The following is a 57051-nucleotide window of genomic DNA, read 5'->3' as shown; positions in this document are numbered from 1 at the left end:
TGGACAGCAGCTCGTCCTGGACGACATCAGCATCGATGTCGCGCCGGGCGAGTTCGTCACCCTCCTGGGGGCCTCGGGCTGCGGTAAGTCCACGCTGCTGAACCTGGTGGCGGGGCTGGACCAGCCCAGCACGGGCGCCATCACGACCGACGGCCGCCCGGCCCTGATGTTCCAGGAGCACGCCCTCTTCCCGTGGCTGACCGCGGGCAAGAACATCGAACTCGCCCTGAAGCTCAGGGGAGTTCCCAAGCCCGAGCGGCGCGGCAAGGCCGAGGAGCTGCTCGAACTGGTCCGGTTGAAGGGCGCGTACGGCAAGCGCGTCCACGAGCTGTCGGGCGGTATGCGCCAGCGTGTGGCACTGGCCCGCGCGCTGGGGCAGGAGAGCAACCTACTGCTGATGGACGAGCCGTTCGCGGCCCTCGACGCCATCACGCGGGATGTGCTGCACGACGAGATCACCCGGATCTGGACGGAGACCGGGATCTCCGTCCTGTTCGTCACGCACAACGTGCGCGAGGCGGTACGGCTCGCGCAGCGCGTGATCCTGCTGTCCTCCCGTCCCGGCCGGATCGCGCGCGAGTGGACGGTCGACATCCCGCAGCCGCGTCGCATCGAGGACGCGCCCGTGGCCGAACTGGCCCGTGAGATCACCGAAGAACTGCGTGGGGAGATCCGCCGTCATGGCCAGCACTGACACGACACCGGCCCAGGACGCCGGGAGCGTAGAGGCGGGCCTCGACGCGCTGGAGACCCAGGCCACCGGCCGCCCGACCCTCCGGCAGACCCTCGTCAACAAGATCCTTCCGCCGGTCATCGCGCTCGCGGTGGTCCTCGCGGTCTGGGCGCTCCTCTACCCGATCGTCGACAACCCGTCCAAGCTGCCGTCGCCGGCGGCTGTGGGATCCACGTTCAAGGAGGCCTGGCTCCAGGGCGATCTGCTCGGCTACATCTGGACCAGTGTCTCGCGCGGTCTGCTGGGCTTCTTCTTCGCGCTGCTCATCGGCACCCCGCTGGGCCTGATCGTGGCCCGGGTGAGGTTCATCCGCGCGGCCATCGGCCCGATCCTGTCCGGCCTCCAGTCGCTGCCGTCGGTGGCATGGGTGCCGCCGGCCGTGATCTGGCTGGGCCTGAACAACTCCATGATGTACGCCGTGATCCTGCTCGGCGCGGTCCCCTCCATCGCCAACGGCCTGGTGTCCGGCGTCGATCAGGTGCCGCCGCTGTTCCTGCGGGCCGGCCGCACGATGGGTGCGACGGGCATCAAGGGCATCTGGCACATCACGCTGCCTGCCGCGCTGCCCGGCTATGTGGCGGGCCTCAAGCAGGGCTGGGCGTTCTCCTGGCGCTCGCTGATGGCCGCGGAGATCATCGCCCAGTTCCCCGACCTGGGCGTGGGCCTGGGCCAGCTGCTGGAGAACGGCCGCACCAACAGCGACATGGCCATGGTGTTCGAGGCGATCCTGCTCATCCTGTTCGTCGGCATCGCGATCGACCTGCTGATCTTCAGCCCGCTGGAGCGGTGGGTGCTGCGCAGCCGCGGTCTGCTGGTGAAGAGCTGAGTCCCATGAAGCCCGTACTCCTGGTCATCGCCCACGGCAGCCGCGACCCGCGGCATGCCGCGACGGTGCACGCTCTCGTACGCCAGGTGCGCTCGCTGCGCCCGGACGTACGGGTGGAGACGGGCTTCCTGGACTTCAACATCCCCTCCGTGCAGGGGGTGTTGGAGTCCCTGGCGGCACAGGGCGTCCGTGACGTCGTGGCGCTGCCACTGCTGTTGACGCGAGCGTTCCATGCGAAGGCGGACATCCCCGCGGTGCTGCGGGACGCGCCGCCGCAGCTGCGGATCCGGCAGGCGGAGGTGCTCGGCCCGTCGCCGCTGCTGCTGTCGGCGCTCGAACGGCGGCTGTACCAGGCGGGGTTGACGCCCGCCGACAAGTCCTCGACCGGGGTCGTGCTGGCCTCGGCGGGGTCCACCGACCCGGAGGCGATCGCAGTGATCGCTGACATCGCGCGGGAGTGGCGGCACACCGGTTGGTGCGCCGTGCGGCCTGCGTTCGCCTCCGCGGCCCTGCCCTGCACCGAGGACGCGGTGCGGGAGCTGCGGGCTCTCGGCTGCGCGAAGGTGGCCGTAGCGCCGTACGTGCTCGCCCCGGGGTTCCTGCCCGACCGCATCGCGCGGGGCGCGGCCGAGGCGGACGTCCTGGCCGAGGTGCTGGGTCCCGCGCCGGAGGTGGCGCGGGTGCTGCTGCGGCGGTACGACACCGCGTCGGCGCGGGTACTGCTGCCGGTGAGTGCGTGAGGCGGCGCTACTTTCCGGAGCGCTGATTTCCCGAGCGCTGCTTTTCTACGGCTGCAACCGCCTCGTCGGCCAGCCGTACCAGCTCTCCCACCGGCATTGACCCGGCCTCCCTGCGTTCGCGGGCGTAGGTGTTGGCGAGCCGCTGGAGGAGGTCGTTCAGCGGGGTCGGGACACCGTGCAGGCGGCCGAGGAGGGCGATCTCGCCGTTGAGGTAGTCGGCCTCGATGGTGCCGGTGCCACGGGTGAGGGACTGCCAGGAGGAGCCGCCGCCGCGCGGGGCGTCGTCGAGGGGCAGCAGGGTGATCTTGTCGCCCCGGACCTCTCGCTGTTCCTCGGGACTCGTGTACGCGATTCCGGCGGCCTCCAGCACGGCCACGCCCTCGGCCTGTACCCGCTCGACGAGCGCCACGGCCTGTCCGTCCTCGAGGGGTCCGGCGACCGCCTCGACGGCGTTGGCGAGGTTGGACAGCAGCTTGGCGTACTGCCAGCGGGCGAGGTCCGGCACGACCGGTGCCTCGAACCTCGACTTCTCCAGGTCGGCGGCGATCCGCCGGGCGGTCTCGTCCGTGCCGTGCGGGTACACGCCCAGGTGCAGGATGCCGGTGAGCGGGCTGCCCGCGGCGGAGACGAACCCGGGTTCCACGAAGGTCGCCGGCAGCCAGACGCAGACGCCGTACACCTGCCGGAATCGCCGCAGGGCCACGCGCTGCCCCTCCACGCCGTTCTGCGCGCACAGCAGCGGCAGCCGCTCGGCCGCAGTGCCGCCGCCCTCGACCGGGGCCGGGCCCCACGCGTCCAGGGCGCCTTCCGTGTCCTGGGTCTTCACGGCGAGGACGAGCACGTCGTCGGCGCGCAGTACGCCGAGTCCGGCCGGCCCCTCCACGACCGGGAGCCGGTGGGTGAACTCGCCCTCCGGCACTCTCAGCCGCAGCCCGCCGTCCCTGAGCGCCGCGTACTGCGCGCCCCGCGCGACCAGAACGACCTCGTGCCCGGCCCCCGCGAGCCGCCCACCGACGGCCCCGCCGACCGCCCCTGCCCCGATGATGATGTAGCGCATGGGAGGAGCCTGGCACAGCGGTGTCGACCGCTGTGCGTCCGGTGGGTCATCCTGCGAACGGCGTCGCCTGGTGAAAGTACAGCAGCCACCCGCTCGGGGTGCGCCGCCACAGTGAACTGCGGTGTGCCCGGCCGCCGTTGTGCTCCGTGTCGAAGGTGAGATGAACGACGTCCGGCGCGAGTCGAACCCCCTTCATCCCGGACGCGGCGATCGGCTCGGCCTCCTGGTCCGAGGCCCCGGCGAGGGCGGCGATGATCGACGCGCGGTTCCAGTGCCGCCCGGACGCGCCGAATTCGTGGAACTCGGGGTGCAGCAGCGCGCCCACCAGCTCGGGCGAGGCGCGTACCTCGGGGTCCAGGAGCCGCAACTCGCCCTGAACGGCGGCCTCCACGGCGGGATCGCGGTCAGGCACCCGTCATCTCCACCATCTTGACGACGGTGTTCCAGTTGCGGCTGGTGGCGATCACGCCCTTGTTCAGCCTCGGTTTGGACAGATGCTCGGCGAGCTTGGAGCGGCCGAGGCCGTTCGGGGCGTACAGGTACAGGGCGCGGTCGCCGAGGCGGAACTCCTCCGGGAGGTAGGCGGCCTGGTCGATCTCCGCGAAGCGGTCCGCGTCGACGGGCGCGGAGAAGTAGGTGACGTGGAGCTGTTTGGCCTCCAGCTCGGCGGCCGGGAAGGGACAGGCCTCGGCGACGGCCTTCAGGTAGGCGTGGTCGCGGACGATCACGTCGACCGCGAAGCCGAACCGCTTCTCGATCGCGCCCGCGAGCTCGGCGGTCAGGGTCTCCTCGTCGCCGTGGTCTGCGGTGAACACGGCCTGCCCGCTCTGGAGGTAGCTGCGTACACCACCGTGTCCGAGGTCTTCCATCAGGGTGCGCAGGTCGGCCATGGGGACCTTCCTGCTGCCGCCGACATTGATTCCGCGCAGCAGCGCCGCATACGTGGTAGTCATGCGCACACCCTAGGACGGCCTGCGCGTGGACCCCGATCATCGCCCCGCACAAGGGCCGTTAGATGTAAGGGTCACGGTCCTCCCCAGTACGGAGGGCGCGCGGTCCCTTGGGAGGAGCTGGTGCCCGGCGCACCTCACCGGACAGCACGACGAGATGGCCTTATCCGGCCCATACCTTCGAAACGAAAGGTGGCGGCAGGGGGCTGCCACCGCTCACAAGGGGGCAAGCCCGTCATGGGGAACGGAGACACAAGGGTGCGGGGCCTGGCCGCCCGGGCCGGCGGCTGGAGCGCACGGCACCGATGGGCTGCCGTAGGTGTCTGGGTGCTGTTCGTCGTTCTGGCGATGGGGCTCGGCTCGGCGGCGGGCCGGGTCGACGTCAAGGACAGCGACCAGCTGAAGGGAGAGACCCACACCGCCGCGAAGATCATCGATGACGCCGGGATCGACGAGCCGGCCAGTGAGACGGTGCTGATCCAGTCCAGGGACGCCGGCGTCAAGGCGACCGACGCCGACTTCAGGGCCGCCGTCGCCGCGGTCGTGAAGGCGGTCGAGGGCACCGGTAAGGCCACGGACGTGACGTCGCCGTACGACACGAACACGATCTCCAAGGACGGTCGCAGCGCACTCGTGCAGTTCGACATGCGCGGCGAGGCGGACTCCGCCGGTGACCGGGTCGAGCCGGTGCTGAAGGCCGTCGAGGGGGTGCAGAAGGAGCACGCGTCGCTGCGGATCGAGGAGATCGGCGGTGCCAGCATGATGAAGACGTTCTCCGACGCGTTCGGCGACGACTTCGAGAAGGCCGAGCTCTCCGCGGTACCGGTGGCCCTCGGCATCCTGCTCATCGCGTTCGGGGCCCTGGTCGCGGCCTTGCTGCCGGTGCTTCTGGCCGTCAGCGCCATCATGGCGACCATGGGTCTGATGGGCGTCGTCAGCCATGTGATGCCGATGAGCGACACCGCCAACTCCGTGATGCTGCTGGTCGGTCTGGCCGTGGGCGTCGACTACTGCCTGTTCTACCTGCGCCGTGAGCGCGAGGAGCGGCAGGCCGGACGGGACCCGCAGACCGCTCTGCGGATCGCCGCCGCCACCAGCGGCCGCGCGATCATCGTCTCGGGTGTCACGGTGTGCGTGGCGATGGCGGGCATGCTGTTCACCGGGCTCGCCGAGTTCGAGGCGATGGGCCTGGCCTCGCTGATGGTCGTGGCGGTCGCCATGGTCGGTTCCGTGACCGTGCTGCCCGCCCTGCTCTCGCTGCTGGGCGAGCGGGTCGAGAAGGGCAAGATCCCCTTCCTGCACCCGGAGAGCCGGCTGCGCCGCAAGCGGAGCGGCAACCGGGAGAGCCGGTTCTGGACGGCCGTGCTGAAGGGTGTCCTCGCCAAGCCCGTCGTCTCGGTCGTGGTCGCGGCCGGCGCCCTGCTCGCCATCGCGGCACCCGCGCTCGGCATGAAGACCCAGAACCTCACCCTGGACCAGGAGTTCGGCGACTCGCTGCCGATCGTGCAGACGTACAACCGGGTCAACGACGCCTTCCCCGGCGGTTCCGACCCGGCCGAGGTGGTCGTCAAGGCGGCCGACATCAACGCACCCGAAGTCACCGGCGCGCTGGCCGAGTTCAAGGAGCGGGCGATCTCCTCGGGTGCCTCGCGGGGCCCGGTCGAGATCAAGCTGCACGACGCGCAGAACCTCGCCTTCGTGTACGTCCCGCTGGTGGGCGGATCCGACTTCGACAAGGCCGGTCGGAGCCTGGACACGCTGCGCGACGAGGTACGTCCGGCCACGCTCGGCAAGGTCGACGGTGTCGAGGCGCCGATCACCGGACAGGTGGCGGGTTCCGAGGACTTCAACGACCAGCTGACCGGAGCGGTCGTCCCGGTCTTCGCGTTCGTGGTGGTCTTCGCCTTCGTCCTGATGCTGCTGTCGTTCCGCTCGCTGACGGTCGCGATCACCTCGATCGTGCTCAACCTGCTGTCGGTGGGCGCCGCTTACGGCATCCTCGTCGCCGTCTTCCAGCACGGCTGGGGTGCCTCGCTGGTGGGCGCGGAGGGCGTCGGCGCCATCATCACCTGGTTGCCGCTGTTCCTCTTCGTGATCCTGTTCGGCCTGTCGATGGACTACCACGTGTTCGTGGTCTCCCGGATCCGCGAGGCACGCCTGCGGGGCCGTACGACGAAGGACGCGATCCAGCACGGCGTGGTCACCACGGCCGGTGTCGTCACCAGCGCCGCCGTCATCATGGTCGCCGTCTTCGCGATCTTCGGGACGCTGTCCATGCAGTCCATGAAGCAGATGGGCGTGGGCCTCGCGGCCGCGGTGCTCATCGACGCGACGATCATCCGGGGCGTGCTGCTCCCGGCGGTGATGGCGCTGCTCGGTGAGCGCAACTGGTATCTGCCCAAGTGGCTGAACCGGCTGCCCGACCTCACCCACGACGAGGCCGCGGACGCCGTGGCGGCGCCCGCGGCGCGGGACGACGAGGGTGAGCCCCTGAGGGTCTGAGCCTTCCTCGGCGAAGGCTGAACCCCCTTGTACTGAGGGCCCGTTGGTCACCGGGGTACCAACGGGCCCTCGCTCATGCGGGCAGTGCCGCCTCGATGAGGTCGGCCGCCCTGCGGGTGCCGCCCTCCTGCGCCGTCTCCGCCTGGATCTCCTTCAGTTTCCGGGCGACTTCGGGGTCGTCGACCAGCGCGAGGGCGGCCGCTTTCAGGGCCTCGGCGGTCGCCTCCTCGGTGTCGATCCGGCGGGCGACACCGAGGCCCTGGAGCATGTCCGCGTTGCCGAACTGGTCCACGGCCTGCGGTACGGCGATCATCGGCGTGGCGGTCGCCAGTCCCTCCTGGCTCCCGCCCGCGCCGGCGTGCGTGACGAACAGGTCGGCCTGCTTGAGGATCGCCAACTGCGGTACCCAGGCGCGTACTTCGACGTTGTCCGGCACGGTGCCGAGTTCGGCCGGGTCCACGTGCCGGCCGATCTGGAGCACGAGGTGCCAGCCGGGGAGGTCACCGAAGGCCCTGACGCATTCCCGGTAGAAATCGGGCCGCCGGGTGAACGAGGAACCGAGCGAGACCAGCGCCACCCTCTCCGCAGCGGCCGGCCGCTGCCACTCCCCCTCAGCTCCGCGGTCGCCCTGACAGGCGCCGACGAAGGTGTACACGCTCTCGTCGACCCGGTCGGCGTTCGGCTGCAGAGCCTTCGGGATCAGCACGAGAGAGCGGTCGGGACGGCCGACGAAGGTGTCCGGGTGCATGGCGACCCCGTTCTCCGCCAGCCAGCTCTGGAAGCGGGCGTAATAGGCCTGCCCGCGCTCGGTCTTCTTGGGCTCGGCCCACATCGGTTCGGCGACCTCCTCCTCGTAGCCCTGCCAGGCGACGAGGTTCGGCGAGAGGGAGATCGCCGGCACGCCCCAGCGGTGGGCGAGGATGCGGGCCGGGTAGGCGGTGATGTCATGCAGGACGAGATCCGGTCGGTCACCGTCGTACGCCTCGACCTGCTGCGGCAGGGCCTGGATCGCGTCGGCGAGGAAGAGCTCCACGTGGTCGAGCAGCTCGGTGCCCCAGGCCGCCGGGTCGTCGTCGGGACGGGGGAGGGTCGAGTTCCAGGGCTTCACCTCGGCGCCGGTCTCGGCGACCTTCTCGGCGAACAGGGGCGGGACGGCGTACGTGACCCGGTGCCCGCGTGCCACGAGCTCGCGGATCACCTCGAGGCTGGGGTTCACGTGGCCGTGAGCGGCGATGGAGAACATGGCGATGTGCGAGCGGGTGGTCATGACAGGGAGGCTAGGCGAGACGATACGTCTCGTGCAACCTGCTGGGGCGTTCGGAGCTGCGCGGCGTCCGTTGTCCGCGGCGCCGTCGTGGCTGTTCGCGAAGTTCCCCGCGCCACTGGGCCCGCTCACGGCATCAGCGCCTTGTACAGCCGCAGCCAGTTGTCCGGTGCCACCTCGCCCACCAACAGCCTCCGGTCGAGCCCCGCGGCGCGAAACGCCGCGTCCACCCGCCGCCGGGGATGGGCCCGGCACAGGGACGCATGCAGCGACCCGCCGACTCCCGAGAAGCCGAGCTCGACCAGGTGCCGCCAGCCGTGCAGCGCCGCGGGCCCGAGCAACGGTGTACGCCGGCGCTCGATCCGGAGGATGCCCGCGTCCACCCGTGGTGCGGGCCGGAAACTGTGCCGGCCGACACGGCCGACCAGCCGCCATTCATGACGGGGCCAGCTCAGGACCGTCACCTGCGTCCACCTCCCGTAGTCCCCGGTGCGCTTACGGGCGTACTCGAGCTGGGTGAGGAGTGTCGCGTCGGCGAGGGCGGGAGCCCGCAGACACCAGTCGACGATGTCCGCGGTCCGCGAGAAGGGCACGTTACCGGCGACGGCGAACCGAGCGCGGGGCGGTCGAGCGACGAGGAAGTCCCCCTCGATCACCTGCACTTGCGGGGCGTCCGAGAAGCGCTCCCGGAGCGCGGGGACGAGCCGCGAGTCGATCTCGTACGCGCGCAGCCGGCGGCAGCGCGGGGCGAGCAACTCGGTCAACGCGCCCTTTCCCGCGCCGACTTCGAGCAGCAGCGGGGTCGGTCGCGGTACGGCGAGTCCGGCGAGGCGTGCGGCGGCGCCGCGGTCGGTGAGGAAGTTCTGCGAGAGCGCGCGGGAAGCGCGGGTGGGACGGCCCATGGCCAGTGGTCCTTGTCTTCCGTGACGGGAAACGGGCAGACGAAGGCCCCGACCGGAAGACTGGGGAAACAGAAGCGGAGACGCGCAGACGTCAGAGGGTGTCGCGCCCCGGGCCGGTCAGGGCTCCGGGGCCGCGGCGCATCCGGATGGAGTGCGTGCAGCCCCGGCCGAGACCGGAGATGTAGATCGCGTTGAAGGCTCCCACGGAGGGCACGCTAGGCGCGGGCCCTCGACGCCGACAACCGAATTTCCTCAGCGCTGGTAGCGGGCCAGCACCAGGTTCCCGTCATCCTCCAGACGTGTGCGCAGCTCACCGAGGCCGATCGCCCCGCTGTAGTACTCCTGGAAGGCGGGGGTGGCGACCTTGTCCTTCCACTCCGGGTAGCCCCGGACGGACTGCGCGGGTGCCGGGCTCAACCGGGAGGCGAGGGCGGTACCGGTGGCCCAGCCGTCCTTGGCGGTGCGCAGGGCGGGGTCCGTCAGGGCCTCGGTTCCGGTGGGCAGCATCCAGTCCCCCAGCGCCAGCCGGACCATGTTCGCGGGCCGGAGCAGGAAGTCGATGAACTCGGCGGCCTGCTTCTTGTGGGGGCTGTCCTCGGCGACGGACAGGGTCTGCGGACTGACGCCCTGGGTGAGCCCGTCGGCGCCGGCCGGGGCCGGCAGCACCTGCCACTGAAAGCCCTTCGGGGCCTGCTGGGCGATCTGCTGACGGTAGGAGAACCCGAGCGGGACCATCGCGTACTTGCCGCCGAAGAAGCCGGGCAGGGTGTCGGAGCCGCCGCTGCCGAGTGTGGTGGGCGAGGCGCTGTGGTCGGTGTTCGCCTGGTCGTGGATCGTGCGGGGCACGGTCTCGTCGGCCTTCTCGAAGCGGATGGTGACCTTTCCGTCGGCGCCCCGGTGGAAGAGCTGTCCGCCTGCCGACAGCGACAGGTTGAGGGTCGCGGAGACGGGTTCCTTGAGCGGCCAGGCCACGCCGTACTTGCCGTCGCCGCTGAGGTGCTCGGTGATCCGCCGGAACTCCGCCCAGCTCCACGGGTGTTCGGGGGTGGGGATCCGGACGCCGGACTCCTTCAGCCACGCGGCGTTGGCGATGAGGACGCGGGGCTCCTGGAGGAAGGGCACTCCGTAGACCCCGTCGCCGAAGGTGGCGGTCTCCCAACTCCGTTGCGGGATGTCCGACTTCAGCCGCTGTGGCAGCAGGTCCTCGAGATCCGCCAGGTAGCCGCCGTAGGCGAAGTCCGCGAGGTCGTCGGAGGCGTCATGGATGATGTCCGGCGCCTCACCGCCCTCGAAGGAGGTGAGCAGCTGGTCGTGGACGCTGTCCCAACTCCCCTGCACGTACTCGACCTTCACGCCGGGATGAGTCGCGTTCCACTCCTTCACGAGTTCCTTGTTGGCCTCGACGGACTCCTCCTGCCAGGCGAGGGACTGGAAGCGGAGGGTGATACGACCGTCCTCGGGCGTGCTACCGCCGGTGCACCCGGCCAGGAGCAGAAGGAGGACTCCCACGAACCATCGGACGCGCATCAGCTCTTCACCGCCCCGGCCAACATGCCTCCCGTGACACGGCGTTGGATGATCGCGAAGATGATCAGTGAGGGAAGGGTGGCGAGGAAGGCGGCCGCCGCCAGGGGGCCGAGGTCGGCGACGCCCTCCGCGCCGATGAAGTGGGTGAGGACGACCGGCAGGGTCTGTTTGTCGGAGGTCTTCAGCAGCACCAGCGCGAAGAAGAACTCGTTCCACGCGGTGATGAACGCGAACAGTGCCGTCGCCACGATCCCCGGCGCGAGCAGCGGCGCCGTCACCGACACCAGGGTCCGCAGGCGCCCGGCCCCGTCGACCGCCGCCGCCTCCTCCAGTTCGGTCGGCACGGCACGGACGTATCCGACGAGCATCCACAGGGCGAACGGCAGCGCCCACACGACGTACACCAGCACGAGGCCCGCAAGGGAGTTGATCAGCCGGAGGTTCTTCAGCACCAGGAACAGCGGGATGATCACCAGCACGAGCGGGAAGGCCTGGCTGACCACCACCCAGCCCGTGGCGGCCTTCGCGAGCCTGGTGCGGTGGCGTGCCATGACGTACGCCAGAGGGGTCGCGATCAGTACGGCGATCACTGCGGCGGCGGACGCGGCGAGCAGGGAGTTCCCGGCGGCGCGCAGCAGGGGCTGTTCGTCGAAGGCCTGGCGGAAGTTGTCGAGGGTGGGGTCCCGCGGGATCCAGGTGGGGTGCAGACTGCCCAGTTCCCGCGGGGACTTGAAGGCGGTGGAGACCAGCCAGAGGAAGGGGAAGGCGAGGAAGGCGAGATAGGCGAGGAGAGCGGCGTACTGGCCTGTGCGGCCGGTGGTGCTGGTCCTCATGCCTGGTCACCTCCCGTTCGGTCCTTGAGCCGGCCCACCAGGAAGAGGGCGAGGAGGAGGGAGATCACCGCGACCATCACGAGGCCCATCGCGGCTGCGTAGCCGAACTGGCCGTAGCGGAAGGCCTCTTCGTAGGCGAAGAGCATGGGGAGCCGGGTGCGGCCGCCGGGTCCGCCGCTGGTCAGTACGTACACCAGGGCGAAGGAGTTGAAGTTCCAGATGAAGTTGAGAGCGGTGATCGCGAGGGCGACCGGTCTGAGGGCCGGCCAGGTGACGGTACGGAATCGGCGCCAGGCGCCCGCGCCGTCCATCGCGGCCGCCTCGTGGAGTTCGCGCGGGGTGTTCTGGAGGCCGGCGAGCAGGGTGACCGTCGTCTGGGGCATCCCGGCCCAGACGCCGACGACGATCACGGCGGGCAGAGCGGTGGACAGGCCGCTGAGCCAGTCGCGGCCGTCGCCGAGGCCGAGGTTGCGGAGGGTCTCGTTGAGGACACCGGCGTCCGGGTTGTAGACCAGCCGCCATATGACACCGACGACCACCTCGGGCATGGCCCAGGGGATGATCGCGAGGGCGCGGGCGAGCCAGCGCAGTCTGAGGTCCTGGTCGAGCAGCAGGGCGAGGCCGAGCGCCAGCAGGAACTGCGGCACGGTCACGCCGACCGCCCACACCAGACCGATCCGGAACGACTCCCAGAACAGGGTGTCGTGCAGCAGGTCCTGGAAGTTGAGGCCGCCGATCCACTGGGTGGCCCGGGTCCGGCCCGACTGGGCGTCGGTGAAGGCCAGCAGGATCCCGTACAGCAGGGGTCCCACGCTCAGCACCAGGATCGGGATCAGCGCGGGCAGCACCAGGAACCAGGCCCCGCGGTCGGGAGGCCGGCGGTCCCCCTCGGCGCGCGGTACGCCCTGCGCCGACCGCTCCGTCGCGGTCACCAAGGTCACGTCATCGGCTCCTTCGCACGGTTCGTGACGTTCCGGCCCTCCTGGCCTGGGCCTCCGTCATGGTCGTGAAGGGGGTAAGCGCCGTCAAGGCAGCGCGCACACGGGCCCACCTGTGGGAATGCGAGACTGGCCGGACGATGGCGTGAACTCGACGCCGTTCGCGGTGGCAATACACGGGCATGCGAGACATGTCAGGACCGGGAGGCCGGACGATGGACGAGGCAGGGGCGCGGGACGTACTGGCCGCGGCGGGGGTACTGCCCGGGGCTCGGCTGCTCGCCCTGGGCGAGAACGCCGTGTTCGCCGCCGGTGACCTGGTCGTCAAGGTGGGCCGCGACGCCGAGCTCCTCGACCGGGCACGCCGTGAACTGGACATCGCCGTGTGGCTCGCGGAGGCGGGGGTGCCCGCGGTGCGGGCGGCCGAGCCGAAGGCGCGGTTGGTGGAGGGGCATCCGGTGACCTTGTGGCACCGGCTTCCCGACGCCGTACGGCCCGCCGAGCCACGGGATTTGGCCGAACTGCTACGGGTCGTGCACGCGCTGCCGAAGCCGTCCTTCGACGTGCCGCCGCGTGAGCTGCTGGGTGGTGTGGAGCGGTGGCTGAGGCTCGCGGGGGACGCGATCGACCTCGCTGACGCGGCGTACCTCCGGGAGCGGCGGGACGGTTTCGCGGCGGCCGCGGCCGCGGTGACGCCTCATCTCGAGCCGGGGCCGATTCATGGGGACGCGCTGCCCCGCAATGTGCACGTGGGGCCTGACGGGCCGGTTCTCGTCGATCTGGAAACCTTCTCCTCGGATCTGCGTGAGCACGATCTGGTGGTCATGGCGCTGTCCCGGGATCGGTACGGGGTGCCTGCGGAGGCCTATGACGCGTTCACCGCCGCGTACGGGTGGGACGTCCGGGAGTGGGAGGGGTGCTCGGTGCTGCGCGGGGCGCGGGAGACGGCCAGCTGTGCGTGGGTCGCGCAGCATGCGCCGTCGAACCCCAAGGCGTTGGCCGAGTTCGAGCGCAGGGTGGCTTCGCTGCGGGACGGTGATGAGACGGTGCGGTGGTATCCGTTCTGACCGGTGCGGTCAGTCATCTCCCCCTTGGACCGTTCGTGCCGCGCTCCTCAGCTCCGTCAGAACCGTGCGGACCGCCCGCCTCGCCGTCCTCTCGGGGCGGTACAGCGCGTCGATGTGCCGTCTCGCCCGGACGCCGGTCAGGGGTCTGAGCACCAACGCCGGATGGCGGCGCATCGTCCAGCGGGGCATCAGCGCCAGGCCGCCGCCCGCTGCCACCGCCTCCGCGGCCACCGCGAACTCGTTGATGCGGTGGGCCAGGTGGAGGCGCCGGCCCGCTGCCGCCCCGATCGCCTCGATGGTGGCCATGACCGGGAAACCGTCGTGGACGGTGATCCACGGCTCGTCGGCCACGTCTTTCGGGGTCACCCGGTCTCTGGCCGCCAGTGGGTGATCGGCGGGCATGGCCACGTCCAGTGGTTCACGCAGGAGCGTGGTGGCCGTCACCGTGGACGGCCAGGCGGGGGCATGGTCGAGGCGGTGGGCCAGGACGATGTCGTACTCCCGGGTGAGGCGGGGGAAGTCCTCCTGCGGAACGTCCTCGTCGGCCAGCCTGGGTACGGGGGCGCCGGGGTCGGCGAGGGCGCGCAGCAACAGGGGGAAGAAGGCCGCGCCGGCGCTGTGGAAGGCCGCCACCGAGACATCGCCCTCGGGCCGGTCCACGAACTCCTCGACCGTGTGCCGTGCGCGTGCCAGCGCCGTCTCCACCTCGATGGCCGCGCCCGCCAGGGCCTGCCCGGCGTCCGTGAGCACCAACCGCCTGCCGTCGCGCTCGGTCAGCGGGACCTTGACCGAACGCTGCAGCAGTCGCAGTTGCTGTGAGATCGCCGAGGGGGTCACCAGCATGGCCTCGGCGACCGCGGTGACGCTGCCCAGTTCGCCGAGTTCCCGCAGGATCCGCAGCTGTCGTTCGTCCATCACGACAGTGTAGGAGTACTAAAAGATCCTTTAAGAAAGTGGATCTGGGCTTCAGCGGGCTTTTGGTGGACGGTGGGGCGGTGTCCGACGCCCGCCGTACCGACGCGGTACTCCTGCTGGTCGCGATCGTCTGGGGTTCGAGTTATCTCTCCGCCCAGACAGCGACGTCCGCTCTCCCTGTCCTGCTGGTGCTCTTCGCCCGGTACGCCCTGTCCGCGCTCGCCTGCCTGGGAGTCGTCGCCGCCCCCGGGCGAGGGCCGCGCCGGTGGACCCGCGAGGAGCTGCGGGCGGGTGTGCCCCTGGGCCTCACCCAGGCCGCCGTCCTCGTCGTCGAGACCTACGGCGTCGCCCACACCAGTGCCGCCAACGCCGGGCTCATCATCAGCCTGACCATCGTCCTCACCCCCCTCCTGGACCGCACCGGTCAGCGGGGCGGTCTGCCGCCCGTCTTCTACGCCGCCGCCGGTGTGTGCGTCCTGGCCGTCGGGCTCCTGATGGCGGGCAACGGCTTCCACACGCCCCGCCTCGGTGACCTGCTGATGCTCGCCGCCGCGGTCGTACGGGCCGGCCATGTGGCGCTGGTCGGCCGGCTCACCGCGGGGCGGGCGATACGGCCGCTGCACCTCACGACCGTGCAGACCCTCGTCGGCACGGCCCTGTTCCTCGCCCCGGCCGCACGCGAGCTTCCGACACTGGCCCACGCCGGCCCGGCCGTCTGGGCACAGCTGCTGTATCTCGCCCTGTTCTGCAGTGTGTTCGCCTTCCTCGCCCAGACCTGGGCGGTGCAGCGCACCTCGGCCAGCCGGGCGAGCCTGCTGCTCGGCACCGAGCCGATCTGGGCCGCCGCGGTGGGGGTCGCCCTGGGCGGTGAGCACTTCACCGTGCTGACCGGGTTCGGGGCGGTCATGATGGTCACCGGCACCTACTGGGGGCAGTCCGTGGAACGCGCCCACCGCGCAACGACTCCGCCCCGCACCGCAGTTCACCCCATCGAAGAGGACACCCGATGCCCGGCGACGACGCCTACGACACCTACGACCGTCTGATCTCCCTGCTCGACGCCTCCTCCGTCGACTACAAGCTGATCGACCACGCGCCCGAGGGCACCACCGACGCCGTGTGCGCGCTGCGTGGACACCCCGCCTCCGAGGCCGCGAAGTGCATCGTCCTGCGGGTCAAGGTGGACCGCCGGACCACCCGGAACGTCCTGGCGGTCGTCCCCGGGGACCGGCGCGTGGACCTTGACGCGATCCGGGCGCTGTACGCCGCGCGCTATGTCGGGTTCAGCGATGCGGAGACCGCCGAGCGGCTGGCCCGCGCGATCCCCGGCACGGTGCTGCCGTTCAGCTTCGACCCCGACCTGGAGGTCGTCGCCGATCCGGACGTCGTGGCCCAACCCCGGCTGTACTTCAACGCCGCCCGGCTCGACCGGTCGCTGTGTCTGCCGGGGGCCGACTACGAGCGGCTGGCGAAGCCGCGGGTGGAGCCCATCGCGGGTCCCCTGCCGGAGTGACGCTCTCTCACACCGTCTCGTCGGCAGGTTCGCGCAGCGGCCAGGTGCTGTCGATCACCGCCGTGGCGTCGCCCTTGCGGCGCAGGAAGCTCTGGAAGTCCGCCGCCCACTCCGCGTACCACTCGATCTGGCGCCGGTGCAGCTCCGCCGGGCCGAGGGCGGCGACCTTGGGGTGACGCGCGGCTATCGCACAGGCGAGCCGGGCCGCGGCGAGGGCGTCGGCGCAGGCGTCGTGGGCGGCGTCGAGTGCGACGCCGTACTCCGTGCAGACCGCTTCGAGGTTGCGCTTGCCGCGCCGGTAGCGGTCCACCGAGCGGTCGATGGTGTACGGGTCGATGACCGGGGCGGGATCGAGGCCGCCCAGGCGCTCACGCAGGGACGGCAGGCCGTACCGGCGCAGTTCGGCGGCGAGCAGGCTCAGGTCGAAGGCGGCGTTGTAAGCGACGACCGGGGTGCCCGTCTTCCAGTAGGCCGCGAGGACGTCCGCGATGGCGTCGGCGACCTGGTCGGCGGGGCGGCCCTCGGCGGCCGCCCGTTCGTTGCTGATGCCGTGCACCGCCACGGCGTCCGCCGGGATCTGTACGCCCGGGTCCGCCAGCCACTCCCGGCGCCCTATGGGCTGCCCGTCCCTGACCTCGATCACGGCTCCCGTGACGATGCGCGCCTCGCGCGGATCGGTGCCGGTGGTTTCCAGGTCGAAGCCGATCAGCAGCTCTCGGTGCCAGCCCATGGGCCGTCCCCCTTCTTGGTGGTGCTTTCCCCCAGTGGTCTCCACCTTCCCATGCGCCACTGACAATCAGAGGGCCGCATTCCGCTTACCGTTCCGGACACTTCGGGAGGCCTGGACACTTCAGGACACCGGAACACTTCAGGACACCGGCCGCGAATCCGCCCAGTTCATCTCGAACTCCTCGCGGTAGGTGGGGAAGAGGCCGCTGTCGTCCACATCGCCCGGCTTGACCACCCGATGGCCGTTGCGCAGCACGAGGACCGGTGCCTCCATGCCTCTCGCCCGGCGCAGATAGGACTGCACGACCGCGATGCCGTCCGAACCGTCGCCGTCCACGAGGTAGGCCGTGAAGCGCGGGGTCTCGTCGTAGACCTGGATCTCGAAGGCGCCCGGGTCGCGCAACCTCGACCGCACCCGGCGCATGTGCAGGATGTTCATCTCGACCGCGCGGCTCAACTCACCGCGTTTCATGCCGAGTTCCCGCTCGCGCCGCTTGACCGCGCTGGAGGCCGGGTTCAGGAACAGCAGCCGCACCCGGCAGCCGCCCTCGGCCAGACGGACCAGACGGCGACCGGAGAAGTTCTGCACGAGGAGGTTGAGGCCGATGCCGACGGCATCCAGTCGGCGGGCGCCGCCGAAGATGTCCTCGGCGGGGAACTGCCTCAGCAGCCGCACCCGGTCGGTGTGCACGGCGACCACGTCGGCGTACCGGTCGCCGACCAGGTCCTCGACCGCGTCGACGGGCAGCCGTCGGGCGGACGGCACGTCGCCGCCGGCGCCGAGTATCTCAAGGAGCTTGGCGGAGGCGCGTTCGGCCTGGCCGAGGACCGCCTCGGACAGGGCCCGGTTGCGGGAGACGACGTTGCGCGTCACCTCCAGCTCGTCCAGGGCCAGTTCGACATCGCGTCGGTCGTCGAAGTAGGGCTCGAAGCAGGGCCAGTGCTGCACCATCAGCTCGCGCAGCTGCGGCAGGGTGAGGAAGCTGAGGACGTTGTCGTCAGCCGGGTCGAGCAAGTAGCCCTTGCGGCGGCTGACTTCGCGGACGGCGACCGCGCGCTGCACCCACTCCTGCCCGGCGGGCCCGGCAGCGGCGACCACCCAGTCGTCGTGGCCGTGGACGGGTTCGTAGATGGGGCGCAGAACAGCGGCCACCACGGCCCGCAGCCGCTGCTCGACGAGGTTCAGCCAGATGTAGGCCCGGCCGGCCCGCTGTGCGCGGGTACGTACCTCGCGCCAGGCGTCGGCGTCCCAGTCCAGTTCCGGCCCGATGGTCGCTCCCGCGTCCATCGGCCGCGCCAGGGACACCGTGCCGGGCGGGGCGTCTGCGGAGTTCCCCTCGTGACCCTCGTCACCAGGGGGCAACTCCAGCCCTCCCGAGCCCACCCGCGCACCGCCTTCCGCTCCCCCGAGCACTCCCGGGGGCATGGCCCCACCCAACGATCAAGGAAGGGTACTCCGGGAGCGGTCGGCGGTGCAGCCGGATGGACAGGGTCAATCTCAACTACCGGGCTCCCAGTGTCCGTTCTGTCCGGCGAGCTCGGCGGGAGTGAGCGGATTCATAGCCGTGACGTCCCTGGGGGCGATGGAGAAACCCTGCCAGTGGACCGGCATGGGCTGCTGGTCCTCGTCCCGGGCGATGTGGTGGAAGCCCACGTTCATCCAGACCACCGGGTGGGTGAGGGTCTGGTCGTTGACCCACTTGTCGACGGACTTGCCCGCTCCGGTGCCGCAGTTGCCGGTGTTGTTGCTGGCGAACTGCTCGCACTGGTTGTACTCGGTGACGTAGACGTCGTGCTTGGTGAAGCCGCGGCCCGGGTACTTCGTGCTCGGACCGGGGACGATCTCGTACGACCGCGGGTGCCAGTCCTTGTTCTTGCCGACCGCGCTGACCATGCGCCACCAGCGGTAGCTCTTGGCGTCGCCCGCGAGTTCCTTGGTGACCGGGGTGCGGGTGGTCTTGACGGTCGCGGCCTGCTGGCCCTGGGCGGCCGCGGTGACCGTCGAGTCGTACTGCTCGACCCGGTTCTTGGAGGAGCCGTCGAGGGCGAAGTCGAGGCGCCAGAAGGCGTTGTGGCTGTGGCTGGTGGCCTGGGCCCGGGGGCCCTTGCCGATGGGCCAGCCGCGGCCGTCCCCGGCGTCGTAGTCCTCGTAGGAGAGGCTGCCGGTCGCGCCGAGGTTCATGGTGACGGTGCCGTCGTCCTGGAAGCGCCACTCGGTCATGTACTCGTACCAGCCGACCTGGTTGACCGAGTAGACGAGCAGGTCCTTGCCCTGGGCCTGGTAGACCTTGTTCGCGCTGTCGCCCTGCATGCGGTAGGCGTGTCCGCGGGAGCGGGTGGTGGTGCACAGACCGTTGACGTTCGGGTGGTCGGGGTCCCAGGAGTCCGGGACCTTGACGCTCTTGATGGTGCCGCCGGGGCACTCGCCCGGGTCCAGGTTCATCAGGCCCTGCGCGAAGCCGAAGCCCGTCAGGTCGTCGTACTCGACGCTGCCGTCGTCGTAGGGGACGTGGATCTGGCCGAGCCGGGCACTGTTGAGGACCTTGATCGGCGAGGCCTCGCCCTTGGGCTGGTAGGAGATGTCCTCCAGGACGAGCCCGGCCTTGCTGTCGTAGCGCCAGCACATCCGCCAGGTCGTGCCGCTGGAGAGCTTCTGCTCGATCTTGTAGGCGGCGCTGCACTCCGCGGCGGCCGCCGCGGCGGCCCTCGGCTGGGCGGCGGCCGGTCCCGCACCGGTCGTGACACCGGCGGCCAGCGCGGCCACGGAGACACCGAGGGCCGCGTGCCTGCGGGCACGGCTGATTCTGTTGACACGCATGAAGAAATGACTCCCCTGCGGAAGTAGCGGGTTGGAAAAGTGGACGGAGGGAGGCGGTCAGCTCTCGAGCTTGGCGACCTTGCGGGCGCTCAGGTCGATCACGAAGGCCCTGGCGTCGATCCAGGGGCCGTTCTTCACCTTCGGGAACAGCCGCACGCAGCGGTGCTCACCGCACTTGTCGAGCGCGGCGGGCTGCCCGCCCGGGACGGCCCGGTACACGGCGCCGGTGAGCAGCAGCTGGTTGGGGTCGGTCAGTTCCTTGCCGGTGGCGTCCTTGTAGTCGGCCTTGAGGTCCGCGCCCAGCGGGTCCGCGATCAGAAGGCTCGCGGCCTCGGCGTACTCGGCGCTGCTCAGCGGCGGCTGGACGCCGTGCTGGGTGCCGGTCGCGACGACCTTGCCGGTGTCGAGGTCGACGGTCCTGGTGACGAGGGTGTCGTCCCGGTAGTCGTAGAGCGTCACGTCGGCGCGCCGGGGCGCGTCCGGGTCGTCCAGTTCGCCGGCCTTCGGGTCGGCGAGGTCGACGGTGAGCCGTTGCGGGCCGCGGTCGCCCTCGACGTCCTCACTGGCGTTGAGCAGCTGCTGGTTCACGGCGATCTGCTCGACCCGCTGGATCTCGTCGTCGGTGAGCGGGTCGCGGCCCTTGCCCTTCTCGCCCTCGGCGGCCGGCGCCTGCTCCACGACCCCGGGCGCGACGGCCCCGTCCGCGCCCTGCCCCGCCTGCGCCGCGGACTGTCCCGCGGCCGCCTTGCCGCCCCCCGTGTCGTCCGCCCCCGCCGTGCCGGGCAGGGTGATCCCGATCATCACGGCGGTCCCGGCAACCGCGACGGCCGCACCTGCCACCACTTTCCCGAGGTGGCGGTGCACTATCTTGCGCACATCTTCCCCCTACTCCCCGGGCAACTCCGGGAGTACGTTTCTGCCCCAATGGTTCGGCCCAGGCCGGTCCTGTGATCGCCCTGTGCACTGGTCGATCGGTAAGAGGGACGTAAGTCATAGGTGGTTCCATCACTTTCGTGGACACTCGAGGCCAAGGCGCCCCACGCGGCGCGGGACACCTGAAAGAGTCGTTCCATGCAGGTCTGGCCTGGAGAGGCGTATCCACTCGGTGCCACGTACGACGGCGCCGGCACCAACTTCGCGGTCTTCACCGAAGCCGCGGACCGAGTAGAGCTGTGTCTGTTGCACGACGACGGCTCGGAAACGGCGGTGGAACTGCGCGAAAGCGACGCGTTTGTCCGGCATGCGTACTTGCCCGGCGTGATGCCCGGACAGCGCTACGGCTTCCGCGCGCACGGCCCGTACGCTCCCGAGCGCGGCCTGCGCTGCAACTCGTCGAAGCTGCTGCTCGACCCGTACGCGCGCGCGATCAGCGGTTCCATCCGCTGGGGCGAGGAGGTGTACGGCTATCACTTCGACTCGCCCGACAAGCGCAACGATCTCGACTCGGCGCCGCACACCATGACGTCGGTCGTGGTCAACCCGTACTTCGACTGGGGCGACGACCGGCGGCCCCGGATCGGGTACCACGAGACGGTGATCTACGAGGCACACGTCAAGGGCCTCACCATGCGGCACCCGGGGCTGCCGGAGGAGCTGCGCGGCACCTACGCGGCCCTCGCGCATCCCGCGATCATCGAGCACCTGGTGGAGCTCGGCGTCACCACCCTGGAGCTGATGCCCGTCCACCAGTTCGTGAACGACCACCGCCTGGTCGACATGGGCCTGAACAATTACTGGGGCTACAACACGATCGGTTTCTTCGCCCCGCACAACGCGTACGCCTCCTGGGGCGACCGCGGCCAGCAGGTCCTGGAGTTCAAATCGGCGGTCAGGGCGCTGCACGAGGCCGGGATCGAGGTCATCCTGGATGTCGTCTACAACCACACCGCGGAGGGCAACCATCTGGGCCCGACGCTGTCCTTCAAGGGCCTCGACAACCCGCAGTACTACCGCCTGACCGACGACCAGCGGTACTACATGGACACCACAGGCACCGGGAACTCGCTGCTCATGCGGTCCCCGCACGTACTCCAGCTGATCATGGACTCGCTGCGGTACTGGGTCACCGAGATGCATGTCGACGGCTTCCGCTTCGATCTCGCCGCGACCCTGGCCCGGCAGTTCCACGAGGTGGACCGGCTGTCGTCGTTCTTCGACCTGGTGCAGCAGGATCCGGTGGTCTCCCAGGTGAAGCTGATCGCCGAACCGTGGGACGTCGGCGAGGGCGGCTACCAGGTGGGCAACTTCCCGCCGCTGTGGACCGAGTGGAACGGCAAGTACCGCGACACGGTACGGGACCTGTGGCGGGGCGAGCCGCGCGCGCTGGCGGAATTCGCCTCCCGGCTGACCGGTTCCTCCGACCTCTACCAGGACGACGGAAGGCGTCCGCTGGCCTCCATCAACTTCGTGACCTGCCACGACGGGTTCACCCTGCACGACCTCGTCTCGTACAACGACAAGCACAACGAGGCCAACGGAGAGGACAACCGCGACGGCGAGAGCCACAACCGGTCCTGGAACTGCGGGGCGGAGGGCGAGACGAACGACCCTGCGGTGCGGGAGCTGCGGGCCCGGCAGATGCGCAACTTCATCGCCACGCTGATGCTGTCCCAGGGCGTGCCGATGATCAGCCACGGCGACGAGGTCGCGCGCACGCAGCGCGGCAACAACAACGCCTACTGCCAGGACAGCGAGCTGGCCTGGGTGGGATGGCCCGAATCCTCCGGCGAAACGGGCCTCGGCGCCGAACTGCTGGCCTTCACCCGCGCGATGGTGTGGCTGCGCAAGGACCACCCGGTCTTCCGCCGTCGCCGCTTCTTCCACGGGCGGCCCGTGGAGGGCACCCACGACGAGCTGTCGGACATCGCCTGGTTCACGCCCGAGGGCCAGGAGATGACCCAGCGGGACTGGGACCGGGCGCAGGCCTCGGCACTGACGGTCTTCCTCAACGGCAACGCGATCTCCGAGCCCGGCCCCCGTGGGGAGCGGATCACCGACGACTCGTTCCTGCTGATGTTCAACGCCTCGCCCAAGACGCTGGACTTCGTGGTGCCGGTCAACCACGGCCGGCAGTGGCAGGTCGTGGTCGACACCGGCCGCCCGGACGGGGTGCCGCCGGGCACGGGGGCGAAGGTGCAGGCCGGGGATCGGCTGACGCTGGTGGACCGCAGCATGACGGTGCTGCAACGGCCCGTCTAGCAGGGTGGTTCGTGTGCCGGTCACCGGGTACGCGCGTGTGGGGAGCGTTTTCGGCGCGTCCGGGGTACGAGGTCGGATGCGCCGTTTGCGTGGGGACGGGACCGTACCGTCGTGCCGTTCTCGTCGGGACGGAACGGTCCCGTCGCGCCCCCGGTGTCACGACGGGACCGTTCCGTTCCGACGTCCGCGTCCCGCACACATGGAGCACCGATGACAGGAAAGGCGGCAGGGCGGGTACGTAGGTCTGCATGACATCTGAGCGACCCGACCCGTCGGTGCCCACGGCCACGTACCGGCTGCAGCTGCAGCCCGAGTTCCCGTTCGCGGCCGCGGCGGCGGCCGTGCCGTACCTGGCCTCGCTCGGCGTCTCGCACCTGCACCTGTCCCCCGTCCTGGAGTCCGTCCCCGGTTCGACCCACGGCTATGACGTCGTGGACCACGCGCGCGTGCGGCAGGAACTGGGCGGCGAGGACGGGCTGCGGACGCTGTCGCGCACCGCTCGGGAACACGGCCTCGGTCTGGTGATGGACATCGTGCCGAACCACATGGCGATGGCCCCGCGCCACAACCATGCCCTGTGGGAGGTGCTGCGGGAGGGCCCGAAGTCGTCGTACGCGCGATGGTTCGACATCGACTGGGAGGCACAGGGCGGTCAGCTGCTGCTGCCGGTGCTGGGACATCCGGTCGGCGCGGAGCTCGGCAACCTCGCGGTGGACGGCGGGGTACTGCGCTACTACGACCACGTGTTCCCGCTCCGCGAGGGCACCGAGGAACTCCCGCTGCCCCAGCTCCTGGACGCGCAGTGGTACCGGCCGGTCTGGTGGCGGCTGGCCCGTACGGAACTCAACTACCGGCGTTTCTTCAGCATCTCGGAGCTGATCGGGGTGCGGGTCGAGGATCCGGAGGTCTTCGAGGCCACCCACTCCAAGATCCTCCAGCTGCTGCACGAGGGAGTGGTCGACGGGCTGCGCGTCGACCACCCCGACGGCCTCGCCGACCCCGACACATACCTCCAGCGGCTGCACGAGGCGACGGGCGGGCGCTGGACGGTCGTGGAGAAGATCCTGGCGGACGGGGAGCAGCTGCCGGCCAACTGGCCGATGGCGGGGACCACGGGCTACGACGCCCTGCGGCACATCGACGGGCTGTTCACGGACCCGGCGGGGTTCGGGGAACTCCTCGGCCAGTACCGGCGGTTCGCGGCCCCGCAGACCGACCGCGGCGGCGACTGGGCGGCGACGGCACGGCGGGCGGCGTACAAGGTGATCACACACGAGCTGGCCGCCGAGACCGAACGGCTGACCCGGGTGGCGACACGCGTGTGTGCCGCGTCCCCGGAACCCGCGCTGCGCGACCGCGCGCCCTGGGCGCTGCGCACCGCGCTCCAGGAACTCCTGGTGCGGATGGAGGTCTACCGGCCCTACGGCTCCTCGGACGCCGCCGCCGTCGTCACCGAGGAGGCCGCGGCCGAGGCCCGGCTGGCCTTCGTGGTCCCCGAGGAGGCGGGCGCCGTCGACGTCGTACGTGATCTGGTGCTGGGGCGGGCCGGTGACGGGCCGGACCATGTGGAGTTCCGGACACGGTTCGCGCAGACGGCGTCGGCACTGCGGGCCAAGTCCGTGGAGGACACGGCGTTCTACCGGTATGTGCCGCTGCTGTCGGCGACCGAGGTGGGCGGGAATCCCGGGAGTCCGGCGGTCTCGCCCGAGGAGTTCCACGCCTACTGCACGCGCGTGCAGCGGGACTGGCCTCTGACGGGGACCGTGGTGTCGACGCACGACACCAAGCGCAGTGCCGACGTGCGTGCGGCCCTGGCCGTGCTCACCGAGTGCCCCGAGCGGTGGGCGGACACGCTGGCCGAGGTGACCCGCACCGGCGACGGCGTGCCGGACGCACAGCTGGCGTGGGCGGCCTGGCAGACGGTGTTCGGGCTCGGCCCCGCGGCCCCGGAGCGGGTCCGGGAGGCGCTGCTCAAGCATGTGCGCGAGGCGGGGCTGTACACGAGCTGGACGGAGCAGGAGCCGGCGTACGAGGAGGCGGTGGCGGCGTTCGTCGCGGCCGGGCCGTGCGGGCCGCAGGGCGAGCAGGTGGCCGGGCTGCGGAGCCGGCTGGAGCCGCACATCCGGGCGAACGTGCTGGGCACGGCCCTGGTGCAGCTGACGATGCCCGGGGTGCCCGACGTGTACCAGGGCACGGAGGGCACGTACCTGGCGCTGGTGGACCCGGACAACCGGCGGCCCGTGCGGTTCCCGCCGGAGGACTCCGGTGACAAGGGCGCGCTCACGGCTGCGGCGCTGCGGCTGCGCCGACGCAGGCCGGATGTCTTCGGTGACGCTGCGACGTACACGCCGCTGGTCGCGGCGGGGCCCTCGGCGGCGCACTGCGTGGCGTTCGTGCGCTCCGGGGAGGTGGTCACCGCGGTGACCCGGCTGTCGCTGCGGCTGGCGGAGGCGGGCGGCTGGCGGGAGACGGTGCTGCCGCTGCCTCCGGGCGTGTGGCGCGATGTGGTGGTACCAGAGCGGGAGTTCTCCGGGCACGCGCGCGTGGAGGAGCTCTTGGGCGACTCGCCGGTGGCGCTGCTGGAGCGGGTGGCCACGGACTGACCAGGTCAGGGTGAGTGCGGCCGGTGCGGCCAGGTCTTCCGTTGCTGCGGGCCGGGGGGCGTGGGCGACCCCGCCGGCACATACGGCTCCACCGGCTGCCGGCACATGCATCTGGGCGCCCCCCTGTTGCCTCCCCGATGGCATGCTTGACAGCTCAACCGGACCGTGGGGTACTGCGAATGGCGAGGCCGGTCGGACGTGTCGGGGGTGAGTCTCCTGCCGGAGCTGCGCTACCCCACGTTAACCGAACTGGTTTTGTCCGCGAGGGCGTTGGCCGCACAGCGCCCCGACGTCTGCCGGCTGAGGCAGGTGGGTGTCTCGCGAGCGGGCAGGCCCCTGCATGTGCTGTCGATCGGCCATGCCCGGCGGGCCGTCCTGGTGGTCGCGGGCGCCCACTCCAACGAACCGACCGGCGGCCCCGCCGCCCTGGCGGTGGCCGCACGGGTGCTGGCCGAGCGGGAGCTGAGATCGGGCACGTCCTGGCACTTCCTGCTGTGCGCCGATCCGGACGGGGCGAGTCTCCATGTCACCCCGGCTCCGCGCAGCCTCTTCGACTACCACCTCGGCTTCTTCCGGCCCGCCGGAGAGGAGCAGCCGGAGTGGGCCCCCGCGATGCTGCCGCCCGATCGGCTGCCGCCCGAGACCCGTACCCTGACCGGGCTGATCGACGAACTGCGCCCCTACCTCCAGGTGACCCTGCACGGCACCGATCTGGGCGGCAGCTGGGTGCAGCTGACGAAGGACGTGCCGGGCCTCGCCGAACCGTTCTCGAAGTCCGCGGCGAGGTTGCACATCCCGGTGGAGACCGGTGCCTCGGACGCGGCGGGCTGGCCGACGTCCGGGCCCGGGGTGCATGTGATGCCGGCGCCGGGCGCGGGGGCGGCGTACCCGAGCATGCCGGACGACGCGCGGCGCAGCACCTGGTATCACGCGCACCTCTACGGCGGTCTGACCGCGGTGGTGGAGGTGCCGATGTGGGCGAGCGACCTGGTGGACGATCCGGCGCCGCATCCGACGCCGGCGGCGGCCATGGGGCGGCTGGCGGGCCGGCTGCTGCGCCAGTCGCGGACGGTGGACCGGGTGCTGGCGGATGCGCTGCCGCGTCTGGAGGGCGCCGACGGGCCGTTGCTGCGGGCCGCCACCTGGAGCCTGGGGCTGGTTCCGGGACTGGCCGCGGACTGGGTCCACACCCGGCCCGCCGACGACACCAGGGCGTACATCGGCAGTGTGGACGCGTTCTCCCGCCGGCTGCCGCTGCGGGCGGCGGCCATGCTGCTGCGGGTCCTTCGGGAGGCCGACGACCGTGCGGCACCGCGTCTCGAACGGCTCGTCGAGGCCTGGAGCGACGCCTTCGCGGACCGTTTCCGGGCCCGCTGGGTGCCGTTGGAGCACCAGGTGGAGCACCAGGCCCGCACGGTCGTGGCGGTGGCGCTGCACGCGCGCGTGCGGGCGGACTGAGCCGACGCCGCTCCCCGCGCGTGTGCGTCACCGCGCCACGCGTCGCGCCTCAGCTCTCCAGTGCGAAGACCGCCCCGGTCCGCGCCCGCATCACACATCCGTTCGGGAAGGTCTGCCGGTACTCGACCGGTCGGCCGTTCCACTCTCCGCCGGCCTGGGCGGTGACCGGTGCGTAGAGCATCGTGCAGTAGACGTCCGCGGGCGGAAGTGAGCCGATGTCGCCGCCGACGGCCGCGAGTTGGGCGCAGGCCTCGGCGGCCCGGCCGTGGCCCTGGGGCGGGTCGCACAGCAGGAGGGTGCCGCGGGTGTCGCCGGAGCGGCCGTCGCCCTTGGTCACCACGAGGAAGAGGTGGTCTCCGGTGGAGGGCCCGGCCGGCGCGGGCGCAGCGGCGGCGAGGAGCAGGACGGCCGCCACCGTCAGACCCGCGCGTGCCGCTCGCCGTACCGCCGTCGCTGTGATCGTGTACGTCATTCCCGATGCATCGGCACGGCGGCCTCGGAACCCCACCCCGGCTCACCCGAACGGGAGCACGCGGGCGCTTGCCGCGCGGCGAGCTCGAAGGCGGCGAGCACCACCCGCGACTGGTACTCGATCTGGCGCGGGACCGGGATCCAGCGCGCCCCGCAGCCGTCGCGGTAGTCGGCACACCAGATGTCGATGAGCCGGTCCAGCTCCGGCAGGGCGCCGGCCGGGTCGGCGCCCGCGCGGGTCACGAGCTGGTGCAGCAGCCCGGCCGTGCGCAGGGCCAGGCGCCGTCCGGCGATGCGCAGCGCGGCCAGGTGGCCGGTGCTGAGCGGGGGCAGCGGGCGGCCGCCGTCGGTGACGTCGGGGTCCCAGGCGTCGGCGAGTCCGGGGCCGACCAGTAAATAGTCCTCGACCGGGGCGAGCAGGCGGGCCGCGTCCGGGGCGTCCGACACCTGCGGGCGGATCCGCGCCAGTACGGACTCCAGGAGCCGCGTGTCGCGGCGCAGCGTGTGGCTGACGGTGCGCAGGACGGCGGCCGCGTCGGCGGGTGTGCTGCCGTCCTCGACGGCGGCCACGCCCCACATGGGTGCCTCGACGACGGCGGTCGCGGTGCCGTGCCGGTGCGGGTGGTACCAGGTCGACTCGACGGCGGCCTCGGTGATGGCGGCGGCCAGGTCGCCGCGGCGGGGCGGCGGGATCCGGTAGACGGCGGGGCCGAGGCACGGCCAGTACAGGGTGTCGTACGGGCCGAACTCGCGGGGGATGCGCAGCCGGGCCGCCGTGTGGGCGACACGCCGGGCGAGGCCGGGCAGGTCGCGGGTGAGTTCGACGAAGCCGCCGCCGACGTCGACACCATGCAGGGAGCACTGGAGGAAGGGCCGCAGTTCGTCCTGGAGGGCGAGGAGGGTGCGGGTCTCCGGAAGTGCGGCGGCCTCGGCGCCGTCGGGCAGCCATTCGGGCTGTTCGCCGAAGCCGGGCCGGAAGAAGTTCCGGAAGTAGCGGTCGAGGGAGTACGGGCCGCGCAACCAGCCCTCGTTGCGGCGCAGGCCGTCGGGGTCGAGGCAGAGCAGGAGGTTCCAGGTGGCGTCGGCCCCGACGGTGAGGCGGGGGTCGGACAGGGCCTGCTCGGCCAGTCTGAGGACGGTCCCGCCGCCCACGGGCTCGTTGGCGTGCGGACCGGCGACGACGAGGGCCTGGCGGCTGCCGTGGCCGACGGACAGCAGCCACAGGGGGTTGCCCGCGCGGGAGGTGCCGGCGCGGCGCAGTCGGGCGTCTGCGGGGTGGCGGGCGACGAGCGCTGCGGCCCGTGCACCGAGCTCGTCGACGGTCGGGTAGCGGAGGAGGGGCGGCAGGGCACACCTCCACAATGTGGTGCCGTCGGTTCACCTGGTGTGCATGGTGTACGCACAGTCAGTCACGACTTCAGGGGTACGTCAACACCACGCGACGGACAGGGTTTTGGGCCGGGACGGCACGTAAATCCCAGGCCAGAGGTGAGGTTGTGCTCAGTTGACCGCGAGCCGGAAGGCCATCCGGCCGAACCCCACCTGGTCGCCCTCACGGACGACGGCGGCGCCGATGACCCGTCGGCCGTTGACCGTGGTGCCGTTGGTGGAACCCAGATCCCGCAGGACCCACATGCCGCCCTGACGGCTGAGTTCGGCATGGACCCGGGAGACCGTCTCGTGGGTCAGCCGCAGGCCGTTCGCCGGATCGCGGCCTATGCGCAGCGCGTGGCCGCTGCCGGGGTGCGGCAGCAGCAGCTTGGGCAGGCGCTCGGCCTGCCACGCCCTGCGCAGCCGTACGGTGAAGCCGGAGACTGCCTCGACGGTGCCGAACACCAGTCGGGAGACGCGGCTCTCCTGGTGCAGATCCGCGGTGAGCGCGGCGAGTTCGTCGGACCGGCGCGCGATGAGGGCCAGCTCCATGCGGCGCACGAACGTGTCGTGCGACAGACGGCCCATGGCGACGCCGTCACGGAGCACCTTCAGCACCTTGTCGCGCTCCGTGTCGGACAGCCGCGCGGGGTACGTGTTGAACTCGAAGGACGACGTCACATTGGTGATTGTCGGGCAGTGAACCCCGGGTGTCCAGAAAACGAGACAACGCCCGCCACACGCGTGTGCCTGACGACACCTGTCACAAAGGGGAAGATTCAAAGGCGGATTGATCTCGTTTGACGCACCATGGACGGGCTACATCACGGTGAGCAGACGAAGGGGACCGTCCGTGCAGTTCGAGGTGTGGGCACCGCAGGCCGACCGTGTGACGCTCCATTGCGCCGGCGCCACGCGCGCGATGGAGCGCGATCAGGAACGCCCGGGATGGTGGCGGGGCGAGGCGGAGGCCGGGGACGGCACCCGGTACGGCTTCGCGCTGGACGACGGCCCCGTCCTTCCCGATCCGCGCTCGCGCCGTCAGCCGGACGGCCCGGACGGGCTCAGCGCGGTCGTCGAGCACGAGCGGTACGCGTGGCGTACGCGGTGGGCGGGCCGTCCGCTGCCGGGCGCGGTCCTCTACGAGCTGCACGTGGGCACCTACACGCCCGAGGGCACCCTGGACGCGGCCGCGGCCCGTCTCGACCACCTCGCCGAACTCGGCGTCACCCACGTCGAGTTGATGCCGCTGTGCCCCTTCCCGGGACGACACGGCTGGGGCTACGAGGGCGTCTCCCTGTGGGCCGTGCACGAGCCCTACGGCGGTCCCGAGGCCCTGAAGCGTTTCGTCGACCGGGCGCATGAGCTGGGCCTGGGCGTCGTCCTGGACGTGGTGCACAACCATCTGGGCCCGTCGGGCAACTATCTGCCCGTCTTCGGACCGTACTTCACGGACACGCATCACACGCCCTGGGGTTCCGCGGTCAATCTGGACGCGCCCGGATCCGACGAGGTGCGCGCGTTTCTGCTGGGCAGCGCGCTCTCCTGGCTGCGGGACTACCGGATCGACGGACTGCGCCTGGACGCCGTGCACGCGCTCGCCGACACGCGCGCGTGCCACTTCCTGGAGGAGCTGTCGACAGCTGTCGACGCCCTCGCCGCCGAGCTGGGGCGGCCGCTGTTCCTGATCGCCGAGTCGGACCTGAATGACCCGCGGCTCATCACGGCTCGCGCGGAGGGCGGTCTCGGGCTGCACGCGCAGTGGAACGACGACTTCCACCACGCCCTGCACACCGCGCTGACCGGTGAGTCCCAGGGCTACTACGCCGACTTCGCCCGCGCGCCCCTGGCCGCGCTCGCCAAGACCCTCACCGGCGGCTACTTCCACGACGGCACGTACTCCAGTTTCCGTGGCCGCAGCCACGGGCGCCCACTGGACCGTACGCGCGCGGCGGCGCACCGGCTGCTCGGCTACTCCCAGACCCACGACCAGGTCGGCAACCGCGCCGTGGGCGACCGGCTGGCGGCGTCGCTCTCCCCCGGCCTGGTGGCCTGTGCGGCGGCGCTCACCTTGACCGCGCCCTTCACGCCCATGCTGTTCATGGGTGAGGAATGGGCGGCGGGCACGCCCTGGCAGTTCTTCACCGACCACACCGACCCCGAGCTCGCCGAGGCCGTACGGCGGGGCAGGCGGCGGGAGTTCGCGGAGCACGGCTGGGCCGAGGAGGACGTGCCCGACCCACAGGACCCGGCGACCCGGGACCGCTCCTGCCTCGACTGGTCCGAGCCCGAACGTGAGCCTCACGCGCGCGTACTCGCCTGGTACCGCCGGCTTCTCGCGCTGCGGCACGAGCAGCCGGATCTCACCGACCCCGACCTCGCCGACACCAAGGTCGCTTACGACGCGGACCAGCGCTGGCTCGCCTTCCGCCGCGGGGACGTCCGGGTGGCCGTGAACCTCGCGAAGTCGTCGGCGGCGATCCCCCTCGGCCCCCGAGAGGCCGCCGTCCTCGCGGCCTGGGAGCCCGTGGAGGCACCGGGCGAGGACGGGGTGCTGCATGTGCCCGGGGAGTCGTGCGTGGTCCTGCTTCAGGCCTGACCTCACGCAGCCCCCTTCGCTGCCCCGGCTCGCGCGAGGGCGGACACGGGAGCCGGTTCCAGGTGATGGGCGCGTGTGCGCAGGCCGCGGACGACGATCACGCCGAGGCGGAAGACGACCTCCCCGAAGGCCATGAGGACCAGGGCAGCCACCCACGCCTGCCCACCGGTGATGTCGTGAGCGGTGGAGAAACGGGCGACGGACGCCCCACCGGAGGGGTGGGAGGACCAGACCGAAGCCGAGCCGGAAGCCCATGCCGACCACCCACAGGGCCGCCGCGCCCAAGGCCGCCTTGACCCGTATGTGCCCGTCCGCGTACCGGACCCGGGTGATCGAGCCTGCTGCCAGCCCCAAGGCCACGCCGGTCCCGGCGAACGCGCCGATCAGCACGAGGTCGTTGCCCGCGGTGGGGATGTCGTGCAGGTAGGCGATCCCCGCCCAGGTGATCAGTGCGAGCGGCAGCAGCACCGTGCGGAGCGTCAGCCTCTCCTCGCGCAGCTGCCGGAGGACCACGAGGAGAAGCGCCACGTCGATGAGCCAGTCGGAGATCGTCATGCCTCGACTATCCGGCTCCGGCACGGTCGCGCGCCTCGACCCAAGGGTGGAAGGAGGGTGGAAAAAACCAGGTGGAGACGCCTACAACCCCGCCTCGTCCGTCTCCTCGTCCCGCAGTTCCGTGACACGTTCCAGCAGGATCGCCTCCCAGGCGCGCAGCAGCCGGGTGCGCAGGAGCGGCAGGAGGGCGGCATCGCGGCCCTCCAACCCCTCGGCGAGACGAATCACGGTGTCGCAGCGGGCGAGCCAGAGGCCGCGCAGACAGGGCCGGGCGCCGTAGCCGGCGAGGGTGGCGGCGCGCACGGCGGCGGGCGAGCCGACGGCGAGGGCGAGACCCGCGATGTCCTCGGCGGGGTCGCCGACCACCGTGGCGGTCCAGTCGAGGACGCCGCGCACCCGGCCGTCGGCGCTGATCACGAGGTGTTCGCCGGTCAGGGCGTGGTGCACGAGGACCGCGCTCCCGGACTGCGCGGCAAGCTGGACCGCGGCCGACGAGGTGAGCTGCTGGAGCCGGGCCGGATCGAACTCGTCGGCCGCGCGCAGGACTTCGGCGGCCCGGCCGGCCTCCCTGCGCAGTGCCTCCAGGGAGCGCGGGGCGACGCGTGGGACGCCGAGCGCCTCGGCCTGCCGTACCGGCACCTCGCGCAGCCCGGTGAGCAGACCGGCAAGGTCGGCCTCGCCGACGGCGGAGACGTCGTGCTCCTCGGCCGAACCGCCGGGCACCTTGGTGTCGAGCGTGTAGGCCAGCCCGGGCGCCCACTCACCCTGCGCCACGCTGGTCGGCACCGCGACCGGGACGTGCGGGCGGACCAGGTCACGCAGCCGCAGTTCGCGGCGCCTGCGGGTGGAGGCCGCACGGTCGCCCGCGAGGCGCAGCACATGGCGGGTGCCGACCCACCAGGTGGCGTGCCCGCCGCCCTCGGCGACGGGCCGGACCTCGGGTCCGCCGGCCTCGCCCGCGCCGGACGTGCTGTCCTTGAGCAGGGAACGGACCAGCCGGCGGACCGTGTCCGCGGTGGGTGTCGGTGCCTGGGTCATGGTCGCGCCGTAGTCGCTCGGGGGTGGAGGGGCTCTTGGGGCTCGGTCAGTCCACTATGACCATCTCGCGGGTGGTGTCGTTGAGCCTGCGGCCGCCGTCCTCGGTGACCGTGACGATGTCCTCGATGCGTACCCCGAAGCGGCCCGGCAGATAGACGCCGGGCTCCACGGAGAAGCACATGCCCGGGACGAGGGGCTGTTCCTCGCCCTCGATCATGTACGGCGGTTCGTGTGTGGTGACGCCGATGCCGTGCCCGGTGCGGTGGATGAAGTACTCGCCGTACCCGGCGTCGGCGATGACCGCGCGGGCGGCCCGGTCGACCTCCTGGCAGGGCACACCGGGCCGTACCGCACGGAAGCCCGCCTCCTGCGCCGCGCGCACGAGATCGTGCACCCGGCGCTCCTCGTCGGTGGGTTCGCCGACGTGGACCGTGCGGGAGGTGTCTGAGCCGTAGCCGTGCCTCAGGCCGCCGAAGTCGAGGACGACCATGTCGCCGCGTTCGATGACCCGGTCGCCCACCTCGTGGTGCGGGTTGGCGCCGTTCGGACCTGAGGCGACGATGGTGAAGTCGACCTGGGAGTGGCCGAACCGGCGCAGCAGTCCGGCGAGGTCGGCGGCCACCTCGGACTCCCTGCGGCCGCCGAAGGGCACCTTCCGGATCTCCTCGAACGTTGCGTCGGCGGCCGCTCCCGCGGCCGCCAGCAGCTCCAGCTCCGCCGTGTCCTTGACGGCCCGCAGCATCGGCAGGGCCTCGGTGAGGGAGGCGTACGACGTGCCGGGCAGTGCCTTCTGCAGGCCCAGCAGGTGCATGACCCAGGCGTTGTCGCTGATGCCGAACCGGCCACCGGCATCCAGGAGGGCGGCGGTGGCGGCGTAGGGGTCCTTGCCGTCGGTCCAGTCCCGCAGCGTCAGGGCGCTCGCGCCGGCCGCCTTGGCGGCGTCCGGGGCCTCCAGGGTGGGCACGACGAGGACGGGGTCCTGGGCTGGGGCGAGAACCAGCAGGGTGAGCCGTTCGGTGACGGCGGTGGGTGCGTAGCCGGTGAGCCACACCAGATCCGGGCCGGGGGCCACGAGGAGACCGGCGAGCCCGGCCTCGGCGGCCGACCGTGCCGCGCGCTCCATGCGCGCCCTGTAGTCGTCGGCGGCGAAGGGCGCTGCGGTGCCGGTCATCCGGGCCTCCCTGGGCGGGGTGAGGGTCTCAGGGCAGCATCCTGCCCGGACGGCGAGGGGCGCGCGAGCCGGTCGACACGTCTTTCGGACGGACCGGACACAAGTCCGGCCCCCGCGTCAGCTCTCCAGGGCCATGCGGACGCCGAGAAGCAGCAGTACGCCTCCGGAGACCTGTTCCAGACGCCGGCGCACGCCGACGCGGGACAGCACGGCCCGCAACCGGCCGACGAACCACACGTAGAGGCCGTAGTAGCCGACCTCGTAGACCGCCCAGAGCGCGGCGAGCCCGACCATGGTGAGCAGGTGCGGGGCGCCCTCGGGGACGAACTGCGGCAGGAAGGACAGGGCGAAGACGGCCGCCTTGGGGTTGGCGAGGTTGAGCAGCAGTCCCGCGCGGTAGGCGGCCCAGCCGGTCCTGCCGGTGTTCTCCCAGGCGCCGTCGGCCGCGGCCCCCTTGGTGCGGCGCGCCTGCCGCAGTGCCTGGGTGCCGAAGGCGACGAGCACGACGGCGCCGCCGATGCGCATCACGTCGTAGGCGATCTCGGAGGCGGTCAGCAGCGCGGTCAGGCCCAGCGCGGCGACGACGCCCCAGATGAACACCCCGGTCTCGTTGCCGAGCACGGTCAGGAAGCCGGAGCGTCTGCTGTGCAGCGACTGCCTGATGATCAGCACGGTGCTCGGCCCGGGTGACGCTGCGATGAGGGTGCAGGCACCGAGGAAGGCGATGAGCGTGGTCGGCATGGGCTCATCGTGACGCCGACGGCCGGATCCGGACCAGTGGTTTTCCACTTGGATTAACGGGAGTGACTTGATCAGGCATTAGTTCTAATGCTTGGATCAACCCAAGCCATTAGACGAGGGAGTACGGTCGTGCTGGTACTCGCACACATCAGCGATCTTCATCTCGACGGGAGCGCACGGGCGACCGAGCGCGCCGAGCGGGTGCGTGACCGCCTGTGGAGGTTGCCGGGGCGCGTGGACGCTCTGCTGGTGACCGGTGACATCGCGGATCACGGCGCCGAGGCGGAGTACGAGGAGGCCGCGCGGATCCTGGGACTGCACGAGGGCGACCCGCCGTTCCCGGTACTCACCTGCCCGGGCAACCACGACAGACGGGCCCCGTACCGCAAGGCCATGCTGCGGCGGCCCGCGGACGACGGTCCGGTCAACAGCGTGCAGGTGTTCGACGGCGGTGCGGTGCTGATGTGCGACTCCAGCATCCCGGGCAGCGACGAAGGGGCGCTGGACGAGGAGACGTACGCCTGGATCGAGGCCACCCTCGACGAACTGGACGGGAGCCTTCCGGCACTGTTGGCCTTCCACCATCCGCCGGTGGCGCTGCACCACCCGCTCCCCGACTCCTACCAGCTGGACGCGCCCGGGCGGCTGGCCGCGCTGCTGGAGCGGCGGCCCGAGATCGCCGGACTGGTCACCGGTCACGCGCACACGCCCGCGGCGACCGTGTTCGCCGGGCGGCCGCTGGTCGTCGGACCCGGGGTGACCTGGACACTGCGGCTGCCCTGGGAGGGCGAGCAGATCGCGGACCGGGACGCGCCGGTCGGTCTGGCCTTTCATGTGCTGGACGACGACCGACGGCTCACCACGCACTTCCGGGTGGTCACATGAAGACAGGGCACGTGACGAGCGTTCGCGTGACGACGGTTCACGTGACGACCCCCGGTACGGCCGTCAACTGCTGGTAGCCGCCGCTGCGATGGCGGACCGTCAGCACGACCTCGCGGCCGGGGCGGGCGCCGGCGACGGCTCGCGCGAGGTCGACGGCCGTGTCGATCCGGGTACGGCCGACGCCGAGGACTACGTCGCCGCGGACCAGGCCCGCCGTGAAGCCCGGGCCCGGGACGTGGACGCCGACCACCAGCGCGCCCGCCTTCTCTGCGTCCACGGCCTCCAGTCCCAGGGTCGCGGTGACGGGGGCCGGCCGGCGGGCCGGAGCCGATGCGGAGGAGGTCGCGGACTCCGAGACGGACGGGCTCGTCCGGGTGCGCTGCCCGTCCTGGCCCGGTGCGCCCGGGCCGGAGGCGGCCTGCCCCGGCACTCCAGGCCCACCCGCCTGCCGTTGCAGTTCGGCCAGTCTGCTCATGCCGATCACCGTGGCGCCCACCGTGCCGAGGCCCACCCCCGTCAGCACCAGGACGGCCGCGACGAACAGGCCGACCAGGAGAGTCGTGAGCCGACGTCCGCGCCGGCGCGCGGCGTGCGGGCGCCGGGCGGACCCGGACTTCCTGCCTCCGCCCGGTTCCTGACCGGGCATCGGCTTGGGGCGCAACGCAGTCTGTTCCATGGATCGCCTCCGGCTGGATCACCACCGGATGGTGCCTACCCGGCGCACCGGCATGTGACGAGCCACGAACGAGTGAGACTGACGGGAGGTCAGCGGGAAGCGGCCCGAACCAGCAGGTCGACGAAGTCCGCCGCGGCTCCGCTCGGTGCGCCCGCGCCCACTGGTTCAGCCCGGTGCACGACCCGCGGATGGGCGATCGGCACGGTGACCGTGCCCGGCACACCGGGGGCCACCGGCCGGGGCAGCAGGACAAGGCCCTGGCCGACTGCGGCGGGGGCAGGGCGGGGGCGAGGTCACACAGTCGACGGACGAACTCTCATTCACCCCGCGGGACAACAGCACCCACACCCGCCAGGAGCATGCCCCATTCTGGACGGAAAAGTTCGGAAGCCGTATACGGAACGACGAAGTCCCGTTGTCAGTGGGAGCTGTTACGTTCTGTGACATGACCGGTCAGAACTCGCCGACTTCCCCTTCACCGCCGAACTGAGCGCTCTCGCCGACGACTTCGAGCGGTTCGGTGAGCCGGTCCAGGCGGAGCGGGCGCGGCGCCTGCACACGGGCGGTCGGGATCGGGGCGGGCATCCGCCGGGCCGACGAGTACGCGGGCGGTCGAAGAGCCCGAGCGGTCGTGACGTCCGAGGCGGTCGGGAGTCTCGACCATCACCCCGCCAAGGGCAGCGCCGGCGGTCGGTCCGGGAGGAAGCCGTGGGTGCGGCGGGCCAGGTGATCCGCCTTGTAGCGGTCGACCGTGCGGTGCCAGTGGAGGATGCCCGCCAACCAGTGCTGGAGGTCGGTGACATAGCCCCGCATGACCTCCCGCGCTTCCTCCGAGAGATCGAAGTCGTCGTACACGACGGGCAGTTCGTGCGCGGCGACATGCTCGAACTGCTGCATGCGCTGGGTCATCAGGTCGTGGACGACGCCCAGCGCGGTCGGGTAGTCGATGCCGAAGAAGTTCTGCACGACAAGGATCGCGTTGTGGACCTCGCCCTCGTACTCGATCTCCTTCTGATAGGAGAAGACGTCGTTGACCAGGCATGCGTAGTCGACGGCGGCGTTCTCCAGGGAGCGCACCGGTCCGCTGCGGTAGACCTCCGGCGGGACGGCGGGACCGTGGCCCATCCGGCACATGCTCATGGTGAGGTCGGAGCCGAAGGTGGCGCGCCGCATCTCCAGGTAGTCGACCGGGTCGGGGACGCGGTGCTGGATCTGGTTGGCCAGCTCCCAGACCCAGCTCTCGGTCATGACGTTCACGGCGTCCTTGAGGGTGCGCCGCTGGTCGGGGGGCATCTCGGCCGTGGTGCGGGCCCACAGGTCGATCAGACCGCGTTCCATGGCGTTGACGGGGACCAGGACCTGCTCGCCGTCGAGGGGCATGCAGTCCGACAGGCGCTGTGTGGCCAGGCGGGCGGCGGCGAGGTCGCGGCGGCCGCCGTAGACGAGCGGGTAGTAGTCGTCGCCGTAGGTTCCCCAGGCGAGCCAGTTCGAGCTGAGGTCGAGGGCCTCGGGGCTCGCGTCCGGGTCGATGCCCGCGGAGCACAGCGGGAGGTCGGCCGCGGCGAGCTTGTCCTCGTCCCAGACGCCCTCCTGGAGCATTCCCATGCGGTGCGTCCACTCAATGAGGCGGGGGCGGGCGCCGGGCAGGTGCGGGCTGAGTTCGTTCTGGAAGGGCATGTGGAAGTCGGGCAGCAGCGACGGACCGACCTTCTGGAAGGGCACATGCGTGTGGGCGCGCAGCCGCTCGGCGCCGGCCGCGGCGAGCAGGGCGCCGACGTCGGCGGCCGAGGTGCCGGGGCCGGTCAGAGTCTGCCAGGGGGAGGTGGTCTCGGCGCGGGCGTTCATGTAGCGGCTGGAGCGCATGTGCCATTCGTGGCCGCCGGACTGCCAGTCCTGGAGGCCTTGCGTGTAGGCGGCGACGGCGGTCAGCTCGCCCGGCGAGAGACCTTTCTCCAGGGCGATCGCGGGGACCTCGGTGAGGGCCGTGTGCTCGAACTGGTGGAGGCGGGAGGTGAGGACGTCGTTGACGGTGTCGGCGGCCTCCTGGGTGGTACAGCCGAAGAAGGTCTCCAGGACGAGGACGCCGTTGCTGAGCTCGCCCTCGTCCTCGACCTCGCGCTGGTAGGAGAACAGGTCGTTGCGCAGGTGGACGCCGTCGGAGAAGGTCTCCATCAGCACGCGGAGGGGTCGTGTTCCGGCGACGGACGGCGGTACCTCGGCCGTCGCGTACTCCACGAGACCGGCCGACCAGGGGGCGCCGCCGACCTTGCGGCGCATCTCGATGTACTCGATGGGGTTGGCGATCCGCCCCTCGTTGATGTTGGACAGCTCCCACAGCGACTCGTTGAGCAGGTGCTCGGTGGCGACGGCGAAGCGGCGGCGCCAGTCCGCGGACATCGACGGCACGGTCCGCGTCCACAGGTCGGCGAGGCCGGCCTCGACCGGGTTCTCCGGCTCGGGCATCGGGGTCGACAGGTCCATCGGCATGAACAGCGGCAGCCGGTCGAGGTAGGCCTTGCCGCCGGCGCGGTCCTGAGTGCGCTTGAAGATCTCGAGGAAGTGGTCGTCGAAGAAGAACACCCACACGTACCAGTCGGTGATGAGGGAGAGGGCGGGGCCGTCGCAGTCGGGATGTGTGTAGGCGCAGAGCAGGCCGTAGTCGTGCGCGTCGAGGTCGGACTGCTCCCAGATCCCGGACCCCTCCAGCATGCCCATCTCGCGCGCCCACACGGTCGAGTGGGCGCGTGCCTCGTCGACGTGCGGGTTCAGCCGCGCGGGATACGGCATGTAGAAGTGCGGGAGTTCGAAGGGCTGCTGCGTCATGAGCCGGGCCCTACCCAGGGCGCTCCGGAGGCATCCGCCACAGCACACGTGGTCACACCATCGCGTGAATCCGGACTGAACTCGGGAGTTCCCGGCGGAACTTGTGGCGTTGATCTCCACGCGCAGACTTCACCCGTTCACTCCGTCTCCCTGCTGCGCACCGCCCGCCCCACCTCCGCCCGCAGCGCGACGAACTCGGGCAGTCCACGGGTGGCGATCTGGTCCCGCCGCCCGGGGAGCCGGACCGGCAGGTCCCGGACGATCCTCGAGCCGGGGCCCGGGGAGAGGACGACGACGCGGTCGCCGACGTAGACGCTCTCGTCGATGTCGTGGGTGACGAACACGATGGTCGTGCCGTCGGTGCGGTGGACCTCCAGGAGCAGGTCCTCCAGGTCCTCCCGGGTCTGGGCGTCCAGGGAGCCGAAGGGTTCGTCCATGAGGAGGAGGGTGGGGCGGCAGACAAGGGCACGGGCGATGGCGACGCGCTGCTGCATTCCGCCGGAGAGCTGCCAGGGGTGGCGGCGGGCGGCGCCGGACAGACCGACGCGGTCGAGGATGCGGTCCGCCTCGGCACGGCGTTCGGCCCGGGCGAGGCCGCGGCGGCGCAGCGGCAGGGCGACGTTGTCGCGGACCGTGAGCCAGGGAAAGAGGGAGCGGCCGTAGTCCTGGAAGACGACGGCGAGGCTGTCGGGGACGCCGGTGACCGGTGCACCGTCGATCGTGACCGTGCCCTCGCGGGCGGGGAGCAGACCGGCGATGGTGCGCAGCAGGGTGGACTTGCCGCAGCCGGACGGCCCGACGACGCACAGGAGTTGGCCCGCGGGGACGGTGAGGGTGATGTCGTGCAGAACGCGGTCGCCGTAGTGCTGGCCGACCGCGGTGAGCTGGAGCATGCGGTCGGTTCCCTGTTCCTGGGTGCGGGTCGTGTGGCTCATGTGGCCCTCCCCCTGCCGATCAGTCGTTTCTCGATGGCCAGCAGGCCGGTGTTGAGCAGATAGCCGAGGGCGCCGAGCAGGACCAGCGCCGCCCATACGGTGAGCAGGTCGGAGCGGGTCTGGGCTTCGGTGAGCGTGAAGCCGATGCCGTTCGCGGTGCCGGGCAGCAGTTCCGAGAACACCATGAGGATGAGGGAGAGCGAAAGGCTCAGGCGCAGGCCGGCGAAGATGCGGGGCAGGGCGGAGGGCAGGACCAGGAACCACAGGCGTTCGGCGGTGTTCAGGCGTAGGACCGCGGCGACGTCGAGGCGCAGCGGGTCGGTGTTGCGGACGCCGGCCGCGGTGTTGATCAGCACCGGCCAGACGGCGCTGAAGGCGATCGAGGCGATCTGCATCGGGGTGCCGAACGCGAAGACCACGACGAAGACGGGGACCAGGGCGGGAGGCGGGACGGCCCGGGCGAACTGAAGGACGGGGTCGGCCAGCGCGTACGCCCGTCGCGAGCGGCCGACCGCGACACCCAGCACGATCCCGGCGGCGGCCGCCAGCGCGAACCCGGCGGCCATCCGGCCGAGGCTGGGCAGGATGTCGTCCACCGCGGCCGAGCTGAGGAAGAGATGCCGGACGGGCCCGTCGAACCACAGCTCGTGGACGTGGCGGGCGATGCGGTCCGGGGGCGGGAAGTAGACGCTGCCGTGGGCACGGGCGGCCGACTCCCATACGCCGACGGCCAGGACGAGGACCAGCCACCGGAGGAGGGCGGGGTGGGCGGCGGCGCGGGAGCGGGTCGGAAGCGCTGCCGGTGCCGGGCTCCCCTGTGGTGCGGTGTCTGCTTCCCCGCTCACACCCGAGCCCCTCCCCCAGCGGTCTCCCGATGTTCCGGGGTCCAGGGAAACAGCCGTCGCTCGCCCCACACCAGCACCCCGTTGATGACCAGTCCCAGTGTCCCCGCCCACACCACACCTGCCAGGACGTCCCTGGTGCCGTCCGTGGCCAGGCCCGCCTGGGCGATGAAGATGCCGAGGCCTTCGCCGAAGCCGGAGAGGATCTCCGTGGCGACGGCGAGGATGAGGGCGACGGCGGCGGAGATGCGGATGCCGGCGGCGATGAGGGGAGCCGTGGCGGGGAGTTCGGCACGCAGCAGGACCGCGAGGCGGCCGAAGCCGAAGGCGCGCAGGGTGTCCTTGGCGAGGGGGTCAATCTCGCCCAGGCCGTAGACGGTGTTGAAGAGGATCGGCCACACCGAGGCGTAGGTGATCAGCGCGACCTCGGTCTCGGTTCCGGAGCCGAGGAGCAGGGAGACCAGGGGGATCAGGGCGACGGACGGCAGGGGTCGCAGCAACTCCACGATCGCCCGGGTGGCGGTGTCGACGAGCGGCACGCTGCCCAGCAGCAGGCCGAGTGGTACGGCGATCGCGCAGGCGAGGCCAAGGCCCAGCGCCCAGGCCCGCAGGGTCACTCCGACCCCGTCGAGGAAGACCGGGTCCCCCGCCAACTCCAGGGCCCGGCCGAGGACTTCGGTGGCGGGCGGCAGATAGCTGCGGCGGACAAGGCCGGCCCGGCTCACCGCCTCGCACACACCGAACGCGAGCAGCACTCCGAGGAGCCCGAGCCACAGCTCCTGATGCACCCTCAGCCGCCGCACGGACACCGCCCCTTCATGCGCGCCGACGGCGCCCTCTCATGCCCCGCACCGACGAACGCCCCTCACTTCACCAGCAACGTGGTGGGATCGATCGGCTTCTTCAGCATCTTCTGTTTCTCCATGAGCTCGGTGAGCCGGGCGAGTTGCGTTCCGTCCATGGTGGCCGGGTACACCGGCAGGTCGATCTTCTCCGCCTGCTCCTTGGTGACCTTGGTGTACGTCGGCAGCACCTCACGCACCAGGGACGGATCCGCCTCGGCGAGCTTGACGGCTGCTTTCAGGGCCCGTTGGAACCGCGCGAGCGCGTCGGCGTGGTTCCCGGCGAACCTCTCCGTCGTGATGTAGCCGCTGAGCGGGATCGACTCGACGGGGGCGGACGCCCCGTCCACCAGCACCCTGGCCCCCGACTCGTCCTGGATGGAGCTGTCGAAGGGCTCGACCGCGTGGACGGCGTCGACCTGTCCCTTGTCCAGGGCGGCACCCATCTGCGGGAAGGGGATCTGCCGGTAGACGGGGCGGCCGACGCCGTGTTTCGCCAGGATCTCGTTGAAGGTCAGCGACTGGACGTTGTTGAGGACGTTGACGGCGAGCTTCTTGCCCGCGAGATCGGCGAGGGTCTTGATGTCCGAGTCCTTCGGCACCAGGACGTCCATCATGCGCGGCGCGGCCCTGATCGCCTCGGCGACGATACGGATGTCGAGGGTGCCCTGGTCCTGGGCCTGGAAGTAGGTCACGTAGTTCGCGCTCGCGACCATGTCGATCTGGCCCTTGGACAGAGCGGGCAGCGCCTGGAGGCTCTGCTGGATCTGCTGGACGCGGACGTCGAGGCCTTCCTTCTCGAACAGCCCGCGGTTCTGGGCGATGTAGAGCATGGCGCAGTCGCTCAGGGGCAGCGCGGCCACCCTGACCGTCGTGCGTCCGCCGTCCGAGGACGTGGAGTCCCCGTCACCGCCGCAGGCCGTGAGCACCAGTGCGAGGGTGGCCGCGGCGGCCACCGCCTTCCCGCTTCCCGAACGCCGAGGTCGTAACGTCATTCCCCACGTCATCCGGGCATGATGACCGATCGATTGACATGATCACTACACCAAGGTCAGCCGAATCGTCACTCTTCGGAGAAATGCGAAAGGATCTCCTCCGCGACCCAGCCGAGCGCGTCGGGCAGCGCCTCGGTGGCCACCGGCAGCCACAGCGAACAGGCGGTGAGCCCCGCTTCGGCCAGCTGCCCGAGCTCCTCGCGCACCCGCTCGGGGGTGGGTTGCGCTCCGCCCAACGGACGCCGCCCGGGCGGTTGTACGGCGGCCTGGAAGCCCGGTGGTACGAACATCAGACCTTCCGTGAGCTCCAGGACGTTGGCCGGATCCCGCCCCGCCTTCTCCCCGAGCTCCGCCAAGCGGCCCCGCACCTCGGCGACTCCGGTCGCGTCCAGCCCGGAGCCGTGCCAGGCGTCGCCGTACCGCAGCGCCCGCCTGAGGGCCGCGTCGCTGTGGCCACCGACCCACACGGGTGGCCCCCCTGGCGTGCGCGGCCGCACCCCGAGCCGCACCTCGGCCTCGTCGCGCCACAACTTGCGTACGGTGTCCAGCTGTTCGTCGGCGCGCCTGCCCCGCCCGGTGAACGGCACCCCGGCGGCGGCGAACTCCGCGGTGTCCCAGCCGGTGCCGACACCGAGCGTGAACCGGCCCCCGGACAGCCGGTCGAGCGTGGCCGTCTGGTGGGCGACGACAACAGGCTGGTACAGGGGCAGGATCAGAACGCTGGTCACCAGCCGGATCCGGGTGGTCGTCCCGGCCACGGCGGACAGCAGGACCAGCGGATCCGGGGTCACGCCCACCGCTCCCGCCAGCAGATGACTGCTCGCGATGAGATGGTCGAAGCCCAACTCCTCGGCGGTACGGGCGGTTTCGAGGACGCCGTCGAGCTCGTCCTCGTGTGCGGGCCACAGGCGGTGCGGTGCGACTCCCAGACGCATGGGGTGCGACTCCCTTGGGGTGAGGGGCAGAGGGTGGTGCACCTGGGCCAACAAGGCGACGGCCTCCTCTCATCCCTTGCCGAGCAGCAGACTGAGCAGGTCGAACTCCTTCGCCGTGAGCTGGACGGGCACACCCTGCGGCCTATAGGCGTCCACGGCCGACCCCGGCCGACTCCTCACAGCGGTCGACGAGTTGCTGCGCCGGCACCCGCCGATGAGGTGATCGTCCTCCACGCCTCCGCCCACCCTGACGAGCGGGCGTTCGAGGCGCCCGACACGCTGGACCTGTCCCGCACACCGAATCCGCACGGGTCCTTCGTGGACGGCCCCCACCTCCGCCCTGGGACCGACTTCGCACGGCGCCAGCTGGGGGCCTTCCACCGGGAGACCTGCGCGCGCTGCCCGCGCCGCGGGGCGTGGGCGGGCCCGAGCGGCTCGTGTCGAACTTCATCGACGGGATCAAGTCCCTGTGCGTCCGTGTGACATGAGAACCTGAAGACGGGAGAGGGGTTCGGACGTAGCCGTCGAGGTGTGTGCCGACAGGGGGTCCTCGGTGTTCGGGGCAGAGTTGTTCACCCAGACCGCTGCCGCCGCAGCGGGCACGATGGTCGGGCTGATGACCACGGATGCCTGGCAGGCGGCCAGGCATCGGATCGCGCGGATCCTGCAGCGGGAGGACGTGGAACGGCTGGAGCGGGCGCGGGCGGAACTGGATGCCGCGCCGCCGGGGCGGCAGCAGGTCATCCTGCGGGAGCAGCGGGACGATCTGGACACGACCCTGCGTACTCTGCTGACCAGGGACCCCGCACTGTCCGGTCTGCTGACCGAGTTCGTCCAGGAGTTCTCCGGCTTCGCACGCCCGGTCTTCATCCAGGTCCAGCAGCCACCGGCGCCGGTGGAGCCCGTCCGGGCCCCCGGCGCGCTGACCGTCGCGCCGCCCCTGGGCCGGCTCGACCGCCGGGTGCGTGGCCGTGAGTCGCTCCTGGACACGCTCAAACAGCTGGTGGGCAAGCCGACTTCGGGTGTGCGGGTGCTGCACGGCATGGGCGGGAGCGGCAAGACGACGGTCGCCCTGGAGATCGCCGCCCACGCCGCCGCGCTGAACGTCGACGTGTGGTGGGTGACGGCGAAGAACCCGGCCACGCTGAGTGCGGGGATGCGCGAGGTGGTGGCCGCGCTCGGCACGCCCGCGGATCTCATCGACCGTGCGTGGTCGGGGCGTTCGAGCGCGACCGACCTGCTGTGGCGGCGGCTGTGCGACACCGCGAGCCCGTGGCTGCTGGTGGTGGACAACGCCGACGAGCCCGAACACCTGGCGCCCTACGGCCGGTTGGCGGAGGGCACGGGCTGGATCCGGCCCGCCGCGGAACTGCCCGGCCTGGTGCTGATCACCAGCCGGGACAGCAGCCCCACGACCTGGGGGCCGTGGGCGACGCTGCATTCGGTGGACGCCCTGGAGGAGGCCGACGCCACCGAGGTGCTGTGGGACCTCGCCGGGGAGCGGGCCGGTTCACGTGAGGACGCCCGGCTGCTGACCCGGCGGCTCGGCGGCCTGCCCCTGGCGCTGCGCATCGCGGGCTCGCATCTCGCGGCGGCCTCGGCGTTCCCCGCCTGGCCGGGCACGACGACCGTGCGGACGTACGCCGACTACCGCGTGGCCCTCGACGAGCGCTTCACCGAACTCCTCGACGAGCGCCCGCCCGGGCGGCAGGGCAGCAACTACTCCGTCCCGGTGACCGGTACCTGGGAGCTGTCGCTGGATCTCCTGGAGCGGCGGGGCATCGCCCAGGCCCGGCCGCTGATGCGGCTGCTGTGCTGTCTGGGCGAGGCGCCGGTGCCGCTGCTCGGCCTGTTACGACCGGACCGGCTCGCGGACTCGTCGCTGCTGCCCGGCGTCACGCCCCAGGAGCTGTACACCGCGCTCACCTCGCTCGCCGACTTCGGTCTGGTCGAGCTGCACACCCCGCCCGGCGGGGACGACCACACCCGCACCCTGCTGATGCACCCGCTCGTCCGGGACGCCGGCCGGCTTCAGCGGGACCTCGCCGAGCACATGAAGGAGTACGCGGCCGTCGTCGCCGACCTGGTCGTCTGCGCCACCGCCGAGCTGAGCGAGGACGACCCGCGCGACTGGCCGCGCTGGCGGCTGCTGCAGCCGCACTGCGACGCCCCGCTGGCCCTGATCGGCGACCCGTACGAGGCGGAGGACGAACTCGTCTCGAAGGCGCTGCGGGCGGCGGCCGCCGGGGCCCGGCATCTGATCAAGAGGGGCTGGCTGGACCGGGCGGAGGAGGTGCTGGGGGCGTGCGAGCCGGTGGTGCTCGCGTGTGGTCCGCGTGACCCCGACGCCCTCGAAGTACGGTCCGCTGCGGCCCACTTGCTCCATCTGCGGGGTCGGCTGGCGGCGGCCGAATCGCTGCTTCGCGCGGTACTGGAGGACACCCGGGCCCTGTTCGGCGACGCGGCGGGCGAGACCGCCGACGCCCGGTACGCACTCGCGAACCTGCTCAACGGCCGGGGTCGCCCGGTCGAGGCGGCGACCGAGTACCGCGCGGTCCACGCCACGCGCCGGACCCTGCTGGGCGAGCGCGACCCCCGGACCCTCGCGGCTCGCAAGGGTGTGGCCTGGATGGCGCGCTACCGAGGGTTGCTCGCGGAGGCCGAGGAGGACTACCGCCTGCTCCTGGACGCCTATCGGGAGACACTCGGCGCCCATCACCCCGACACCCTGGTCACCCGGCACGAGATGGCCCAGGTGCTGCACGAGCGCGGGATGTTCCGGCAGGCGGAGCAGGAGCTGCGGGAGACGCTCCAGGTGTGCGCGGACGTACTGGGCGAGCGCCACCCGAGCACTCTCGCCGTCCGCCACGACCTCGCGGACGTCCTGCGCGACCGCGGCCTGCTCGTGGAGGCCGAGCACGAGTTCCGTACGGTGCTCGGGCTGCGCGCCGACGCCTACGGCGAGGACCATCCGGAGACCGTGGCCGCCCGGCACGGCCTGGCCACCGTGCTGCGCGACCGGGGCTGGCCCACCGACGCGGAGACCGAGTTCCGGGAGGTCTTCGAGGTTCAGCGCAGGCTGCTCGGCGACATGCACCCGCACACCCTGGAGGTCCGCCACAACCTGGCCGACCTGCTGATGGAGCGCGGCCAACTGGAGGCGGCCGAGGCGGAGTTCAGGGAGGTGTACGCGGCGCGCCGCGAGGTGCTCGGCGAACAGCACCTGCTCACCCTCTCGGTACGGCACGGCGCCGCGCACGTCCTGCATCTGCGGGGCCGTACCGACCGGGCCGAGGCCGAGTACCGCACGGTCCTGGCGGACTGCGTGGACACGCTCGGCCCCCGCCACCCCGGCACGCTGGCGGTCCGGCACAACCTGGCCGACCTGCTCAAGGACCAGGGCCGGTTCGCGGCGGCGGAACAGGAGTTCAGGGAGGTGTACGAGGCCCGGCGGACCGTACTGGGCGAACAGCACCTGCTGACCCTGTCCGTACGGCACGGCGCCGCGCACGTCCTGCATCTGCGCGGGCACGTCGAGCAGGCGGAGGCGGAGTACCGGACGGTGCTCGCGGACTGCGTGCAGACGCTGGGGCCACGGCACCCGGGGACCCTGGCGGTACGGCACAACCTGGCCGACCTGCTCTGCCTCAAGGGTGAGTTCACGGCGGCCGAGGCGGAGTTCGCGGAGGTACGGGAGACCTGTGAGGAAGTGCTGGGACTACGGCACCCGCGCACCCTGGCCGCCCGGGACGCCCTCGCGCGTCTGCGTTCCAGGGACGGCGATCAGGCGCCGAGCGATCCCGACTCGGCGACCGCCGGCTCGTAGCCCGGGAAACGGGCGGGGATCTGCCGCAGGTCCCACAGCGCGAGCGCCTTGTCGTCGTAGAAGTCGTCGGACTCGTCGTCCCCGATGATGCGCAGCGGTTCGGGCAGACCGAAGGGTTCCTTGCACAGGTCGATGGGGCGCCACCAGCCGGTGAGGATGTCGGTGTTGGCGGGCGTCCGGGAGAAGGTCGTGGTGAGCAGATAGCGCGAACCGCTCTCCCGGAAGCGGGTCAGCGCCTCCACCACATGCTGGTAGGAGAAGTGCACGAGGGCGTCCCGGCACACGATGAGATCGACGCGCGGCACGGGCTGGGCCGTGAAGTCGAGCAACTGGAACTCCCGCCCGGGGCCGGGGTGGGCGGCGCGGTTGGCCGTGATGAGCTCCGCGACGACGTCCCCGCCGAGATAGGAGGCGCCGTGCAGGTCGACGTACTGCATCCAGTTGAAGTCCCCGCACGGCGCGTCCAGCACCGAGCGAACACCCAAGTCCTTGATGAGGGCACCGAGTTGGCCGATCACCCGCTTCATGCGCTGGAGCTCGGAGCCCGGTCCGGAGCGGGTCTCGTGGGAACCCCAGCGGTTGGTGCGGTAGATGTCCGTGAACACGTCGTGCAGGTCGGCCTCGGCACGGGCGACCGTGACGTCGACGTAGCGCCGTGCGTGCACGTCGTAGACGGGCTCCCCTGGATTGCTCAGGTACCGCGGGGTCAATGACGTCCTCTTTCGCTGCCCGTCGGCGGGACGTATGGCAGCCCACCTGTACAGGTCGGCAGCATAACGCTCCTCAGGGCCGCACCTGGATGAGCGCATGGGTCCCGCTGGTCCGCCAGCGCCGCCCCTCCGCCTCGACCAGCGCGGCCTCCGTACGGCCGTCGAGCCCGGTGATCACATCGGACTTCAGGGTGCGCAGGGCGGCGACCGGACCCGGGAAGTACGCGGTCACCTCGGCGAAGGACGTGGTCGGCGCCCACCATCGATCCCCCACCAGGCGCCGGTAGTTGAGGTCGCCCTTCAGGACCGTCAGCGCGGCCCCGCCGATCTCCGCACGAAGGTCGTCCGGCATGTCCGCGTACGGCAGCGGAGCGCAGGAGAAGGCATGCGCACGGACACTCAGCCGTCCGTCGGCCATGGCGTCCCACAACCGGCGCCCGTACTCCGCGGCCTGCCCCGGTGCCCGCACGAGCCGGCGCAGCGCGTCGACCACGTCGGCGGTGGTCGCGTCGGAGACGTAGTAGGGGTAAGGCTTCACGTGCAGGACGGCCCGCTCGACACGACCGTGTTCCAGGAGGTGAGCCAGCAGCAGCAGGTCGGGAATCAGCTCGCGTCCGGCGTTGTCGGCAATCAGGCAGAGGGTGCCGGCACCGTCGAGCAGCGACCAGAGCTTGTCGCTGTCGTCGGTGACCAGATCCGGTACGGCGTCCCGCCTTTCGGCCTCTCCGTCGGAGAGCCGGAACCCGAGGTCGGCCCGGTTTCCCCACAGTGATCCGTGCAGCAGAGCCGTCCTCTGCTCCTCGGCCGTCCGGGAGGCGAGTTCGTCCAGAGCTGCCAGCTCGTGGTCGGTCTCCGGGGAGTCGAGTTCGGCGAGCTTGGAGGGCCGGAAGGGGTCGATGCCACGCCAGGGCCCGTCCCCGAAGTAGCCGACGGCATCAAGGAGGCGCCGATAGAAGTAGCTCTCGGACCACAGCCACGGCACGTCGAACCAGGACTGCCCGACGTGGTCATTGATTCCCCACTCGCGCCACGCCCCGTCGGGGAGTGGTTCGATCACTCCTTCGGTGCAGCTCTCGAGCAGCGCGTCAAGCGCCCGGTGCTGTTCGGGCCCGTAGGGAAAGGCCTCCCGCACCTGCCCGATGATGGCGGGGTGCCGCTCGGCGAGCACGCTGTACGGAAAGGACTCGGGTGCACTGCCGAGGATGACAGCCGCGCTGGGAGACATGCCCCGACTGTAGCCACCTGCGGGCGCGGGGCTGAGGCCACCCACCGGCACGTGCCGGAACCGGGCTCACGCGCTCCGGGACTCCTGCTCCAGCTGACTGACAAGAGCCAGATACCGCGCACGTCGAGGAACCGGCACCAGCCCCCGGATCATGACGTGCCACATCTCCGCGAGCCGCCGCGGCTGCCGCCCCACCGGCTCCAGGTGCCGCCCCACCACCCGCGTCCCGACAAAGAAGCAGACAAGCGAGTGCGCCACCGCTTCCACGTCGGTGTCCGGATGGAGGTCGGACTCCTTGACCGCACCCAGCAGCTTCCCGGTGGCCAGGTCGAGCCACTCCGTGAACGGATGCCGAAGCGGCGGCCGCACCTCGACCCCGCCCGTGGCGAGCCGGAGTCCGGCGCGAAGCACCGGCCCCTCGACCGACAACCGCGCTATCCCGAAGGTGATGCGGACCAGGGCCTCCATCGAGGTGTACCCCCGGCCCTCCACCTCCCCCGCCAGCTGCTGCGAGGCCCGTGACTGGATCTCCATGATCGCGTGTGCGAGATCGTCCTTCGCCGCGAAGTGGAAGTACAGCGCGCCCTTGGTGACTCGGGCGTGCTCGACGATGTCGCTGAGACTGGTCGATTCATAGCCACGACGGTCGAACAGATCGGCGGCGGCGGTGAGTATCGTCGCTCGGGTCTGTTCAGCGCGTAACTGCCTCGGCATCGACTGCACACTCCTGTGACGGAAAAGAACGGGTCATGCCGTTTGTTTCTATCCCTGTACAAGATAACTCACCCTGCGACGGCACCCACCCGGCACTCGAAGACCACCGACTCGCCTTGCAACGCGACGACTTGTACGTCGTCGCCGTCCTCTGCGCTCACTTCCATCCAGACCGGCCGGTCGAGCTCCGCGTACTGGTGGAACGCGGCACGGAAGGAGGCCGGCACCCGGCTCTCGTCACCTCCGTGCGCCCGTACGGCCTGGCGGGCGGCCTCCAGGAGGAGCATGCCGGGGATGTGGTCCAGCGGGTGATCGAAGAAAACAGGATGTGCGGTATCGACGCGGAGCCGCCAGCGACCCGGGCGGGCCGCGGGCGACAGGAGTACGTCGGCGCGCAGGGCCCGCCCCACCGTGTCGGCCGGCAACGGCGTGGGGGGCGGCTGGGGCAGCCGCAGGACGCCGACGTCGGCGGTCCGTCCTCCGCGCAGTCGGCGGTAGACGGACTCGTTCGTCCAGGTCACGGCGATGCCGCCGGTCGCGATCCGTTCGCCGCCCAGGCGTACGACGGCGTCGTAGCGCAGTGCGGCCGGGCGGCCGGCACGGCGGCGGACCTCTCCGACCGTGATGTCGATGACGGGCTCGGCGGGGGCGGCGCCGACGGCCAGGTGCTCGGGGCGCGTGTCGACACGCAGTTCCCGCAGGACGAACTGATGACCCAGCGGGACCTCGTACGCCGCGTGGGCGAGCAGCGCCCCGCACTGGCGGACCGTTTCTGCAACCAACAGCGGTTCGTACGCCGAACGGTCCGGGGACACGTGTAACTGATGGGTGCGCGGCCACTGGGCGGTGATGGTGAAACGATCGGCGTCCGTCCTGGTCCAGCCGGTGAGGAGGACCTCCGCGACGGCCACGCGGTGCACGAATTCACGGGGAACGGTCGCCGTCAGCACCCCCGGTCCGGCCGGGGTCCGCGTGAACTGCCGCGACTCTGGCATGTCTCCCCCTCGTTCCTCCGAAGCGATGACGGACGGCGAGGTGCCCGTGCCGGTGAGCGCTAGAGTACGAGGGATTCCGGTCTGTTTTCAATGTGGCCTGATCGAGACCGGACAGGATCCGAACTCGGCGCATGGGAGGGGTTCTTATGGCGAGACAGGAGCGCGCCATCAGGACACGCAGGGCGATTGTGGAGGCCGCGGGCGCCGTCTTCGACGAGCACGGGTACGCCGCGAGCACCATCGCGATGGTGCTGGAGCGGGCCGAAGTCACCAAAGGCGCCCTGTACTTCCACTTCCCCTCCAAGGAGTCCCTGGCCCAGGCGGTGCTCGACGAGCAGTTGTCCCTGGGGGCCGTACCGCCGCATCCGTGCAAGGTGCAGGAGATCGTCGACATGACGTTCGTCTTCGGGCAGCGGCTGCGGACCAACTCCCTGCTGAAGGGGAGCGTCCGGCTGACGGTGGACCAGTGCGCCCCGCCCGGCGTCGATCACACGGGACCGTTCCGGCAGTGGAGCGAGCACCTGTTGGCGATGCTTCAACAGGCACGCGACCAGGGCGAGTTGCTGCCGACAGTGCAGCCGCCGGACACGGCGGACCTGCTGGTGGGGGCGTTCGCCGGGGTTCAGCTGATGTCTCGGGCTCTTCACGGGCGGGAGGACCTCGGGCACCGGATCTCCGTCATGTGGGCTCACCTGCTGCCGAGCATCGCGGTGCCGGGACTGCTGATCGGCCTCGACAGCCGGCCCGACCGCGGGGCCCGCGTGCTGGCATCGGTGGAAAGCGGTGAACCGGTGGGCGCCGAGGCGTGATTCCGGGCGGATGGAGGTGCCCGTCCCCGGCGCGCGCCGACGCAGGACGGGCCGGCCGGTGCCCCATCCGCACCGGCCGGCCCATCCGTTCAGGGGAGTGCGCTCAGAAGGTCAGCTTCCAGCCGTTGAGCGTGCCCGTGTCCTGCGCCGCCGTGTCCTGGACGCGGAGCTTCCAGGTGCCGTTGGCCGTCTCGGATGAGGCGTTCACGGTGTAGGTGGTGTTGACGTTGTCCGCGGAGTCCGAGGAGCTCGCCGGCTTCAGGCTGTACACCGTGCCGTCCGGGGCGACGAGGCTGATCGCCAGGTCACCGCGGTAGGTGTGGGTGATGTCGACGCCGACCTGGAGGGCCGAGGGGGCGTTGCCGCTGCGGCCGCTGACGGCGATGGAGGACTCGATCGCGGAGCCGTTGTCCGGGATGGAGACGGCGGTGGTGCTTGAGTAGGTCGTCCCCGTCGTCGTACCGCCGCCGCTCACGGCCGCGACCGTCTTCGCCGCGTCCGCCAGACCCGCGCCGCAACCGCCCGAGCAGGCGCCCGGCAGCGGACGGGCGTTGTTCTTGATGGCGGTCTCGATCTGTGCCGGGGTCAGCGAGGAGTTCGCCGACTTCACCAGTGCGACCAGGCCCGCGATGTGCGGGGTGGCCATGCTGGTGCCCTGGTAGTAGGCGTACGACTCCGAGGCGGGCGTCGAGGCACCGGAGTTGAGCGTGGACAGGATGCCGTTGGCGGTGCCGGTGCTGGTCTGGCCGCCGGGCGCCGAGATGTCCACCAGGGAGCCGTAGTTGGAGTACGAGGCCTTGGCGCCGGCGCGGTTGGTGGCGGCGACCGAGATGATGTTGTTGCAGTTGCCCGGCGAGTGGCCGGAGACGTTCTCGTTGTCGTTGCCGGCGGCCACGACGACGGTCGTGCCGCGACCGACGGCGTTGTTGATGGCGGTCTGGGTCGCCGAGGTGCAGGCGCCGTCGCCGCCGAGGCTCATGTTGATGACCTTGGCGACATTGGTGTTGGCGGGCACGCCGGAGACGGTGCCGCCGGACGCCCAGGTGATGGCGTCGATGATGTCGGAGTCGTAACCGCCGCACTTGCCGAGGACGCGCACAGGGGAGATCTTCGCGCCGTACGCGATGCCCGCGACACCCTTGCCGTTGCCCGTGACCGCGGCGATCGTGCCGGCGACGTGCGTGCCGTGCCACGAGGAGCTGGAGGCGGGGATGCCCGAGCCGCACTCGTTGGCCGCGTAGTAGTCGCCGGGGTCGGCCGGGTTGCTGTCGCGGCCGTTGCCGTCGACCGAGACCGCGGTGTCGGAGATGAAGTCGTAGCCGCCGACGATGTTCGCGGCGAGGTCGGAGTGGGTGACGTAGCCCGTGTCGATGACGGCGACGGTGACGCCGCTGCCGGTCGAAGTCGGCCAGGCACCCGGCACGTTCATGCCGGCGGTGGACTCGAACAGGTCCCACTGCTTGGCGTACTCGGTGTCGTTCGGGTCGGCCTGCGGCTTGTTCAGGCGGTCCGGTACGACATAGGCGACCTGCGGATCCGCCGTGAACTCGGCGACGGCGTCGGCGACTTCGGCCTTGCTGGGGTCCGCGCCCAGGTCGACGAGGGCGGCCCCGGTGCCGAGTCTGCGCTGGAAGTCGGCGTCCTTGGCGGCGGCGTCGGCCTCGGCGGCCTTGTTCGACGTGGCCTCGGCGGCGCCGGTCCTGTATCCGACGATGAGGCGCTCGGCCTGGACGCCGGGGGCGGCCTCGGTGAGCGCGGCCGGGACGGCGGCTTCCTGGGCGGGGGTGTCCTGGGCTACGGCGACGGAGGCCGTGCCGACCGAGAGCAGGGCCGCGGAGACGGCGGCGGCGGATATCAGCTTCCGCCGGAGGGAGGGGGAGGTACGCAAGGGCTTGCCTTTCGTGGCCGTGCTCCGGGCAGCGCGGAGCGGCAGTCGAATCGCTTCGTCGGTGAAGCAGCGGGGGGTGAAGCCAAGAGCGCGGCGGCCGGCCAGACGGAGACGCATGACCCGTTCGGGGTTACCTGTGGGTCAGCTGTGGTCGAACGATAGGCAAAGAGCAGGTCATGCGGATACAGGGGAAACCCTTGATCCGGCCGAGAACACACCCTCAACGGTGGCCGGTTGACCGATGGTGGCGGCTTTGCCCGCCTCTGAGCGGGGCGGACGAACCGGTGCGCCGGTGAACGCGTGAGGCCCGTTTCCCGTACTGCACGAAGCCCGTAGTTCCCGCGCCGCCCGAGGAGGCGTTCCGGATGGCCCGGATGCCCTGGACCACCGCCCGTCGCACGAGTGCGGCGGTCGCCGCCCTGTCCCCGTTCCTGCTGACCGTGTTCGCGGCGGCTCCCGCGCAGGCCCACGGCGCTCCCACGGATCCGGTCAGCCGGGTCTTCGCCTGCTCCCCCGACGGCGGCTCCTCGGGCACGGCGGCATGCCGCGCCGCCGTGGCGGCCAACGGCTCGCCCTTCACGGCGTGGGACAACCTGCGGGTCGCGAACGTGAACGGCCGGGACCGGCAGACGATCCCCGACGGCAAGCTGTGCAGCGGCGGCCTGCCCGCCTACCAGGGCCTCGACCTGGCCCGCTCCGACTGGCCGTCGACCCGGCTGTCCCCCGGCGCGACGCTGACCATGAAGTACGTCTCGACGATCCCGCACACCGGCACGTTCCGGATGTACCTCACCGAGCCCGGCTACGATCCGTCGAAGCCGCTGAAGTGGTCCGATCTGCCGGAGCAGCCGTTCGCTCAGGTGAAGGACCCGGCGCTGACGGACGGCGCGTACCGGATCAGGATGACGCTGCCGAAGGACCGGACGGGCCGGCAGGTGCTGTACACGATCTGGCAGAACAGCAGTACGGCGGACACGTACTACTCGTGCTCGGACGTGGTGTTCCCGGCAGCGGCAGACAAGAACGGGGGCGGGGCGAGCGCCGCCGCGTCGCCGACCCGGTCGAAGGCGGCGGAGAAGCGGCCCGCCAGGAGTGCGGCGCCGACCACCGCCTCACCCACGCCGACGCCTTCCGTGGCCCGTTCGGCGGGCGGCGCCGTCCCCGACTCCACTCCGGTGGCCGCCGACGCCGACCCCGCTTCCGGGCCTTCCGCGCCCATGCTGGCGGGCGGCGCCGCCACGGTGCTGGTGCTCACCGGGGGCGCCGCCCTGGCGCTTCGTCTGCGCCGGCGCTGAACTACGCGGTCACGGAGTTCAGTTGACGTAGACCGCCTCGCCGCTCGCGGTCACCGGGCTGTACTTCGCGGTCCAGAAACCGCTGGCGGGGCACAGCGAGGAACCGGACGTCCGGCTGAACTGCTGGTTGGCGAACTTGATGCTGTTGTCGGTGTTGTCGGCCGTGCCGGACAGGCCGGACGCCGCCTGGTAGACACAGCTGACGCTGCCCAGCAGGGTGCGCAGCACGACGGTGGTCTGGATGGTGGTACCGCTCGCCGGGGTCACGGCGACGGAACCGTCGGAGGACACGGCGGTGGTGTACGGCAGGTTGTTCACCGTGATGCTGGTGACGCCGAGGACGCCGACCACGTTCGAGGTGCAGTTGCTGAAGGTCTGCCCGGTCAGGGACTCGGTGGCGGTACCCGGGGCGGTCGGGTTGCCGTCGACCGTGGCCGTGAACGTGGAGGCCGAGCAGCTGATCCCGCTGGTGCCCGTCGCGCTGGAGTAGAGGGTCGCGGTGGTCCCCTCGGCCAGGGACGCACTGATGGCCGTGCCCTCGGCGACGTTGGTGCCGCCGACCCCGCCGGTGGTGAGAACCGCGACGTCGGCCGCGGCGGCGGGGGCGGACGCGGCCACGGCCACGGGAAGCGCGAAGGCGGCGGCAGCGGCGGTGAGGGAGAGCAGAGAACGCATACGCATGCGGGGTTGCCTCTTTCCTGAGGTGAGGGTGGGTGTGGGGGGCGCGGACGCATGTCGGCGTCCGCCGTCGCCGACCCGTCACGCCTTCTCCGTACGTGACGGACCGGCAACGGCAGCCGGCCGGTGACCGTCCGGACACCCCATGGGGGAGGGCTCCGGCCGGGCCGGGCGGGAGGTGGCGATCCCGGTACGGCCCAGGGGGGAAGCGGCCGTTCCGGGTGCCGTGGAGGGTCGGACTCGGGCGGTGAAGAGCCCGTGAGGACAGATGGTCCGGGAATGCGGGCAGGTGCCGCCCGACGGCTTGGATCCGGCGCCACGGATCCGGGGAAGCCAGGGAGAGTTGTAGACCTGATCATCCGTCAACGTCAAGGTGTGACAAGGCAGTTGATCATCGTTCGACGACTTTTCCCTGCCGGTGGGAACGTTGTTGATCACGGCTGCCACATAATCAACACCCTTTACTCACAACTTGCTTGACCCATGGCCGTAACCGCCGGTAACTTCCGTGTCGCTACTGCGGAGTACGTGAAAGCCCTTACAGCCGCCGGGGTGGGAGGAGACGTGCGCCGCAGCCGCTGTCCGCGCCAGGACAACAAGCCACTGAAGCCGCACATCCGCACGTGAGCCCCACTTGCGTCGACTATGCCCCTGGGAGCAGCACATGGCCTCGTCCGTCGGCACCATCTCCGAGACCCCCGAAAGCGGTTCCACCCCGGAAGCCTCCGACAGACCCGCCAGACGCGGGCGGGTCCGGGGACGCCGGGCCGCGATCATGGCCGTGCCGGCCGTCGCGATCACCGCGGGTCTCGCGATCCTGACCGCCGAGGGCGCTCTGGGCGTCCAGTTCGCCATCTCCGGCATGCCCTTCACGGTCACCGCGACGGAGCTCAAGGGCACCGGGTTCGAGCAGTTCGGCGGGCTCGACAACATGGCGGACAACAGCCCGAACGCCGGCGACACCGGCGGCCAGGTACTGGTCGTCACCTCCGCCATCAAGCGCGCGACCCTCACCAAGCTGTGCCAGAGCGTCGACCTGGGCGGCACCAACCTGCTCATCAAGGCGGGCCAGGGAGACAAGAAGGTCGAGGCGACCGATCTGACCACGGACTCGACCGAGCTGTCGGGTAACGCCTCCTTCGACAACATCGAGATCGGCAACGACGCCAGCACCCTCACCAAGGCGGGCGTGAAGGGGCCCATCGGCGTCTTCAGCCAGCAGGCCGACACGGTGTACATCGGCGACCTGCGGCAGACCAACTACGCCACCACGGCAGGTGTGTTCAAGCTGCCCGGCCTCAAGCTCAGCTTCAGCAGCACGGGTTGCTGATGGAGAGCCAGGAGCCGGTGAGCGGACGCGAGCCCGAGGGCGTACGGCAGCCTGTGGCCCGCCAGGACGCGTTCACCCGCTGGGTGTACGGACGCCCCTTCTTCGGTGGACTGTGGCTCACCCTGGGCG

50 protein-coding genes and 2 pseudogenes (2 of these 52 running past the window's edge) are annotated in these 57051 nt (G+C 71.2%); 17 read left to right on the top strand and 35 right to left on the bottom strand.

Features of this window, described 5'->3' with window-relative positions:
• The 3 genes in view from QF027_RS36880 to QF027_RS36870 are tightly spaced (at most 5 nt apart) and all read left to right on the top strand, a layout consistent with a single transcriptional unit that may run on beyond the window.
• Positions 1-694 carry the 3' portion of an ABC transporter ATP-binding protein gene (locus QF027_RS36880; protein WP_307079507.1) on the top strand. 92 nt of this gene lie to the left of the window's left edge, so 694 of the gene's 786 nt are visible here — the last part of the coding sequence; its start codon lies beyond the left edge, outside the window; its stop codon occupies positions 692-694.
• Positions 681-1559 (top strand): ABC transporter permease, encoded by an 879-nt coding sequence (locus QF027_RS36875; protein ID WP_306974893.1) that lies wholly within the window; start codon positions 681-683, stop codon positions 1557-1559. Before QF027_RS36880 ends, QF027_RS36875 begins: the two co-directional genes overlap by 14 nt.
• A 5-nt stretch (positions 1560-1564) precedes the next feature.
• Positions 1565-2299, top strand: a complete 735-nt coding sequence (locus QF027_RS36870) for a sirohydrochlorin chelatase (protein WP_307079505.1) — start codon at positions 1565-1567, stop codon at positions 2297-2299.
• Between the two features lie 7 nt (positions 2300-2306).
• Here the strand turns inward: QF027_RS36870 and QF027_RS36865 are convergent, their stop codons facing one another.
• The 3 genes from QF027_RS36865 to QF027_RS36855 are packed head-to-tail and all read right to left on the bottom strand — an operon-like array spanning position 2307 to position 4309.
• Positions 2307-3356, bottom strand: a complete 1050-nt coding sequence (locus QF027_RS36865) for a ketopantoate reductase family protein (protein WP_307079504.1) — start codon at positions 3354-3356, stop codon at positions 2307-2309.
• Positions 3357-3402: 46 nt separating this feature from the next.
• A complete protein-coding gene (locus tag QF027_RS36860) occupies positions 3403-3768 on the bottom strand; it encodes a nuclear transport factor 2 family protein (protein WP_307079502.1) in 366 nt (121 codons plus the stop codon).
• A complete protein-coding gene (locus QF027_RS36855) occupies positions 3761-4309 on the bottom strand; it encodes a DUF1697 domain-containing protein (protein ID WP_307079500.1) in 549 nt (182 codons plus the stop codon). Before QF027_RS36855 ends, QF027_RS36860 begins: the two co-directional genes overlap by 8 nt.
• Before the next feature lie 234 nt (positions 4310-4543).
• Between QF027_RS36855 and QF027_RS36850 the strand changes: the two genes are divergently transcribed.
• On the top strand, positions 4544-6808 hold the full coding sequence (locus tag QF027_RS36850; protein ID WP_307079498.1) for an MMPL family transporter: 2265 nt from the start codon (positions 4544-4546) through the stop codon (positions 6806-6808).
• Positions 6809-6881: 73 nt separating this feature from the next.
• On the opposite strand, the pseudogene mgt reads toward QF027_RS36850, so the two are convergent.
• The 5 genes and pseudogenes from mgt to QF027_RS36825 form a co-directional block, all read right to left on the bottom strand.
• Positions 6882-8112, bottom strand: a pseudogene (mgt, locus tag QF027_RS36845) (macrolide-inactivating glycosyltransferase).
• Between the two features lie 88 nt (positions 8113-8200).
• A complete protein-coding gene (erm, locus tag QF027_RS36840; protein WP_307079496.1) occupies positions 8201-8974 on the bottom strand; it encodes an ErmE/ErmH/ErmO/ErmR family 23S rRNA (adenine(2058)-N(6))-methyltransferase in 774 nt (257 codons plus the stop codon).
• Between the two features lie 252 nt (positions 8975-9226).
• Positions 9227-10501, bottom strand: a complete 1275-nt coding sequence (locus tag QF027_RS36835) for an ABC transporter substrate-binding protein (protein ID WP_306974906.1) — start codon at positions 10499-10501, stop codon at positions 9227-9229.
• The gene (locus QF027_RS36830) at positions 10501-11334 is read right to left on the bottom strand and encodes a carbohydrate ABC transporter permease (protein ID WP_307079494.1); all 834 of its coding nucleotides are present in this window, start codon (positions 11332-11334) and stop codon (positions 10501-10503) included. Before QF027_RS36830 ends, QF027_RS36835 begins: the two co-directional genes overlap by 1 nt.
• Positions 11331-12275, bottom strand: coding sequence for a carbohydrate ABC transporter permease (locus QF027_RS36825; protein ID WP_307079492.1), 945 nt, complete (start codon positions 12273-12275; stop codon positions 11331-11333). Before QF027_RS36825 ends, QF027_RS36830 begins: the two co-directional genes overlap by 4 nt.
• 212 nt (positions 12276-12487) lie before the next feature.
• Between QF027_RS36825 and QF027_RS36820 the strand changes: the two genes are divergently transcribed.
• A complete protein-coding gene (locus tag QF027_RS36820) occupies positions 12488-13339 on the top strand; it encodes a phosphotransferase enzyme family protein (protein ID WP_307079490.1) in 852 nt (283 codons plus the stop codon).
• 9 nt (positions 13340-13348) lie between these two features.
• Here QF027_RS36820 and QF027_RS36815 read toward each other — a convergent pair whose 3' ends face one another.
• Positions 13349-14254 carry a LysR family transcriptional regulator gene (locus tag QF027_RS36815; protein ID WP_306974915.1) on the bottom strand — a complete coding sequence of 302 codons (906 nt, stop codon included), beginning with the start codon at positions 14252-14254 and terminating at the stop codon, positions 13349-13351.
• Positions 14255-14334: 80 nt separating this feature from the next.
• Between QF027_RS36815 and QF027_RS36810 the strand changes: the two genes are divergently transcribed.
• Positions 14335-15300 carry a DMT family transporter gene (locus tag QF027_RS36810; RefSeq protein ID WP_307079488.1) on the top strand — a complete coding sequence of 322 codons (966 nt, stop codon included), beginning with the start codon at positions 14335-14337 and terminating at the stop codon, positions 15298-15300.
• Positions 15261-15767, top strand: coding sequence for a YbaK/EbsC family protein (locus tag QF027_RS36805; protein WP_307079487.1), 507 nt, complete (start codon positions 15261-15263; stop codon positions 15765-15767). The genes QF027_RS36810 and QF027_RS36805 overlap by 40 nt, the downstream gene beginning before the upstream one ends.
• Before the next feature lie 7 nt (positions 15768-15774).
• Here the strand turns inward: QF027_RS36805 and QF027_RS36800 are convergent, their stop codons facing one another.
• The 4 genes from QF027_RS36800 to QF027_RS36785 all read right to left on the bottom strand — a co-directional run bounded on the left by QF027_RS36800 (position 15775) and on the right by QF027_RS36785 (position 20190).
• Positions 15775-16497, bottom strand: coding sequence for a 3'-5' exonuclease (locus QF027_RS36800; RefSeq protein ID WP_307079485.1), 723 nt, complete (start codon positions 16495-16497; stop codon positions 15775-15777).
• A gap of 138 nt (positions 16498-16635) precedes the next feature.
• Positions 16636-17922, bottom strand: coding sequence for an SAV2148 family HEPN domain-containing protein (locus tag QF027_RS36795; RefSeq protein WP_306974923.1), 1287 nt, complete (start codon positions 17920-17922; stop codon positions 16636-16638).
• A 72-nt stretch (positions 17923-17994) separates the two neighbouring features.
• Entirely contained in the window at positions 17995-19314 is a 1320-nt protein-coding gene (locus tag QF027_RS36790) for a copper amine oxidase (protein ID WP_307079483.1), read from the bottom strand.
• A gap of 57 nt (positions 19315-19371) precedes the next feature.
• Positions 19372-20190: a Tat pathway signal sequence domain protein gene (locus tag QF027_RS36785; protein ID WP_306974926.1), complete on the bottom strand. Its 819-nt coding sequence runs from the start codon at positions 20188-20190 to the stop codon at positions 19372-19374.
• Between the two features lie 195 nt (positions 20191-20385).
• On the opposite strand from QF027_RS36785, the gene glgX reads away from it, so the two are divergent.
• From glgX to QF027_RS36770, 3 genes are all read left to right on the top strand, one after another.
• A complete protein-coding gene (glgX, locus tag QF027_RS36780) occupies positions 20386-22512 on the top strand; it encodes a glycogen debranching protein GlgX (RefSeq protein ID WP_307079481.1) in 2127 nt (708 codons plus the stop codon).
• A gap of 248 nt (positions 22513-22760) precedes the next feature.
• Positions 22761-25115: a malto-oligosyltrehalose synthase gene (gene treY / locus QF027_RS36775; protein ID WP_306974931.1), complete on the top strand. Its 2355-nt coding sequence runs from the start codon at positions 22761-22763 to the stop codon at positions 25113-25115.
• Positions 25116-25322: 207 nt separating this feature from the next.
• Entirely contained in the window at positions 25323-26573 is a 1251-nt protein-coding gene (locus QF027_RS36770) for a M14 family zinc carboxypeptidase (RefSeq protein ID WP_307079480.1), read from the top strand.
• 49 nt (positions 26574-26622) lie between these two features.
• On the opposite strand, the gene QF027_RS36765 is transcribed toward QF027_RS36770, so the two are convergent.
• From QF027_RS36765 to QF027_RS36755, 3 genes are all read right to left on the bottom strand, one after another.
• Positions 26623-27045 (bottom strand): SSI family serine proteinase inhibitor, encoded by a 423-nt coding sequence (locus tag QF027_RS36765; protein WP_306974935.1) that lies wholly within the window; start codon positions 27043-27045, stop codon positions 26623-26625.
• Positions 27042-28406 (bottom strand): M14 family zinc carboxypeptidase, encoded by a 1365-nt coding sequence (locus QF027_RS36760; protein WP_307079478.1) that lies wholly within the window; start codon positions 28404-28406, stop codon positions 27042-27044. Before QF027_RS36760 ends, QF027_RS36765 begins: the two co-directional genes overlap by 4 nt.
• Before the next feature lie 138 nt (positions 28407-28544).
• Positions 28545-29096, bottom strand: coding sequence for a DUF1707 and FHA domain-containing protein (locus QF027_RS36755; RefSeq protein ID WP_306974939.1), 552 nt, complete (start codon positions 29094-29096; stop codon positions 28545-28547).
• A 172-nt stretch (positions 29097-29268) separates the two neighbouring features.
• On the opposite strand from QF027_RS36755, the gene treZ reads away from it, so the two are divergent.
• Complete coding sequence (treZ, locus tag QF027_RS36750; RefSeq protein ID WP_307079476.1) at positions 29269-31014, top strand: malto-oligosyltrehalose trehalohydrolase; 1746 nt, start codon at positions 29269-29271, stop codon at positions 31012-31014.
• Positions 31015-31016: 2 nt separating this feature from the next.
• On the opposite strand, the pseudogene QF027_RS36745 reads toward treZ, so the two are convergent.
• The 4 genes and pseudogenes from QF027_RS36745 to QF027_RS36730 form a co-directional block, all read right to left on the bottom strand.
• A pseudogene (locus QF027_RS36745) lies at positions 31017-31569 on the bottom strand (hypothetical protein).
• 81 nt (positions 31570-31650) lie between these two features.
• Complete coding sequence (locus QF027_RS36740) at positions 31651-32607, bottom strand: aminoglycoside phosphotransferase family protein (RefSeq protein WP_306974943.1); 957 nt, start codon at positions 32605-32607, stop codon at positions 31651-31653.
• A 46-nt stretch (positions 32608-32653) separates the two neighbouring features.
• A complete protein-coding gene (locus tag QF027_RS36735; protein WP_307079474.1) occupies positions 32654-33778 on the bottom strand; it encodes an aminopeptidase P family protein in 1125 nt (374 codons plus the stop codon).
• A gap of 117 nt (positions 33779-33895) precedes the next feature.
• Complete coding sequence (locus tag QF027_RS36730) at positions 33896-34519, bottom strand: LysE family translocator (RefSeq protein ID WP_307079472.1); 624 nt, start codon at positions 34517-34519, stop codon at positions 33896-33898.
• A 129-nt stretch (positions 34520-34648) separates the two neighbouring features.
• Here QF027_RS36730 and QF027_RS36725 point away from each other — a divergent pair, with 129 nt between their 5' ends.
• Positions 34649-35404: a metallophosphoesterase gene (locus tag QF027_RS36725; RefSeq protein WP_307079470.1), complete on the top strand. Its 756-nt coding sequence runs from the start codon at positions 34649-34651 to the stop codon at positions 35402-35404.
• Positions 35405-35441: 37 nt separating this feature from the next.
• On the opposite strand, the gene QF027_RS36720 is transcribed toward QF027_RS36725, so the two are convergent.
• The 9 genes from QF027_RS36720 to QF027_RS36680 all read right to left on the bottom strand — a co-directional run bounded on the left by QF027_RS36720 (position 35442) and on the right by QF027_RS36680 (position 43686).
• The gene (locus tag QF027_RS36720) at positions 35442-36080 is read right to left on the bottom strand and encodes a PDZ domain-containing protein (RefSeq protein WP_307079468.1); all 639 of its coding nucleotides are present in this window, start codon (positions 36078-36080) and stop codon (positions 35442-35444) included.
• Positions 36081-36533: 453 nt separating this feature from the next.
• Complete coding sequence (locus QF027_RS36715) at positions 36534-36665, bottom strand: hypothetical protein (RefSeq protein ID WP_307079465.1); 132 nt, start codon at positions 36663-36665, stop codon at positions 36534-36536.
• A 78-nt stretch (positions 36666-36743) separates the two neighbouring features.
• Positions 36744-38903, bottom strand: coding sequence for a germacradienol/geosmin synthase Cyc2 (cyc2, locus tag QF027_RS36710; protein ID WP_307079463.1), 2160 nt, complete (start codon positions 38901-38903; stop codon positions 36744-36746).
• A 137-nt stretch (positions 38904-39040) separates the two neighbouring features.
• Positions 39041-39796, bottom strand: coding sequence for an ABC transporter ATP-binding protein (locus QF027_RS36705; RefSeq protein ID WP_307082634.1), 756 nt, complete (start codon positions 39794-39796; stop codon positions 39041-39043).
• Positions 39797-39834: 38 nt separating this feature from the next.
• A complete protein-coding gene (locus tag QF027_RS36700; RefSeq protein ID WP_307082633.1) occupies positions 39835-40584 on the bottom strand; it encodes an ABC transporter permease in 750 nt (249 codons plus the stop codon).
• Between the two features lie 95 nt (positions 40585-40679).
• Positions 40680-41483: an ABC transporter permease gene (locus QF027_RS36695; protein WP_307079461.1), complete on the bottom strand. Its 804-nt coding sequence runs from the start codon at positions 41481-41483 to the stop codon at positions 40680-40682.
• 62 nt (positions 41484-41545) lie between these two features.
• Complete coding sequence (locus tag QF027_RS36690) at positions 41546-42517, bottom strand: ABC transporter substrate-binding protein (protein WP_307079459.1); 972 nt, start codon at positions 42515-42517, stop codon at positions 41546-41548.
• 68 nt (positions 42518-42585) lie between these two features.
• Positions 42586-43452 (bottom strand): TIGR03619 family F420-dependent LLM class oxidoreductase, encoded by an 867-nt coding sequence (locus QF027_RS36685; RefSeq protein ID WP_307079457.1) that lies wholly within the window; start codon positions 43450-43452, stop codon positions 42586-42588.
• Positions 43453-43521: 69 nt separating this feature from the next.
• The gene (locus QF027_RS36680; protein ID WP_307079455.1) at positions 43522-43686 is read right to left on the bottom strand and encodes a helix-turn-helix domain-containing protein; all 165 of its coding nucleotides are present in this window, start codon (positions 43684-43686) and stop codon (positions 43522-43524) included.
• A gap of 319 nt (positions 43687-44005) precedes the next feature.
• Between QF027_RS36680 and QF027_RS36675 the strand changes: the two genes are divergently transcribed.
• Positions 44006-47278 (top strand): tetratricopeptide repeat protein, encoded by a 3273-nt coding sequence (locus tag QF027_RS36675; protein WP_307079453.1) that lies wholly within the window; start codon positions 44006-44008, stop codon positions 47276-47278.
• Here QF027_RS36675 and QF027_RS36670 read toward each other — a convergent pair.
• The 4 genes from QF027_RS36670 to QF027_RS36655 all read right to left on the bottom strand — a co-directional run bounded on the left by QF027_RS36670 (position 47236) and on the right by QF027_RS36655 (position 50922).
• A complete protein-coding gene (locus QF027_RS36670) occupies positions 47236-47988 on the bottom strand; it encodes a class I SAM-dependent methyltransferase (RefSeq protein ID WP_307079451.1) in 753 nt (250 codons plus the stop codon). The genes QF027_RS36675 and QF027_RS36670 overlap by 43 nt on opposite strands.
• A 73-nt stretch (positions 47989-48061) precedes the next feature.
• Positions 48062-49213 carry a damage-control phosphatase ARMT1 family protein gene (locus QF027_RS36665; protein WP_307079449.1) on the bottom strand — a complete coding sequence of 384 codons (1152 nt, stop codon included), beginning with the start codon at positions 49211-49213 and terminating at the stop codon, positions 48062-48064.
• Positions 49214-49279: 66 nt separating this feature from the next.
• Positions 49280-49927 (bottom strand): ScbR family autoregulator-binding transcription factor, encoded by a 648-nt coding sequence (locus QF027_RS36660; RefSeq protein WP_306974976.1) that lies wholly within the window; start codon positions 49925-49927, stop codon positions 49280-49282.
• Positions 49928-49995: 68 nt separating this feature from the next.
• A complete protein-coding gene (locus QF027_RS36655; RefSeq protein WP_307079447.1) occupies positions 49996-50922 on the bottom strand; it encodes a ScbA/BarX family gamma-butyrolactone biosynthesis protein in 927 nt (308 codons plus the stop codon).
• A 146-nt stretch (positions 50923-51068) separates the two neighbouring features.
• Between QF027_RS36655 and QF027_RS36650 the strand changes: the two genes are divergently transcribed.
• On the top strand, positions 51069-51731 hold the full coding sequence (locus tag QF027_RS36650) for a ScbR family autoregulator-binding transcription factor (RefSeq protein ID WP_307079445.1): 663 nt from the start codon (positions 51069-51071) through the stop codon (positions 51729-51731).
• Between the two features lie 103 nt (positions 51732-51834).
• Here the strand turns inward: QF027_RS36650 and QF027_RS36645 are convergent, their stop codons facing one another.
• The gene (locus QF027_RS36645; protein ID WP_306974981.1) at positions 51835-53619 is read right to left on the bottom strand and encodes a S8 family peptidase; all 1785 of its coding nucleotides are present in this window, start codon (positions 53617-53619) and stop codon (positions 51835-51837) included.
• A 374-nt stretch (positions 53620-53993) separates the two neighbouring features.
• Between QF027_RS36645 and QF027_RS36640 the strand changes: the two genes are divergently transcribed.
• Complete coding sequence (locus QF027_RS36640) at positions 53994-54914, top strand: lytic polysaccharide monooxygenase (RefSeq protein WP_373432087.1); 921 nt, start codon at positions 53994-53996, stop codon at positions 54912-54914.
• An 18-nt stretch (positions 54915-54932) separates the two neighbouring features.
• Here the strand turns inward: QF027_RS36640 and QF027_RS36635 are convergent, their stop codons facing one another.
• Positions 54933-55595, bottom strand: coding sequence for a Tat pathway signal sequence domain protein (locus QF027_RS36635; RefSeq protein ID WP_307079442.1), 663 nt, complete (start codon positions 55593-55595; stop codon positions 54933-54935).
• A gap of 661 nt (positions 55596-56256) precedes the next feature.
• Between QF027_RS36635 and QF027_RS36630 the strand changes: the two genes are divergently transcribed.
• On the top strand, positions 56257-56922 hold the full coding sequence (locus tag QF027_RS36630) for a DUF6230 family protein (protein WP_306974988.1): 666 nt from the start codon (positions 56257-56259) through the stop codon (positions 56920-56922).
• On the top strand, positions 56922-57051 hold the 5' portion of the coding sequence (locus QF027_RS36625) for a DUF6114 domain-containing protein (protein WP_307079440.1). Its footprint extends 416 nt past the window's final position; only the first 130 of its 546 coding nucleotides appear in the window; the start codon lies at positions 56922-56924; its stop codon lies beyond the right edge, outside the window. Before QF027_RS36630 ends, QF027_RS36625 begins: the two co-directional genes overlap by 1 nt.

Origin of the sequence: Streptomyces canus (assembly GCF_030816965.1) — a bacterium.
Taxonomy (GTDB): domain Bacteria; phylum Actinomycetota; class Actinomycetes; order Streptomycetales; family Streptomycetaceae; genus Streptomyces; species Streptomyces canus_E.
Note: the sequence above shows the minus strand (reverse complement) of the source record. Positions and strands in the feature narration are given on the sequence as shown.

Bases quoted from the DNA above. Each gene is read 5' to 3' on its own strand.
- QF027_RS36875 (WP_306974893.1), top strand. From the start codon at position 681: ATGGCCAGCACTGACACGACACCGGCCCAGGACGCCGGGAGCGTAGAG.
- QF027_RS36870 (WP_307079505.1), top strand. From the start codon at position 1,565: ATGAAGCCCGTACTCCTGGTCATCGCCCACGGCAGCCGCGACCCGCGG.
- QF027_RS36865 (WP_307079504.1), bottom strand. From the start codon at position 3,356: ATGCGCTACATCATCATCGGGGCAGGGGCGGTCGGCGGGGCCGTCGGT.
- QF027_RS36855 (WP_307079500.1), bottom strand. From the start codon at position 4,309: ATGACTACCACGTATGCGGCGCTGCTGCGCGGAATCAATGTCGGCGGC.
- QF027_RS36850 (WP_307079498.1), top strand. From the start codon at position 4,544: ATGGGGAACGGAGACACAAGGGTGCGGGGCCTGGCCGCCCGGGCCGGC.
- erm (WP_307079496.1), bottom strand. From the start codon at position 8,974: ATGGGCCGTCCCACCCGCGCTTCCCGCGCGCTCTCGCAGAACTTCCTC.
- QF027_RS36835 (WP_306974906.1), bottom strand. From the start codon at position 10,501: ATGCGCGTCCGATGGTTCGTGGGAGTCCTCCTTCTGCTCCTGGCCGGG.
- QF027_RS36830 (WP_307079494.1), bottom strand. From the start codon at position 11,334: ATGAGGACCAGCACCACCGGCCGCACAGGCCAGTACGCCGCTCTCCTC.
- QF027_RS36820 (WP_307079490.1), top strand. From the start codon at position 12,488: ATGGACGAGGCAGGGGCGCGGGACGTACTGGCCGCGGCGGGGGTACTG.
- QF027_RS36815 (WP_306974915.1), bottom strand. From the start codon at position 14,254: ATGGACGAACGACAGCTGCGGATCCTGCGGGAACTCGGCGAACTGGGC.
- QF027_RS36805 (WP_307079487.1), top strand. From the start codon at position 15,261: ATGCCCGGCGACGACGCCTACGACACCTACGACCGTCTGATCTCCCTG.
- QF027_RS36800 (WP_307079485.1), bottom strand. From the start codon at position 16,497: ATGGGCTGGCACCGAGAGCTGCTGATCGGCTTCGACCTGGAAACCACC.
- QF027_RS36795 (WP_306974923.1), bottom strand. From the start codon at position 17,922: ATGCCCCCGGGAGTGCTCGGGGGAGCGGAAGGCGGTGCGCGGGTGGGC.
- QF027_RS36790 (WP_307079483.1), bottom strand. From the start codon at position 19,314: ATGCGTGTCAACAGAATCAGCCGTGCCCGCAGGCACGCGGCCCTCGGT.
- glgX (WP_307079481.1), top strand. From the start codon at position 20,386: ATGCAGGTCTGGCCTGGAGAGGCGTATCCACTCGGTGCCACGTACGAC.
- treY (WP_306974931.1), top strand. From the start codon at position 22,761: ATGACATCTGAGCGACCCGACCCGTCGGTGCCCACGGCCACGTACCGG.
- QF027_RS36765 (WP_306974935.1), bottom strand. From the start codon at position 27,045: ATGACGTACACGATCACAGCGACGGCGGTACGGCGAGCGGCACGCGCG.
- QF027_RS36740 (WP_306974943.1), bottom strand. From the start codon at position 32,607: ATGACCCAGGCACCGACACCCACCGCGGACACGGTCCGCCGGCTGGTC.
- QF027_RS36735 (WP_307079474.1), bottom strand. From the start codon at position 33,778: ATGACCGGCACCGCAGCGCCCTTCGCCGCCGACGACTACAGGGCGCGC.
- QF027_RS36730 (WP_307079472.1), bottom strand. From the start codon at position 34,519: ATGCCGACCACGCTCATCGCCTTCCTCGGTGCCTGCACCCTCATCGCA.
- QF027_RS36720 (WP_307079468.1), bottom strand. From the start codon at position 36,080: ATGGAACAGACTGCGTTGCGCCCCAAGCCGATGCCCGGTCAGGAACCG.
- QF027_RS36715 (WP_307079465.1), bottom strand. From the start codon at position 36,665: ATGCCCGCCCCGATCCCGACCGCCCGTGTGCAGGCGCCGCGCCCGCTC.
- cyc2 (WP_307079463.1), bottom strand. From the start codon at position 38,903: ATGACGCAGCAGCCCTTCGAACTCCCGCACTTCTACATGCCGTATCCC.
- QF027_RS36705 (WP_307082634.1), bottom strand. From the start codon at position 39,796: ATGCTCCAGCTCACCGCGGTCGGCCAGCACTACGGCGACCGCGTTCTG.
- QF027_RS36690 (WP_307079459.1), bottom strand. From the start codon at position 42,517: ATGACGTTACGACCTCGGCGTTCGGGAAGCGGGAAGGCGGTGGCCGCC.
- QF027_RS36685 (WP_307079457.1), bottom strand. From the start codon at position 43,452: ATGCGTCTGGGAGTCGCACCGCACCGCCTGTGGCCCGCACACGAGGAC.
- QF027_RS36665 (WP_307079449.1), bottom strand. From the start codon at position 49,213: ATGTCTCCCAGCGCGGCTGTCATCCTCGGCAGTGCACCCGAGTCCTTT.
- QF027_RS36660 (WP_306974976.1), bottom strand. From the start codon at position 49,927: ATGCCGAGGCAGTTACGCGCTGAACAGACCCGAGCGACGATACTCACC.
- QF027_RS36655 (WP_307079447.1), bottom strand. From the start codon at position 50,922: ATGCCAGAGTCGCGGCAGTTCACGCGGACCCCGGCCGGACCGGGGGTG.
- QF027_RS36650 (WP_307079445.1), top strand. From the start codon at position 51,069: ATGGCGAGACAGGAGCGCGCCATCAGGACACGCAGGGCGATTGTGGAG.
- QF027_RS36640 (WP_373432087.1), top strand. From the start codon at position 53,994: ATGCCCTGGACCACCGCCCGTCGCACGAGTGCGGCGGTCGCCGCCCTG.
- QF027_RS36635 (WP_307079442.1), bottom strand. From the start codon at position 55,595: ATGCGTATGCGTTCTCTGCTCTCCCTCACCGCCGCTGCCGCCGCCTTC.
- QF027_RS36630 (WP_306974988.1), top strand. From the start codon at position 56,257: ATGGCCTCGTCCGTCGGCACCATCTCCGAGACCCCCGAAAGCGGTTCC.